This is a genomic window from uncultured Algibacter sp., assembly GCF_905480415.1.
Classification (GTDB): Bacteria; Bacteroidota; Bacteroidia; order Flavobacteriales; family Flavobacteriaceae; genus Algibacter_B.
The window spans coordinates 1-55,529 of record NZ_CAJQQI010000055.1; the positions used below are offsets into that span (position 1 = coordinate 1).

55 protein-coding genes are annotated in these 55,529 nt (G+C 33.0%); 24 read left to right on the forward strand and 31 right to left on the reverse strand.

Annotation, left to right across the window (positions count from 1 at the left end; translation table 11 throughout):
* Nucleotides 1-1,354 (reverse strand): ABC-F family ATP-binding cassette domain-containing protein (locus tag QZ260_RS04395; protein WP_295983165.1); only part of this gene is annotated, 1,354 nt, incomplete at its 3' end.
* An 84-nt stretch (nucleotides 1,355-1,438) separates the two neighbouring features.
* Here QZ260_RS04395 and QZ260_RS04400 point away from each other — a divergent pair.
* Nucleotides 1,439-1,822: a DUF983 domain-containing protein gene (locus QZ260_RS04400; RefSeq protein WP_295983167.1), complete on the forward strand. Its 384-nt coding sequence runs from the start codon at nucleotides 1,439-1,441 to the stop codon at nucleotides 1,820-1,822.
* 177 nt (nucleotides 1,823-1,999) lie between these two features.
* Here QZ260_RS04400 and QZ260_RS04405 read toward each other — a convergent pair whose 3' ends face one another.
* The 11 genes from QZ260_RS04405 to QZ260_RS04455 all read right to left on the reverse strand — a co-directional run bounded on the left by QZ260_RS04405 (nucleotide 2,000) and on the right by QZ260_RS04455 (nucleotide 15,163).
* Nucleotides 2,000-3,043: an FAD-dependent oxidoreductase gene (locus tag QZ260_RS04405; protein ID WP_295983169.1), complete on the reverse strand. Its 1,044-nt coding sequence runs from the start codon at nucleotides 3,041-3,043 to the stop codon at nucleotides 2,000-2,002.
* A 105-nt stretch (nucleotides 3,044-3,148) separates the two neighbouring features.
* Nucleotides 3,149-4,039 (reverse strand): gliding motility protein GldN, encoded by an 891-nt coding sequence (gene gldN / locus QZ260_RS04410; RefSeq protein WP_295983172.1) that lies wholly within the window; start codon nucleotides 4,037-4,039, stop codon nucleotides 3,149-3,151.
* A 68-nt stretch (nucleotides 4,040-4,107) separates the two neighbouring features.
* Nucleotides 4,108-5,670: a gliding motility protein GldM gene (gene gldM / locus QZ260_RS04415; protein WP_295983175.1), complete on the reverse strand. Its 1,563-nt coding sequence runs from the start codon at nucleotides 5,668-5,670 to the stop codon at nucleotides 4,108-4,110.
* Between the two features lie 59 nt (nucleotides 5,671-5,729).
* Nucleotides 5,730-6,365, reverse strand: coding sequence for a gliding motility protein GldL (gene gldL, locus QZ260_RS04420; protein WP_295983177.1), 636 nt, complete (start codon nucleotides 6,363-6,365; stop codon nucleotides 5,730-5,732).
* Nucleotides 6,366-6,437: 72 nt separating this feature from the next.
* Complete coding sequence (gene gldK / locus QZ260_RS04425) at nucleotides 6,438-7,808, reverse strand: gliding motility lipoprotein GldK (protein ID WP_295983296.1); 1,371 nt, start codon at nucleotides 7,806-7,808, stop codon at nucleotides 6,438-6,440.
* 158 nt (nucleotides 7,809-7,966) lie between these two features.
* Nucleotides 7,967-9,133, reverse strand: a complete 1,167-nt coding sequence (locus QZ260_RS04430; RefSeq protein ID WP_295983179.1) for a formimidoylglutamase — start codon at nucleotides 9,131-9,133, stop codon at nucleotides 7,967-7,969.
* 9 nt (nucleotides 9,134-9,142) lie between these two features.
* Entirely contained in the window at nucleotides 9,143-11,650 is a 2,508-nt protein-coding gene (gene topA / locus QZ260_RS04435) for a type I DNA topoisomerase (RefSeq protein WP_295983181.1), read from the reverse strand.
* A 139-nt stretch (nucleotides 11,651-11,789) separates the two neighbouring features.
* Nucleotides 11,790-12,557 carry a hypothetical protein gene (locus tag QZ260_RS04440; protein ID WP_295983182.1) on the reverse strand — a complete coding sequence of 256 codons (768 nt, stop codon included), beginning with the start codon at nucleotides 12,555-12,557 and terminating at the stop codon, nucleotides 11,790-11,792.
* Nucleotides 12,558-12,594: 37 nt separating this feature from the next.
* On the reverse strand, nucleotides 12,595-13,347 hold the full coding sequence (locus QZ260_RS04445) for a hypothetical protein (protein ID WP_295983185.1): 753 nt from the start codon (nucleotides 13,345-13,347) through the stop codon (nucleotides 12,595-12,597).
* Between the two features lie 108 nt (nucleotides 13,348-13,455).
* The gene (locus QZ260_RS04450; protein WP_295983187.1) at nucleotides 13,456-14,697 is read right to left on the reverse strand and encodes a hypothetical protein; all 1,242 of its coding nucleotides are present in this window, start codon (nucleotides 14,695-14,697) and stop codon (nucleotides 13,456-13,458) included.
* A gap of 19 nt (nucleotides 14,698-14,716) precedes the next feature.
* Complete coding sequence (locus QZ260_RS04455; protein ID WP_295983189.1) at nucleotides 14,717-15,163, reverse strand: hypothetical protein; 447 nt, start codon at nucleotides 15,161-15,163, stop codon at nucleotides 14,717-14,719.
* 149 nt (nucleotides 15,164-15,312) lie between these two features.
* On the opposite strand from QZ260_RS04455, the gene miaB reads away from it, so the two are divergent.
* The 7 genes from miaB (at nucleotide 15,313) to groL (ending at nucleotide 22,091) form a co-directional block, all read left to right on the forward strand.
* A complete protein-coding gene (miaB, locus tag QZ260_RS04460) occupies nucleotides 15,313-16,761 on the forward strand; it encodes a tRNA (N6-isopentenyl adenosine(37)-C2)-methylthiotransferase MiaB (protein ID WP_295983191.1) in 1,449 nt (482 codons plus the stop codon).
* A 4-nt stretch (nucleotides 16,762-16,765) separates the two neighbouring features.
* Nucleotides 16,766-18,019: a sigma-54 dependent transcriptional regulator gene (locus QZ260_RS04465; RefSeq protein WP_295983193.1), complete on the forward strand. Its 1,254-nt coding sequence runs from the start codon at nucleotides 16,766-16,768 to the stop codon at nucleotides 18,017-18,019.
* Between the two features lie 97 nt (nucleotides 18,020-18,116).
* A complete protein-coding gene (locus QZ260_RS04470; protein ID WP_295983195.1) occupies nucleotides 18,117-18,626 on the forward strand; it encodes an LptE family protein in 510 nt (169 codons plus the stop codon).
* A gap of 34 nt (nucleotides 18,627-18,660) precedes the next feature.
* Nucleotides 18,661-19,605, forward strand: a complete 945-nt coding sequence (locus QZ260_RS04475; RefSeq protein ID WP_295983197.1) for a hypothetical protein — start codon at nucleotides 18,661-18,663, stop codon at nucleotides 19,603-19,605.
* On the forward strand, nucleotides 19,605-19,964 hold the full coding sequence (secG, locus tag QZ260_RS04480; protein WP_295983199.1) for a preprotein translocase subunit SecG: 360 nt from the start codon (nucleotides 19,605-19,607) through the stop codon (nucleotides 19,962-19,964). The genes QZ260_RS04475 and secG overlap by 1 nt, the downstream gene beginning before the upstream one ends.
* Before the next feature lie 138 nt (nucleotides 19,965-20,102).
* On the forward strand, nucleotides 20,103-20,378 hold the full coding sequence (locus tag QZ260_RS04485; protein WP_271560433.1) for a co-chaperone GroES: 276 nt from the start codon (nucleotides 20,103-20,105) through the stop codon (nucleotides 20,376-20,378).
* An 81-nt stretch (nucleotides 20,379-20,459) separates the two neighbouring features.
* Nucleotides 20,460-22,091: a chaperonin GroEL gene (groL, locus tag QZ260_RS04490; protein ID WP_295983204.1), complete on the forward strand. Its 1,632-nt coding sequence runs from the start codon at nucleotides 20,460-20,462 to the stop codon at nucleotides 22,089-22,091.
* Nucleotides 22,092-22,249: 158 nt separating this feature from the next.
* On the opposite strand, the gene QZ260_RS04495 is transcribed toward groL, so the two are convergent.
* From QZ260_RS04495 to xrtF, 7 genes are all read right to left on the reverse strand, one after another.
* Entirely contained in the window at nucleotides 22,250-23,134 is an 885-nt protein-coding gene (locus tag QZ260_RS04495) for a hypothetical protein (protein WP_295983206.1), read from the reverse strand.
* Nucleotides 23,135-23,313: 179 nt separating this feature from the next.
* Nucleotides 23,314-23,673, reverse strand: a complete 360-nt coding sequence (locus tag QZ260_RS04500) for a heavy-metal-associated domain-containing protein (protein WP_295983229.1) — start codon at nucleotides 23,671-23,673, stop codon at nucleotides 23,314-23,316.
* 6 nt (nucleotides 23,674-23,679) lie between these two features.
* On the reverse strand, nucleotides 23,680-25,920 hold the full coding sequence (locus tag QZ260_RS04505; RefSeq protein ID WP_295983232.1) for a TonB-dependent receptor: 2,241 nt from the start codon (nucleotides 25,918-25,920) through the stop codon (nucleotides 23,680-23,682).
* The gene (locus QZ260_RS04510; protein ID WP_295983234.1) at nucleotides 25,921-26,643 is read right to left on the reverse strand and encodes a MauE/DoxX family redox-associated membrane protein; all 723 of its coding nucleotides are present in this window, start codon (nucleotides 26,641-26,643) and stop codon (nucleotides 25,921-25,923) included. It abuts the gene before it with no gap.
* A gap of 99 nt (nucleotides 26,644-26,742) precedes the next feature.
* A complete protein-coding gene (locus QZ260_RS04515; RefSeq protein WP_365969183.1) occupies nucleotides 26,743-27,144 on the reverse strand; it encodes a hypothetical protein in 402 nt (133 codons plus the stop codon).
* A gap of 66 nt (nucleotides 27,145-27,210) precedes the next feature.
* A complete protein-coding gene (locus QZ260_RS04520; protein ID WP_295983235.1) occupies nucleotides 27,211-27,639 on the reverse strand; it encodes an exosortase F system-associated protein in 429 nt (142 codons plus the stop codon).
* Nucleotides 27,632-28,183, reverse strand: coding sequence for an exosortase family protein XrtF (gene xrtF, locus QZ260_RS04525; protein WP_295983237.1), 552 nt, complete (start codon nucleotides 28,181-28,183; stop codon nucleotides 27,632-27,634). Before xrtF ends, QZ260_RS04520 begins: the two co-directional genes overlap by 8 nt.
* A 77-nt stretch (nucleotides 28,184-28,260) precedes the next feature.
* On the opposite strand from xrtF, the gene QZ260_RS04530 reads away from it, so the two are divergent.
* From QZ260_RS04530 to QZ260_RS04570, 9 genes are all read left to right on the forward strand, one after another.
* On the forward strand, nucleotides 28,261-28,716 hold the full coding sequence (locus tag QZ260_RS04530; RefSeq protein ID WP_295983299.1) for a GAF domain-containing protein: 456 nt from the start codon (nucleotides 28,261-28,263) through the stop codon (nucleotides 28,714-28,716).
* 153 nt (nucleotides 28,717-28,869) lie between these two features.
* Nucleotides 28,870-30,402: a bifunctional phosphoribosylaminoimidazolecarboxamide formyltransferase/IMP cyclohydrolase gene (gene purH / locus QZ260_RS04535; protein ID WP_295983239.1), complete on the forward strand. Its 1,533-nt coding sequence runs from the start codon at nucleotides 28,870-28,872 to the stop codon at nucleotides 30,400-30,402.
* 201 nt (nucleotides 30,403-30,603) lie between these two features.
* Nucleotides 30,604-31,632: a rod shape-determining protein gene (locus QZ260_RS04540; protein WP_271560443.1), complete on the forward strand. Its 1,029-nt coding sequence runs from the start codon at nucleotides 30,604-30,606 to the stop codon at nucleotides 31,630-31,632.
* 15 nt (nucleotides 31,633-31,647) lie between these two features.
* Entirely contained in the window at nucleotides 31,648-32,463 is an 816-nt protein-coding gene (gene mreC / locus QZ260_RS04545) for a rod shape-determining protein MreC (protein ID WP_295983241.1), read from the forward strand.
* Nucleotides 32,464-32,970, forward strand: coding sequence for a rod shape-determining protein MreD (locus QZ260_RS04550; RefSeq protein WP_295983243.1), 507 nt, complete (start codon nucleotides 32,464-32,466; stop codon nucleotides 32,968-32,970).
* Entirely contained in the window at nucleotides 32,967-34,904 is a 1,938-nt protein-coding gene (gene mrdA, locus QZ260_RS04555; protein WP_295983245.1) for a penicillin-binding protein 2, read from the forward strand. The genes QZ260_RS04550 and mrdA overlap by 4 nt, the downstream gene beginning before the upstream one ends.
* Nucleotides 34,904-36,181 carry a rod shape-determining protein RodA gene (rodA, locus tag QZ260_RS04560; protein WP_295983248.1) on the forward strand — a complete coding sequence of 426 codons (1,278 nt, stop codon included), beginning with the start codon at nucleotides 34,904-34,906 and terminating at the stop codon, nucleotides 36,179-36,181. Before mrdA ends, rodA begins: the two co-directional genes overlap by 1 nt.
* Before the next feature lie 69 nt (nucleotides 36,182-36,250).
* Nucleotides 36,251-36,844, forward strand: coding sequence for a peptide deformylase (gene def, locus QZ260_RS04565; protein ID WP_295983251.1), 594 nt, complete (start codon nucleotides 36,251-36,253; stop codon nucleotides 36,842-36,844).
* Nucleotides 36,845-36,975: 131 nt separating this feature from the next.
* Nucleotides 36,976-37,323, forward strand: coding sequence for a VOC family protein (locus QZ260_RS04570; protein WP_295983254.1), 348 nt, complete (start codon nucleotides 36,976-36,978; stop codon nucleotides 37,321-37,323).
* A 186-nt stretch (nucleotides 37,324-37,509) separates the two neighbouring features.
* On the opposite strand, the gene gldC is transcribed toward QZ260_RS04570, so the two are convergent.
* Both gldC and gldB read right to left on the reverse strand, forming a co-directional pair.
* A complete protein-coding gene (gldC, locus tag QZ260_RS04575) occupies nucleotides 37,510-37,845 on the reverse strand; it encodes a gliding motility protein GldC (RefSeq protein ID WP_295983257.1) in 336 nt (111 codons plus the stop codon).
* The gene (gene gldB / locus QZ260_RS04580; protein ID WP_295983260.1) at nucleotides 37,845-38,807 is read right to left on the reverse strand and encodes a gliding motility lipoprotein GldB; all 963 of its coding nucleotides are present in this window, start codon (nucleotides 38,805-38,807) and stop codon (nucleotides 37,845-37,847) included. Before gldB ends, gldC begins: the two co-directional genes overlap by 1 nt.
* A 92-nt stretch (nucleotides 38,808-38,899) precedes the next feature.
* Between gldB and nadE the strand changes: the two genes are divergently transcribed.
* On the forward strand, nucleotides 38,900-39,688 hold the full coding sequence (nadE, locus tag QZ260_RS04585; protein WP_295983262.1) for an NAD(+) synthase: 789 nt from the start codon (nucleotides 38,900-38,902) through the stop codon (nucleotides 39,686-39,688).
* A gap of 101 nt (nucleotides 39,689-39,789) precedes the next feature.
* Nucleotides 39,790-40,419 (forward strand): response regulator transcription factor, encoded by a 630-nt coding sequence (locus tag QZ260_RS04590; protein ID WP_295983265.1) that lies wholly within the window; start codon nucleotides 39,790-39,792, stop codon nucleotides 40,417-40,419.
* On the opposite strand, the gene dnaG is transcribed toward QZ260_RS04590, so the two are convergent.
* Nucleotides 40,414-42,372, reverse strand: a complete 1,959-nt coding sequence (gene dnaG / locus QZ260_RS04595; protein ID WP_295983267.1) for a DNA primase — start codon at nucleotides 42,370-42,372, stop codon at nucleotides 40,414-40,416. The two genes, QZ260_RS04590 and dnaG, sit on opposite strands and share 6 nt — an antisense overlap.
* A 516-nt stretch (nucleotides 42,373-42,888) precedes the next feature.
* Between dnaG and QZ260_RS04600 the strand changes: the two genes are divergently transcribed.
* The 4 genes from QZ260_RS04600 (at nucleotide 42,889) to QZ260_RS04615 (ending at nucleotide 47,001) form a co-directional block, all read left to right on the forward strand.
* Nucleotides 42,889-43,506 (forward strand): class I SAM-dependent methyltransferase, encoded by a 618-nt coding sequence (locus tag QZ260_RS04600; RefSeq protein WP_295983271.1) that lies wholly within the window; start codon nucleotides 42,889-42,891, stop codon nucleotides 43,504-43,506.
* Nucleotides 43,507-43,570: 64 nt separating this feature from the next.
* The gene (locus QZ260_RS04605) at nucleotides 43,571-45,019 is read left to right on the forward strand and encodes an aminotransferase class V-fold PLP-dependent enzyme (RefSeq protein ID WP_295983272.1); all 1,449 of its coding nucleotides are present in this window, start codon (nucleotides 43,571-43,573) and stop codon (nucleotides 45,017-45,019) included.
* 124 nt (nucleotides 45,020-45,143) lie between these two features.
* Nucleotides 45,144-45,533, forward strand: coding sequence for a hypothetical protein (locus QZ260_RS04610; protein ID WP_295983273.1), 390 nt, complete (start codon nucleotides 45,144-45,146; stop codon nucleotides 45,531-45,533).
* Nucleotides 45,534-45,546: 13 nt separating this feature from the next.
* Nucleotides 45,547-47,001: a YiiX/YebB-like N1pC/P60 family cysteine hydrolase gene (locus QZ260_RS04615; protein ID WP_295983275.1), complete on the forward strand. Its 1,455-nt coding sequence runs from the start codon at nucleotides 45,547-45,549 to the stop codon at nucleotides 46,999-47,001.
* Between the two features lie 54 nt (nucleotides 47,002-47,055).
* Here QZ260_RS04615 and QZ260_RS04620 read toward each other — a convergent pair whose 3' ends face one another.
* The 8 genes from QZ260_RS04620 to rsgA all read right to left on the reverse strand — a co-directional run bounded on the left by QZ260_RS04620 (nucleotide 47,056) and on the right by rsgA (nucleotide 54,011).
* Entirely contained in the window at nucleotides 47,056-48,033 is a 978-nt protein-coding gene (locus QZ260_RS04620; protein ID WP_295983277.1) for a polyprenyl synthetase family protein, read from the reverse strand.
* Between the two features lie 47 nt (nucleotides 48,034-48,080).
* Nucleotides 48,081-49,121 carry a 23S rRNA (adenine(2503)-C(2))-methyltransferase RlmN gene (gene rlmN / locus QZ260_RS04625; protein WP_295983279.1) on the reverse strand — a complete coding sequence of 347 codons (1,041 nt, stop codon included), beginning with the start codon at nucleotides 49,119-49,121 and terminating at the stop codon, nucleotides 48,081-48,083.
* 262 nt (nucleotides 49,122-49,383) lie between these two features.
* On the reverse strand, nucleotides 49,384-50,433 hold the full coding sequence (gene queA / locus QZ260_RS04630; protein WP_295983281.1) for a tRNA preQ1(34) S-adenosylmethionine ribosyltransferase-isomerase QueA: 1,050 nt from the start codon (nucleotides 50,431-50,433) through the stop codon (nucleotides 49,384-49,386).
* A gap of 81 nt (nucleotides 50,434-50,514) precedes the next feature.
* On the reverse strand, nucleotides 50,515-51,738 hold the full coding sequence (locus tag QZ260_RS04635) for a 3-phosphoshikimate 1-carboxyvinyltransferase (RefSeq protein WP_295983283.1): 1,224 nt from the start codon (nucleotides 51,736-51,738) through the stop codon (nucleotides 50,515-50,517).
* Between the two features lie 35 nt (nucleotides 51,739-51,773).
* Nucleotides 51,774-52,100 (reverse strand): nucleotide pyrophosphohydrolase, encoded by a 327-nt coding sequence (locus QZ260_RS04640; RefSeq protein WP_295983286.1) that lies wholly within the window; start codon nucleotides 52,098-52,100, stop codon nucleotides 51,774-51,776.
* Nucleotides 52,097-52,612 carry a metal-dependent hydrolase gene (locus QZ260_RS04645; RefSeq protein ID WP_295983289.1) on the reverse strand — a complete coding sequence of 172 codons (516 nt, stop codon included), beginning with the start codon at nucleotides 52,610-52,612 and terminating at the stop codon, nucleotides 52,097-52,099. The genes QZ260_RS04640 and QZ260_RS04645 overlap by 4 nt, the downstream gene beginning before the upstream one ends.
* Nucleotides 52,612-53,064 (reverse strand): D-aminoacyl-tRNA deacylase, encoded by a 453-nt coding sequence (gene dtd / locus QZ260_RS04650; RefSeq protein ID WP_295983291.1) that lies wholly within the window; start codon nucleotides 53,062-53,064, stop codon nucleotides 52,612-52,614. The genes QZ260_RS04645 and dtd overlap by 1 nt, the downstream gene beginning before the upstream one ends.
* Nucleotides 53,061-54,011, reverse strand: a complete 951-nt coding sequence (rsgA, locus tag QZ260_RS04655) for a ribosome small subunit-dependent GTPase A (RefSeq protein WP_295983301.1) — start codon at nucleotides 54,009-54,011, stop codon at nucleotides 53,061-53,063. The genes dtd and rsgA overlap by 4 nt, the downstream gene beginning before the upstream one ends.
* A gap of 90 nt (nucleotides 54,012-54,101) precedes the next feature.
* Here rsgA and QZ260_RS04660 point away from each other — a divergent pair, with 90 nt between their 5' ends.
* Nucleotides 54,102-54,554, forward strand: coding sequence for a hypothetical protein (locus QZ260_RS04660; protein ID WP_295983292.1), 453 nt, complete (start codon nucleotides 54,102-54,104; stop codon nucleotides 54,552-54,554).
* Between the two features lie 69 nt (nucleotides 54,555-54,623).
* On the opposite strand, the gene QZ260_RS04665 is transcribed toward QZ260_RS04660, so the two are convergent.
* A partial coding sequence (locus QZ260_RS04665) for a chorismate mutase (RefSeq protein ID WP_295983293.1) occupies nucleotides 54,624-55,529 on the reverse strand: 906 nt, incomplete at its 5' end.

The following is a 55,529-nucleotide window of genomic DNA, read 5'->3' on the forward strand; positions in this document are numbered from 1 at the left end:
GGTTGCGTTCTCCTCCAGAGAGTACACGTACATATTTTTCAGCCTCGTCTCCTCTAAACAAAAACGAACCTAAAATATCTCGAACTTTACTTCTATTAGTTTCGTTTGCCGCATCAATCATGGTATCTAAAACTGTTTTATTACCATCAAGATATTCTGCTTGATTTTGAGCAAAATACCCAATCTGCACATTATGCCCTAGTTTTAAATTCCCATCGTACTTAATATCACCAACTATTATTTTGGCCAATGTAGATTTACCTTGACCGTTTTGTCCAACAAAAGCTGTTTTACTATTACGCTCAATAAATAAATCAATATTTTTTAAAACTTGATTATCACCGTAATTTTTAGATATATTTTCAGCCTCAACAACAACTTTTCCTGGTGTTATCGAAACTGGAAAATTAAGCGTCATAACACTATTATCATCTGCATCAACCTCAATCCTATCAATTTTATCTAACTTTTTAATAAGCGATTGCGCCATAGTTGCCTTTGAAGCTTTAGCACGAAACTTCTCAATTAACTTCTCAGTCTGTTCAATTTGTTTTTGCTGATTTTTTTGAGAGGCCAGCTGTTGTGTTCTTAACTCCTCACGCAAAACTAAATACTTCGTGTAAGGCTTTGGATAATCATAAATACGCCCTAGAGAAATTTCAATAGTCCTATTCGTAACATTATCTAAAAACATTTTATCGTGCGATACAATAACCACGGCTCCCGCATAGTTTCTTAAAAACCCTTCTAACCAAATGATAGATTCTATATCTAAGTGATTTGTAGGTTCATCTAAAAGTAAAATATCATTATTTTGTAGTAGTAGTTTAGCTAACTCAATACGCATACGCCATCCACCAGAAAAGGTATCAGTAAGCTTCTCAAAATCTTGTCGCTGAAAACCTAATCCTTGAAGAATTTTTTCAGTATCTCCTTGATAGTTGTAACCACCAAGAATTTCATATTGATGCTGAAGCTCGTTAACGTCAATCATCAATTGATGATAACCATCACTTTCATAATCAGTACGCTCAGCAAGTTGGGTGTTTACAGCCTCCATTTTAGCTTCTAACGTTTTAATTTCAGTAAACGCTTCATAGGCTTCTTCTAAAACAGTTCTACCTAAAATAAAATCTATATCCTGCTTTAAAAAACCAATTTTAAGTTCTTTATCAGCTGCAATTTGACCTGTATCAGGCTCCATCTCTTTTGATAAAATTTTCAGCATTGTAGATTTACCTGCTCCATTTTTCCCAATAAGCCCTATCCTATCACCATTACCTAATTTGAAAGTTATGTCTTCAAAAAGGTATTCCCCTTGAAATGAAATTGATAAATTATGGATGTTCATCATAGAAAGTAAACTTTTATTACAAAGCAGAATTATTAAAATGGTATTTTTGCTCTATAATTTAGCACGCAAAAGTACATAAATTATATGTTTAAAAAAGGAACAAAATTATATTGTATTTTATCTGGTACTTGCCCAAAATGCCATGAAGAATCTATGTATAAAAACAAAAATCCTTATATTCTTTCTGAGGCTTTAAGCATGCATGAAACATGCAACAATTGCAATACAAAATATAAAATAGAACCCTCATTTTTTTATGGTGCTATGTATGTAAGTTATGGCGTAGGTATTGCCTTTGCTGTAGCTGCTTTTGTAATAAGTTACTTTGTTTTTAATGCAAGCATTAATTATATTTTTATCTCTATTGTGGCAACTTTAATCGTTTTTATGCCCGTAATAATGAGGCTTTCCAGGAATATTTGGATTAACCTTTTTATGAATTACGATAAATCTTTGGCGAAGAAATAATTTTTTAAGGCCCTACCGGCAGTCAGGATAACACAAAGGTCAGGCTATATTCTTTGATTTTTATATTAGATTAGTGAACTCAGGAATATAAACAGTTAACTACTCGCTTACTCCTGTTTAGGTCAACTCAAAACAAAGTACTCGATCCCTAATGCGAGTCCAACTGAAACTTTTAGTTTAAGATTTAAAACGATTAATATCAATTTCCTTTTCTAATGGTGCTTTGTGTTCAATAAAATCATAAAGTTGTTTAGCAACATAAGGGCCAATCATTACACCTCGCGTTCCAAGTCCGTTCAATACAAATAGACTCTCATGTTCTTGGTGCTTACCAACCAAAGGCCTTCTATCTTTAACCGTAGGCCTAATACCAGCTACTTGATCAACCACTTCAAAAGAACAATTTATAAGTTTTTTAAGTTTATCTAAAAGCTGTTCTTTTGCCTTTTTAGTAGTTTCATGACTTAAATCTTTCCACTCATAAGTCGCACCAACCATATATAAATCATCACCTAACGGAATCAAAAAAACACCCGCTTTTAAAACATAATCAAATTTTAAATTTGGCGCGTGAATCGTCAATAACTCCCCTTTTGTTGGAACTAAAGGCAAATTATTAAAATACGGATTCTGTCTTACACCCGAACCTTCAGCAAATACGATATGTGTTGACTTTATATTTTTGTAATTAACCCCTTTACCTTGTATTTTTAGGTCATCATAATTAAATGAAGTTTCAAACAATAACTCATTTTTTAATAAATCGGTTTTATAAACTTCAATCATGGTTTTCACATCAACTCTACCTGTTTCTAAAACCTCACCAAAACCAAAAGACGCATCAATAGCGGTATTATCATTCTTAATAATTTTAGGGGAAAGATATCTTGAAAGCGACGGCTTATCTGAAGCTGCAAACCAATCATTTTGTTCTTCTAGAGAAGCAAATTTTCTATAAACAGGCATTTTATAATCTAGTTTTACATTGAGCCTATCTTCAATAGTTGCATAAAATGGCAGCGCAAGATCTAACTGCTCACTACTTTTCCAAACTGATGTAAAGCGTTTTAGTACAACCGGGTTATATAAGCCTCCGGCAACTGTTGAAGATTTTTGAGAAGCATTATCAAACACTACAAAGGTTTTGCCATTTGCTCTTAATTGCTCGCAAAAAGAAATTCCAGCAATCCCTACACCAACTATAATATAATCTAACGTCATAATGAAAGCTAAGATAATTAGAATGTAGATTCCTGACTACACATGAGTAACAAAAAAAACGCCCACTTAAAAAGTGAGCGCTTAAATTTTATGGATTATTATGGCTTAATAAGTCCACATGTCTAGTTCAAAATCTCTAATTTTATCTTTGATCCTTTCAGACTCAAGTAATTGCATTAGCGCATTTTGAGACACATATTCTGTTATGGCTCTATCACCTTGTACATTTTCTTCTCTGAAAATATATCCTTGAAAACGTCTTGCATTCAACACGTGATCAAAAGAAAATGGCATAGAACTATTTTCATTGTTAAAAGATTTAGCCTCGTGTAATACCTCTCTCGCATCTGGGAAGAATACCCAAAACAGAGGTACTAAATCTGGCTCAAAGTCATCAATAAAGTTAACATCTGGCGCAACAGGAGCAATACCTAACAATCTATATTTCATTTCAGCTTGACGCTTATCAAAATACCAAAGTCCTTTAATATGGTACTCCTTAATATCAGCAGCAGTAATATCTCTTTGATTAATATACTCTGCAGATAATTCTTCACCAGCATTTAATTGCTCAATACCCAACTCTGTGGTATCAATCATTTTTAATGCAGATTCAATATCTTTTAAGGTTCTTTTTGTTGTAAAATAAGAATCATCATAGATGTTTTTAATTTTTCCGTTTTGGATGTTCTTCATAAGTACATCATACAAAGACCTTCTATCACTCCCTATATTATTAGTATCTATTGGGTAGTATAGAGGAAAATTTGCACGTTCATCTAGCACAACCTTTTCCCAAGTCATTTTAGAAAATAAGATATCTCTATCATCAACATAACCATATTCTAGAGGCTTGTCATTGTCAACTGCTTTTTGAGCCACAGTTCTCACACCTATTTCATCAGGGCTTTTAGCATTAAGTATATTAGCTTGAGCAAACATGCTTGATGCTGTAAAAACAGTAGCCACGGTTAATAAAAAACGTTTTAATTTCATCTTAATTATTATTTTACATTTTAATTATTAGAGATAATCTTATGGAAGATTATCTCTAATAGTTTAATCTAATTTGTAAGCTCAACAAAAACAGGCGATACTTTTTTAAGTATTACACTTACTCCACCAGCTTTTGCTTCTATGTCAAATATTTGAACACCAGATCCACGTTTAGCCTTAGCTAAAGCTTTTTGCGCTCTACTATCCAACTTATTTCCTTTAATATTTATTGTAGGCTGCCCAGGAACTTTAAATTTGAATCCTGTTACACGTAGTGGTAATTCAAAATCAAAATCATCAAATTTAGCACCAACCGTAGAAATTTTAAGACTATTACGTTGCATTTTTATTGCACCATCTTCTCCTCTTATTGTACCTGTTGGTTTTGGCAAATCTTTAATTCTAAATTTAGCATTGTCTGATACCTTTTTACCATCAGGTAATGTAGCAGTAACGTTTATGTTTACTTCTCTACCTTTAACTCGTGTAGCATCCATTACATAACTGCTGCCAGAGCCTCTTGAAAGCCCTTGAGCACTAGCTGTTACTTTATTATCTGGAACACCAGCAAATGAAATGGTCATTGGGTTTTTAACACCTCTGTATACCACATTCATTTTATCTGCAGAAATGGTAGCAGAATTTGGTCTAGCAACAGTAGCAAATGAAGATTTTACAGGTACTTCAATTTCTTCACCATCCTGAGCAAAGATTAATTTACCTTCAATCTTATGTTCACCAACTCCACCAGCTCCAATTTTCAACTTTACTTTACCATCTTCAATAGAATATTGCTTTTCAGACAGTTTTCTACCATCTAAAGTTAATTCAACTCTACTAGGTTTGGTAGATGCATCTTTACGACCTAATACGATTTGTCCATCAAATTGCTCACCATTAAAATAAGCAGATTTAGATGTTTCCATTAAGGTTGTATAGTTTGTCATTGATACCTCACTTGAAAGTGTACCTTGTAACATATTTGATAACACTTCAGATTCAGTAGTTTTAATATCTGCCTGAAGTTGAGTCATTTTGGTTAAAGATGCCACTAAAGGAAACCCTTTATAATGATAATCTAACCATCCTTGAGATCTGTTATCTCTATTCTTAACATCATCAGTATTAAATTTATTTTTAACTTGTTTGATGATTGGCTCCATACCTTTCTCTCCGGATAAGATTTTCACAACACCTTCTCTAAAGCCTTTCATCTGAGCTAAAAACTCTTCGCCGTCTTCTTTTATTTTATCGCCTTTAAAGAAATTTTTGTCTAGGTAATCACCTTTATCCATAATTTCATAATCCGTAGGATCATCAAGTTGAGCTGTCATTTTCCCTTTTAAATCTTCTAAATAAGCATCAAAATCGTGCGCTAATTTGTCAATTTCGTTCGCTTTAGCTTTTAAGGGCTTATATTTTTCTGGTTGACCTTCAGCTTTTAGATCTAAACTAGCAACAAAACTGTGATTTCTTGTTTCGGCTGCTTCATTAGATTCAGTAAGCTTTTCGTTCATTAATCCGAAGGCTGAAAGCACTTCTTTCGACATATTTAATGCTAGCATTGCTATAAATATTAAATACATCAGATTGATCATCTTCTGTCTTGGTGATAAGTTATTTCCTGCCATGTGTAATTAGGTTTTTTTGTTAATTAATGTAATTTGGGATTATTTATTAACTCTCCTAATTATTTATTCATTGCTGATAACATTCCTCCATATACACCATTTAATGATGATAAGTTAGACGCTAAAGATTGCATTTGCTCTTTCAATTTAGCAGCATCTTCAATAGACTCTTCGTTGATAGCCGATTGCTTATTAGCGCTTTCTAATTGTATTTTATATAAGCTATTTAGTGATTCCATTTGAGCCGCAGCCAATGATAATTCTTCACCATATTTCTTTGAAGCTTCAATAGAATCAACAGTAGATGACATGTTTTTAGCAGCACCTTCAAAACCTTTGATGCTCTCTCCCAAACTAGCGATTAATTCGCCATCAATTTTAGCTTCTTTCAATAAATCATCTAATTTTTTAGATAAAAGACCTTGAGCATCTTCTTTTCCGTCTTTGCTCATTGATTGTCCCCCAGCTAATTCAGGGTAAACTAAAGCCCAATCTAAATCATCATCAACGGGTTCAAATGCTGATAATGCGAATATAATTGCTTCCGTTACAAGACCAATTGTTAACATTACGTTACCCGTTAAAGGTCCAATTTCGAAATGAATAATTTTAAATAGTGCACCAACGATTACAATTGCTGCTCCTAACCCGTAGGCCATATTCATGAATTTCTTACTTGCTTTTGACTTTGCCATAATTTTAGGTTTTTAATTTTAAGTAGGTTATTATACTTAAGTTGGTTAATTATTCTTGATTTGGATTAAAATTTATTTCCCCTTACTTGTTACTTGAGTCCCCATGTAATCTTGAACGGTTCTGAATCCTATATAACTTCTTGCAGAATCTGCATATTCGTAATCTCTAGAACTAACTTGTAAAAAGTAAGCCACATCTTTCCATGAACCACCTCTTACAATTTTACGTTTGTTATTCTTATCGTTTACACTTGGGTTTATACTTGATGTGTATTCATAAGATGAAGGATCGTAAGATGCATTCACCCATTCTGAAACATTTCCAGCCATGTTATATAAGTTATAATCATTTGGATCGTACGATTTAGCCTCGACAGTGTATAAAGCCTTATCTGCAGCATAGTCTCCTCTTACAGGTTTAAAGTTTGCCATAAAACATCCTCTATCACTCTTAGTATAAGGGCCACCCCAAGGATATGTTGCGGCTTGAAGTCCACCTCTTGCAGCATACTCCCATTCAGCCTCAGATGGTAATCTAAATGTATTTACCATTTGTGATCCTTTTTTTGATTTTTGGTATGTGTTTTTCCATAGTGTTCTCCACTCGCAAAACGCTTTGGCTTGTTTCCAAGTAACACCTACAACAGGATAATCACTATAGGCATCATGCCATAAATAATCATTATGCATAGGCTCGTTGTATGAATATGCAAAATCTCTAATCCAAACTGTAGTGTCTGGGTAAATTTCTATTTCTTCTTTTATAATGACATCTTTACGCTTCACACCTCTTTTCTTAGCGGCTTCTTGAATGTCCATATGATTATACTGGAATTTAAACTTTGTAACATCCCAAGTACGTTGTCCATTATAAGATTCTTCTAATGGCAAATACATCGTATCCATAACCTCTGCATAATACTCATCTAGATATTCAGACGTGTCACGAATTAAATCGATATCTTTATTTATCTTTCTACCTTCATATCCTGTTGGCCCTAAACCTGTATAATTATCATACATATACTTTTCATAAACCGACATGTTTTCAGGATCAGCATCACTAAATGCGAACTCCCCAATAGTCCCTTCATCAGCTGGGGTTAAACCAACCTCATCAGCTAAAATTGCCAACTTCATTCTTACAATAGAATCTCTTACCCAATGCACAAATTGACGATATTCGCTATTGGTAATTTCTGTTGCATCCATATAAAAGGCTCTAACAGTAACTGTTTTTGAAGGCGCATCATTGACACCAGCTAAATCATCATCTGCCTTACCCATTATAAATGATCCACCAGGTATAAGCTCCATACCATAAGGCTTTTCTGGATGCCATTTTTTCCCTTGTACACCTATCAGTTCGCCTCTATCTTTAGAGCCGCAACTCGATAACATTGCGAATACAGTGATTAATAATATAAACTTCTTAATATCCATAGAAAACTTGAGGTTAATTATTTTAAGCTTCATTTTTGAAAGCGTAAACATATTTATATATTTTTAAAAAAACAACTTTTTATCTAAAAAAATGACATTTCATCGTAAAAAAATAGCATTTCAGCGATGAAATCAGCAGTTAAACTAGTAGTAACCCCCTACACACTATTCTTTTGCAATGCTTTATACCAGCGATCTGGCACCTTATTATTACATGCATCTACATAATCTTGGTGCATGCAAGGTAATAACGTATGTCTTTTCAATTTATTATTGATTTCTGATAAAAAAGGAATTTCAATCCACCATCTTCCCGTTTTATTACTCTTATAAAATATCAACTCTTCAGATTCTACTAGTGTAATGTACTTTTGATAGTTTCTATCATCTGAAAAATCATCATCTTTCACTCTATAATTCACACCTTCCACAAAATACCATAGTATCTGGGCAACCAACATAGACGTAAGCTCGTCATCCTTTGACGGTTTGTATTCATACACACCAAACGAAGACACCTTATTACTTATCCCTGCATAACGCGCAATGGCACAAATTTCCTTTCCGTCTAAACCATTGGGTGAATATTTTTGTTTCAAACTGACTTCAGATCCCTTCACCGAAGTTAAATCTATACTTACAATATTAGCATCTCTTAAAACAGGTTCGACAATAGTAACATCGTTTGAAATAGCTCCTAATCGGTAAGATTCAAAATATAAATTATCCATCAAATCTATTTCTTCTTGAGAATTAAAATAGGTTTGATAACCAATTGTCGCATAATTAAAGAGGTTATATGGCTGATCTAAAATAATTTTACCAACAAAACTGTTATTTTTTATGGGCTTTGAGGAATCTCCTAAGTTAAACTGAGCATCTACATTTACAATATTCACCATAGGAATTAATGCATCATAAGCTCGATAATTAGCATAGGTAAGATCTTGTGAACCTCCGAGGATAAGTGGTATGATGTTTTTCTTTACTAGAATAGTTATAGCCTCTTTTAAAGCAAAGTAAGTGTCTTCAACACTTTCACCTCTATTAATATCCCCTAAATCGGCTATTGTGGTATTCCAACTTCCAGGAAAAAGGCTATAAAACGACTTTCTAATTTCATTCAATTGAAATTCTTCTCCTATATAATTGACATCATTTCTGTTTTCTAAAACACCAAGAATGGCCACATTAACACCTTCCAAATCTGGAATACCATATTGTGCCGAATGAATTTTAAGTTTTCTACCCAGTGCTTGAGCAGATAAAAGCTCATTATGTGCTAAAACTGAATCTGAAACTGGAGATAAAAAATTAAAGTTCATGTTGTTCTACTATTTCTTTTTTGCTGGCGCTTTCTTTTTTGCAGTGGGTTTCTTTTTTGCAGCTTTCTTCTTAGGCGTATTGGCTTCAATAATCGCTTTTGCTTCGTCTAAACTCATTTCAGAAACATCTACTGTTTTAGCAAGCTCAACTTTCACCTTACCTTTTAAAACATTATGCCTTCCCCATCGTGCTTTTTCAACACGAATACCTTCATCTTCCCAATTATGGATAACCTTATCTATTTCCTTTTGAATTTTAGTTTCAATCAACTCAACAATATCTGCATCGGATAAGTTATCCCAGTCGTACTTTTTGTTGACATTAATAAACATGTTATTCCATTTTATAAATGGTCCAAAACGCCCTTTACCTTTTTGCACCGGTAAATCCTGAAACATATATATAGGTGCATCTGCTTTTTGCTTTTCTTTAATTAAAATAATAGCATCATCAAGTTCCACACTTAATGGGTCTGTTCCTCTCGGTAACGAGACAAAAGCATCTCCAAATTTTACATAAGGCCCGAAACGTCCATTATTTACTAATATGTCTTCTCCTTCATAATCACCTAGAGATTTAGGAAGCTGAAATAAATCCATAGCTTCTTCATAAGTAATGCTACCTAATTGTTGGTCTGGACTTAAACTGGCAAACTGTGGCTTTTCTTCATCATCAACCGTTCCTATTTGTACCATAGGGCCAAATTTTCCTAAACGCACACTTACTCGTTTACCAGTTTTAGGGTCTTCACCTAAAATACGCTCACCAGATTCTCTCTCTGCATTTTCTTTTACATCTTCAACTACAGGATGAAAACCTTTGTAAAATGATTTCATCATTTCAGTCCAATCTACATTACCTTCAGCAATCTCATCAAAATCAGCCTCTACTTTAGCAGTAAAATTATAATCTAAAATCTGTTCAAAATGATTCACTAAAAAGTCGGTTACAATGATTCCTATATCTGTTGGAACTAATTTTCCTTTATCTGAACCAACTTTTTCGCTTAACATTTTATCCTTAACAGCACCCAGTTGTAAAGTGAGTTGAGCATAGTTTCGCTCTTCACCTTCAACTGTCCCTTTTTCAACATAATTTCTATTTTGAATTGTTGAAATTGTTGGCGCATAGGTAGACGGACGACCAATACCTAATTCTTCTAACTTCTTAACTAAAGAAGCCTCGGTATATCTTGCCGGTGGACGTGTATAACGCTCTGTTGCTGTAATGTAATTATTAAGCAATGTTTCGTTAGTTTTCATTGCCGGCAACATTCCATCTTGTTCTACATCTTCATCATCAGTACCTTCTAAATACACTTTTAAGAATCCATCAAACGTGATAACTTCTCCGTTTGCACTAAATGTTTCGTTATGTGTTGAAGCACTAATCTTAACATTGGTACGCTCCAATTCTGCTTCACTCATTTGTGATGCAATGGCGCGCTTCCAAATTAAATCGTATAATCGCGCTTGATCTCTATCAATATCTACTGAATGCGTAGAAAAATTTGTAGGCCTAATAGCCTCATGCGCTTCTTGGGCACCTTTAGCTTTTCCTTTAAAATTTCTTGGTTTACTATATTTTGAACCGAAGGCATCTTTGATTTCAGCCTCTGCTCCTTTTCTAGCTTGATCAGATAAATTAACACTATCTGTTCTCATATATGTAATTAAACCAGCTTCATAAAGGCGTTGTGCCATCGTCATGGTTTTACTTACTGAAAAATAAAGTTTACGAGATGCTTCTTGCTGTAATGTTGAAGTTGTAAATGGTGCAGCAGGAGATTTTTTTGCAGGTTTTTTTTGTAAATCTGCTACTTTAAAATCTGCTGAAGCATTTTTCTCTAAAAATTTTTGTGCTTCTGCTTTTGTTGAAAAATTCTTTGGAAGTTTTGCTTTAAAGGTTTGTCCATCTTCATTTGAAAACTCAGCATCTATTCTATAAGATCCTACAGGTGTAAACCCTCGAATATCTCTTTCCTTTTCAACAATTAGTCTTACGGAAACCGATTGTACTCGACCTGCAGATAAGCCTCCTTTTACTTTTCTCCAAAGTACTGGTGACAATTCATAACCTACAATTCTATCTAAAACACGACGTGCCTGTTGCGCATCTACTAAGTCGTAATCAATACCTCTAGGGTTTTCAATAGCCTTTAAAATAGCCCCTTTAGTAATTTCATGAAAAACAATACGTTTTGTTTTGTCTTTATCCAATTTTAAAGTTTCGGCTAAATGCCAAGCGATAGCTTCACCCTCTCTATCTTCATCACTTGCTAACCAAACCATTTCTGCTTTTTTAGCTAAGTCTTTCAGTTTTTTTACAACTGCCTTTTTATCTTTTGAAACCTCATATTTTGGTTTAAAATCACCGTCAACGTCAACCCCTAATTCTTTGGAAGGTAAATCGGCAATATGCCCAAAACTAGATTCTACTTTAAAATCTTTTCCTAGAAATTTTTCAATGGTTTTTGCCTTTGCAGGTGACTCTACTATCACTAAATTCTTCGCCATACTTCATTTTTTGAAGCTACAAATGTATATGAAAAAAAGTTTATCTGTAGCATTTTATGGATTATCTGATTGTTATTTAAATAAAAAAACCTGCTTTTAACATTTTAAAAACAGGTTTTTAATATAGAAAATTGAATTTTTATTCTGTTGTTGTTCCTATGTCATCAATAGCATTTTGCTCATTTACATCTAAAGTTTTTTTATAAATAAAGTAAAGCGGTATGTATGCAAATGATGCAGTAACAAATACGCCTATAAAACACATAATCATTCCAACCACTTGAGCTAAAAGGCCTGCTACAAACATTAATCCAAACGTAATTAACCATTTTTTGTTACCCAATTTAAACCCCACTTTAACAATATCTGAAGCAGACATATCTGGGTTAAGAGCATAAATAACATTTATTAAGGCAATGGGGACCATTACATAAATAATAGGAATAACACAAAGTAATACAGCCACCAAACTAATGCCAAATGTTATGGCTGCAAGTTTTATTGTTTTTCTTAAATAAGGTTTTTTGAAAAAATAAAAATAATCATCTGACGAGATTTCATTTAAATCTTTGGCCTTACATATTCTATAAAATGCCGATTTTAATCCAAAACCAATAATCATTGCAAAAAACATAAACACAATCATAACTAAGTAAAACGGAATTAAAAGCGCCATATTTACCTCTCCGCCTTCTTGCATAGATTCAGGATCTAAAACTCCCAAGGCTATTAATGGCGCGTACATGACAATATAAAAAGGAATCATCATGGCAAAAGTCAATAATAGAGTCACTAAACCTTGTAACCAAACTTTCTTAAAAAGATCAATGGACTTGCTGAAAATATCGCCAAAATCTAAGTCTTTAGCAATTTCAATCTTGCTAAGTAAAGTTTCTAAAGTATTCATTATAAAATTTATTTAAGTATTAATAATCTTTATCGTCTCAAGTGCCTATTTGTTCTATTTCGCTTGTCTCCCCAAAACCTATAACTTCTTTATAAATAAAAAACACAGGTAAATACATTACAGATATGGTAAACAAAACCCCTATACCGCATCCTATAATCCCCAACATTCCTAAAATACCCGCAACAAACATGGTTCCAAAAGTAATAAGCCATTTCTTATTCCCTAGCTTAAAACTTGCTTTCACAATTTCCGCTTCACTTAGATCTGGATTATTAGCAAAAATAATAGTAAAATAAGCCAATGGCACAAACGCATAAATATATGGTATCATAAATAAGAATTGAGTTACCGCAGCAATACCTGTATGAATAATACCAAGCATTAATAATTTAGAAAAATATTCCTTTTTTAAAAAATAAAAATAATCCTCCACTACATTTTCTCCTAAGACATATTGCTTACAAATTCTGTAAAACGCAGCCACAAAAGCCATTGTTATCGTGCTGACTAAGATGGTTTGCGGAACACTATGAATTATAGCTTCAGAATAAAAACTAAGAAACCCATCAAAATCAAAACCATCTAAAGGAAGATTGTTTTTGGGCGCTAAACCTATTAGAGAAAACAAAATATTTACTACAAAAGCAAAAGCAACTATAAGTAAAACAACAACAAAACCGTTAAGCCACACCTTTTTAAACAGTTCTATTATACTATCAAACAAATTACTAAAGTCTAAGTCCTTAGCATTATTTATTTTTTCTTCTAGGCTATTATATGTATTCATTTTTGGTTTTCTATGTTATAAAGTAAGTGATTATTTTTCTAAATTAGTTACAATTATACATAAAAAAAATCTGCCCCAAGGCAGATTTAGATACAACATTTGTTTAGTTTAATTTAATATATATGAGCTTATGAGCCCAATGTTGTTTTCAATATATTCGTATTGATACAAAGTCTTTTCTCCTATCATAATCAAACTTTTTTCTAAAGGAATAACATCTTTAGCTTGAATATCTTTTAATGAATTCACTAATATTAAATCCTCAGAAGTCTCACGTTCAAATAGTTTTAAACCTGCCGTACCATCACAAACGTAAAGCATGTTGTTTTTAATTCCTAAACCATAAGGGTTTTCTAAATTATACCTAGCAGCTAAAGTTGGATTTGTTTTATCGCTAATATCAATAACCTCTAATACGCTTTCAAGTTGGCCGCAAAGATTACCTCCTCTTAAAGTCAAATAAGCATAATCTCCATCAACAACTACAGGGTCACAACCTTCCCAATGCGTGAAATCTGAAACAAACTCAGGAGATGATGGGTTAACCAAATTATAAATATACATTCCATTTGTACTACCAAGATATAAATACCCTTCCGCTTGAAACATAGTTTCTATATTCCATCCTGCATATTGCGTATTAGACAATACAGGCTCTGCTAAATTTTGAATATTAAAAATAGCCATCTCATAATTTCCAACAGTATATAAATAATTGTCTACAATCTGAAATCGTGCTAAAGAACCTCCCGTTCCGGTCGTAGATTCTGCACCGGCACTTAAAACAACTCCATCATCTAAAGCTATATCAATTGTATTATCAACTTTTTTTCTTCGTTCTGTGGTTAATGTCCATCCAACAATAATATCATCATCAAAATCAAACTTCCCATAATCTACAGCTTCAGCTTCAACTGGAATATCATAATTATAGACATTAAAAACATCTTCTAATTGCTCTATAATAGATACATTATTAATGTCCGAAATATCAAAAACCACTAAATCAGTAGCACTATCAGCATACAAGAAATTGTCTTTAACCGAAATATCCTCATTACCAGGAATCTGGATAAACTTAATTGCTTTTGGTGATTTTGGGTCAGAATTATCAATAATATGAATCCCAGAATGCACATCGCTAACAAAAATATAATCTTGGTAAACATAAATTTTACCCGGTTCTTCAATAGTCTTAGGCGCAATAACTTCAACCGAACTTCTAAAAGCAGTTTTACTCATTAACTGCGGGGTTGCGACTTGCACAAATTCATAATCGGCATCATCATTCTTATCACAAGATAAAGCGCCGATAAAAACTAAGGACACGAAAAAGTATTTCAATTTCATATTTATGTGGTTTCTAATTTTAATACTTATAATTTAATGAAGACTCCAAGCCTTCTATATGCAGAATTATTTCATTACTTCCATTAATTTGCAAGAGTGTTAAGTCAAAAGAAACTGACCTTCTAAAATATGCTTCACACGATTCATCATTTATTAATTGAAATTTCAAAAAGCGTTGTTCTGGTGATGATTCAGCAATTGCTCCAGAATCCACTAATTTAAACCCCCAAGATTTACTATCGCAACCAGAAGCACCAACCTCTAAATTTAAACAATCATTTGTTATTTCAGCACTCACAAAAGTAAAATTGACTGAACTTAAATTTTCATATAAACTTGGACTAACAACTGTTGTTTCCTCACATATCTCGTTAGGAAGACTAATAACATCGTCTTCATCACATTGCATATTCATAAAGCACAATGCTAAAAGTATAAATAAAGAAATCTTTTTAATTGACTGCATTTTTTTTAGGAGTTTTGTTATTAATATAGATACATAAAACGCATTAAGGTTGCGTAAATAATAAAATAAATTTAACTGCCACTTTGTCATAAAATATAAATAAATCGTATCTTTGCATACTTATTGACCGATAGAGGTTTCAGTAAATTATGGAAAAGATAATAGACGAAAATAAACAAGGAGAGTCTTTAGCTTTAGAGCAAAAAGAAGATAACAAACGTAAACTTTTTATTGAAAGTTATGGTTGTGCCATGAATTTTAGCGATAGTGAAATTGTAGCTTCCATTATGGTAAACCAAGGATATAATACCACCCAAAACCTTGAAGAAGCAGATTTGGTTTTAGTAAACACTTGTTCTATTCGTGATAAAGCGGAACAAACGGTTCGCAAACGCCTTGAAAAGTATAATGCTGTAAAACGGGACCATAATCCAAAAATGAAAGTTGGTGTTTTAGGTTGTATGGCAGAACGCTTAAAAACCAAATTTCTTGAAGAAGAAAAAATTGTCGATTTAGTTGTTGGACCAGATGCATACAAAGATTTACCAAATCTTTTAGCCGAGGTTGATGAAGGTAGAGACGCTATAAACGTTATTCTTTCAAAAGATGAAACTTATGGTGATATTTCACCAGTGCGTTTAAACACAAACGGCGTTACTGCTTTTGTTTCAATAACGCGTGGTTGCGATAATATGTGTACATTCTGTGTGGTGCCTTTTACTCGTGGACGTGAACGCAGTAGAGACCCACAAAGCATTATAGAAGAAGTGAATAACTTATGGAGTAAAGGCTATAAGGATATTACGTTGCTTGGTCAAAATGTAGATAGTTACTTATGGTATGGTGGAGGCCTTAAAAAAGGTTTTGAACAAGCCAGCGATATGCAAAAAGCGACTTCAGTTAATTTCTCTAAATTACTAGAAATTTGCGCCAAAACACAACCAAAAATGCGTGTTCGTTTTTCAACATCAAACCCTCAAGATTTAACTATGGATGTTGTGGAAACCATGGCTAAATATCAAAATATTTGTAGTCACATTCATTTACCTGTGCAAAGTGGCAGCAATCGTATTCTAAAAGCCATGAATCGTTTACACACTCGTGAAGAATACAAAGCACTAATTGATAAAATTAGAAAATCAATTCCAAATTGTGCTATTAGTCAAGATATGATAGTCGGCTTTCCAACGGAAACAGAAGTTGATTTCCAAGATACCGTATCCCTAATGGAATATGTAAAATATAACTTTGGCTATATGTATAAATATTCTGAGCGCCCAGGAACTATGGCTGGCCGAAATATGATAGATGATGTCTCTGAAGCAACTAAAAAACGAAGATTACAAGACATAGTAGACTTACAAAGGGTTCACAGTGAAATTAAAACCAAAGAATGGCTTAACAAAACTGTAGAAGTATTAATTGAAAAACAATCAAAAAAATCAGAAAAACAATGGTCTGGTCGGACATCCCAAAGCATTGTTTGTGTATTTCCTAAAGCACATTACAAAGTAGGTGATTTTGTGAACGTAAAAATTAGAGATTGCACGAGTGCTACGTTAATTGGAGAAGCAATAGAATTATCAATGAACAATTAAGAACATGGAATCAGTTCAAGCTATAAAACAACGTTTTGGAATTATTGGCAATAGCCAATCGCTAAATCGTGCTATCGAAAAGGCTATTCAAGTCTCACCAACCGATATTTCAGTTTTAGTAACTGGAGAAAGCGGTGTTGGTAAAGAAAGTATTCCTAAAATAATACATCAATTATCTCACAGAAAACACAACAAATATATTGCGGTTAATTGTGGCGCCATACCTGAAGGCACGATTGATAGTGAGCTTTTTGGGCACGAAAAAGGTGCGTTTACTGGTGCAACACAAACCCGTGCCGGTTACTTTGAAGTAGCGGATGGCGGAACCATTTTTCTAGATGAAGTTGGCGAGTTACCATTAACCACTCAAGTGCGTTTATTGCGTGTTTTAGAAAATGGTGAGTTTTTAAAAGTGGGTTCCAGTAAAGTACAAAAAACCGATGTGCGTATTGTAGCAGCAACAAACGTAAATATGTTTGAAGCTATCGAAAAAGAAAAATTTCGTGAAGATTTATATTATAGATTAAGTACAGTAGACATCAATTTACCTCCACTTAGAGAGCGTCAAGAAGACATTCATTTACTGTTTAGGAAATTTGCTAGCGATTTTGCTTTAAAGTATAAAATGCCAACAATAAAACTAACAGATAATGCTATTCAAATTTTACTAAAACATCGCTGGGGCGGAAATATTCGTCAGTTACGCAATATAGCTGAACAGCTTTCTGTTTTAGAACAAAACAGAATCATTTCAGCAGAAGTTTTAAGAAGTTATTTACCAGCAACTGCAAGAACCAATTTACCTGCGGTGATTAGGACTTCAAAATCTGAAAGTGATTTTAGTAGCGAACGTGAAATTCTGTATAAAGTTCTTTTTGACATGAAGGCCGACTTAAACGATTTGAAAAAATTGACCATGGAGTTAATGAAAAATGGCAATGTTAAAGATGTTGAAAAAAACAATGAAAGCCTAATTGAAAAAATCTACGGAAGCGATGATGAAGAAGCGATAGAAGACAATGACATTTTAGCAATTCCTGAGCACACGCCTACTGAAGAGGGAGCATCACCCACTCAAGACAAATATTACTTCGCAGAAGAAATTGAAGAAGAAGAAACTTTATCTCTACATGACAAAGAATTAGAATTAATTAAAAAATCCCTTGAACGTCACAGCGGAAAACGTAAATTAGCAGCTGCAGAATTAGGAATTAGCGAACGCACATTATACAGAAAGATTAAACAATACGATCTTTAAAAAGCAGGTATTAAACAACAAGACATAGGAACTATTCGTTATACAATCATAAACTAAATGCCACACTGCGCGTCGTCGAAGTGTTTTTAAATATTATATGAAAAACTATTTTTTTTACTTTTCACTTTTAGGGGTAAGCTTGACACTTTTAGGTTGTGGCGCATACTCTTTCACTGGGGCCTCAATACCCGCAGGAACAGAAACCTATCAAGTTAATCGTTTTGAAAACACGTCTTTATTAATAGAGCCAGGTTTAGAAAGAGATTTCAAACTAGCGCTTGAAGACCTCATTCAAAATCAAACCAATTTAAATTTAGTTCCGTCTAAAGGTGATTTAGTTTACGAAGGCGAAATAACCAATTATAGAATTTCTCCAACTACAGCAACTTCAGATAATAGAGCTGCACAAAACAGATTAACTATAAGCATTAAACTTCGCTTTTTTAACAGAAAAAAAGAAGAGGACGATTTAGAACAGAGTTTTTCTTTTTTTTATGATTACCCAGGAAGCGCTCAACTTGTAGGATCACAAAAAACTACAGCACACGAAGAAATTTTTGAACGTATTACTCAAGATATTTTTAACGCAACGTTAGCAAAATGGTAGATAACAATTAAAAGAATTAAATTTGACTTATCCAATGAATCAAACAGATTTTACATCCATATTACAAAATCCGCTAGCTATATCACACGAGCAAACCGAGGGCGTAAAATCTATTATTGATGAATTTCCATATTTTCAAACAGCACGTGCCATATATTTAAAAGGACTAAAAGACCAGAGTAGTATTACCTACAACCAGGAACTTAAAACTACTGCCGCTTATACAACTGATAGAAGTATCTTATTTGATTTTATAACTTCAGAAGCTTTTATTCAAAATGAAATTTCAAAATTCATAAAAAAAAATACTGAAAACTTAAAAGGTATCAATTTAGATATTGAAGATGTATCAGTTAAAAAAAGTGTTACCATTGATGATGCTCTAAAGCAACAAATAAAAGATACAGATGGTGTATTAGACCCTACTTTGTTTCAACCTAAAGAAGCGCGTCCTAAAAAGATTTCGAGTTTTGTATTAGATGAATCTGAAGCTATTGAGAAAGTAACTCAAAAAACCAAAACTCAAGAAGCTACAGCTGAGGATATATTGAGATTAGGCAAACCTCTTCAATTTGACAAAAAAGAAACACATTCTTTTAACGAGTGGTTGAAATTAACTCGTTTTAAACCTATTGAAAGAACTACCAAGAACGAAGAAACTCAAGATAAAGATAAATCACCAGACACTTTAAATAAAGAGAAAAAGTTTGAACTTATTGATAAATTTATTTCAGAGAATCCCAAAATAAAACCTAGTAAAACCAATACGCAAAAAGTAAATTTAGCAAAAGCACAAATGATACAACCTGAAGCTCTAATGACAGAGACTTTAGCACGTATTTATGTCGAACAAAAAAACTACAAAAGCGCCATTCAATCTTATAAAATTTTAAGTTTGAAATATCCAGAAAAAAGTAGTTTCTTTGCAAACCAAATTAAAGCAGTAAAGCAATTACAAGAACAAAATAATAAAGAATAATGAGTACGTTTACAATATTTTTAGTCCTTATAGTCGTTGTAGCATTTTTACTAATAGTCGTAATCATGGTGCAAAACCCTAAAGGTGGCGGATTATCATCATCTTTCGGTGGTGGTGGAACACAACAATTAGGTGGTGTAAAAAAGACAACCGATTTTTTAGATAAAAGCACATGGACATTAGCAACCTTGTTGTTAGTATTAATACTATTATCTAACGTTGCTATTGACAGAGGAACAGCTAGTTTAGATTCAAAGGCATTAGATCCTGATGCTCAAACAACACAACCTTTGCCTGCACTTCCAGCAGACACAGGAAATGACACTGCCACACCTGTTGATGCTTCAACAGAAGAGTAATAATTACGAAAAAACAAAAAATGCCAACTTATAAGTTGGCATTTTTTGTTTCTGCAAGTTTGTCAGTTCCTAAGTATTGGCACATTTTTAGTACAAAACCTAAGGGTTAATAAAATTTAAAATATAAACATATAGACAATGGCACTAAACATTAAACCATTAGCAGATAGAGTTCTTATTGAGCCTGCTGCCGCTGAAACAAAAACAGCATCAGGAATTATAATTCCAGACAATGCTAAAGAAAAACCGCAAAAAGGAACTGTTGTAGCCGCCGGACCTGGCACAAAAGACGAGCCTATTACTGTTAAGGTTGGCGACACTGTTTTATATGGTAAATACGCAGGAACAGAATTAAAGCTTGAAGGCAACGATTATTTAATCATGCGTGAAAGTGACATATTAGCTATTATATAAATGGCCTTTAGCTTAAACTAAAACTATTATTAATACTTGGCTAATAGCAAAGCGCTAAAGGCTAATAGAAAAACTAAAAAAATGGCAAAAGATATAAAATTTGATATTGATGCACGCGACGGTTTAAAACGTGGTGTAGATGCATTAGCAAACGCAGTGAAAGTAACATTAGGTCCTAAAGGGCGTAACGTAATTATCAGTAAAAGCTTTGGTGCACCGCAAGTAACTAAAGATGGTGTAACTGTGGCTAAAGAAATTGAATTAGCTGATGAGCACGAGAACATGGGAGCTCAAATGGTAAAAGAAGTTGCTTCTAAAACTAACGACTTAGCTGGTGATGGTACAACTACTGCGACCGTTTTAGCTCAAGCAATTGTTAAAGAAGGTTTAAAAAATGTAGCTTCTGGTGCAAATCCAATGGATTTAAAACGTGGTATTGATAAAGCTGTTGAAACGATTGTAAAAGACCTTGAAAAGCAAGCTCAAAAAGTTGGTAATTCTTCTGAAATGATAAAACAAGTTGCTGCAATTTCTGCAAATAACGATGATACTATTGGTGACTTAATTGCTACCGCTTTTGGTAAAGTTGGTAAAGAAGGCGTTATTACTGTAGAAGAAGCTAAAGGCATGGAAACTTATGTTGACGTGGTTGAAGGTATGCAATTTGACAGAGGGTATTTATCGCCTTATTTTGTAACTGATGCAGATAAAATGATTGCTGATTTAGAAAATCCATACATTTTATTGTTCGATAAAAAGATTTCTAACTTACAAGAAATTCTTCCAATATTAGAACCTGTAGCACAATCTAGTCGTCCATTATTAATAATTGCTGAAGATGTTGATGGTCAAGCATTAGCTACTTTAGTAGTTAATAAATTACGTGGCGGATTAAAAATTGCTGCTGTAAAAGCCCCAGGATTTGGTGATAGACGTAAAGCAATGCTTGAAGATATCGCTATCTTAACAGGTGGAACTGTTATTTCTGAAGAAAGAGGTTTTACTTTAGAAAATGCAGATTTAAGTATGTTAGGTTCTGCTGAAACCGTAACAGTTGATAAAGACAATACAACGATTGTTAACGGTTCTGGAAATGCAAAAGATATTAAAGCTAGAGTAAACCAAATTAAAGCACAAATTGAAACGACAACTTCAGATTACGATAAAGAAAAACTACAAGAGCGCTTAGCTAAATTAGCTGGTGGTGTTGCTGTACTTTATGTAGGTGCTGCAAGTGAAGTTGAAATGAAAGAGAAGAAAGACCGTGTTGATGATGCTTTACATGCTACAAGAGCTGCAGTTGAAGAAGGTATTGTTGCTGGTGGTGGTGTTGCTCTAGTTAGAGCTAAAGCAGTTTTAGCAAAAATTACGACTGAGAATTTAGATGAAACTACAGGTGTACAAATTGTAAACAAAGCTATTGAATCTCCGTTGCGTACTATCGTTGAAAACGCCGGTGGTGAAGGTTCTGTTGTTATCAATAAAGTTTTAGAAGGTAAAAAGGATTTTGGATATGATGCCAAATCTGAACAATATGTTAATATGCTTAAAGCTGGTATTATTGATCCTAAAAAAGTAACTCGTATTGCTTTAGAGAATGCAGCATCTGTTGCTGGAATGATTCTAACTACTGAGTGTGCTTTAATCGATATTAAAGAAGATACTCCCGCTATGCCTCCAATGGGCGGTGGTGGTATGCCAGGAATGATGTAATGGCGAATCGCCATAAATAAATAATTAAAAACGCTTCCAAATTATTGGAAGCGTTTTTTTTTTGTGAAATTCGCTAAAGATTTATCTTTTTTAATTTGATTTTCAATAAAGAAGAACAAGTCTATTGCTTTTAATCTTATAGAATTCTGGTAGACATTTTAATCTACAGTAAACAAATTATAATTTCTAGACCATTCAATTGATTCGCCCGGTTTTATAAATATATTAAAAAACAACTCCGGACTAATCACGTGTTTCCAACCCCAAAGATTCACTTTATCTGTTTTGAAACTTCCAACTTCACTAATTCCAATTTTACTTTTAAGGTTTATTAACTCCCACTCTGCATCAACTTTTTCACTACCATTAAGGAAACTAAAAAAGAATGGTTCTTTAGGCGAGCCATTAAATTTAATGTCATTTATGCCAATATCAACTTTTTGTTCAAGGTTAACAGTCTCCCCGAATAACTTAGGTTTTAATTGAAACGGGAATTTCAATATGTAATCACTACCTATCAAATCTTTATTTATTGCTGTAAAATTATGACAGTATTCATTTGTAACAATATCTTTTTTGCCTGTGTTTTCTAAATAATATTTAATAGTAAAGCTACTGTCATGTAATTCAATCTCTTTTTTTAACAAATACGAATAACCACAAACAGTATCTGATTTGCAGCTAATTATAATTTTATTTGATTTAGCAACAACTTTAAATTCGGCTGGTTTAATCTCATAATTCTTATTGAACAAGTATTGATTATCATCTTTTTTTAAAAGCCCCACACCTATTTTATGAAACCAACCACCTACCTCAGCTTCATCAAAACCTAACGCTGTATCAATTCCAAATTCATTATAAAATCCTTTCCCGAAATAATTTTTATTTTGACAATCAGTGATTTCGACACTTGATAATTGAATATCTTTAAATTTTACTTTAATAATTTTTCCAGTCCAATCAAATCTTGAAAAATTATAATTTTCAAAAGGTGTGTCAATATGAAGCTCTAGGTTTTCATTTTTAAGTATATGTGCCATATTAATATAAAAAAGAATTAATTAAGTATTAAGGGTCATGTTTTAATTAGAATTTTAACAAAGTTATATTTTTTCATAAAATCAAGCTTAAGAAAAACTAAAAAAGCCCAGACAAATTGTTTGGGCTTTTAAAATCCAGAATTAGACATCTAATGATTATGCCCAACATTCTTTTTATGTTATTCTGCTGCTTCGTGCTCATCTTTTACTTCTTCATCCCGATATTTACAACACGCATGCACCGTTGCGTAAGCTTCATCTGTAGCTTTTACATTTTTAGTGTCATGTCCTGCAGCTAACACCTGTTTTTCAATGGTTTCCATATCTGTTTTACGGGCATCATATATCAAATTTAATTCGTGTGTATCAATACTCCATTGTGCAAATTTCACACCTTTAGTATTCAAACACGCCTTTTCAATTCGTGCTTTACACATGCCGCAAATACCATCAACTTCCATAGAAGCTTTGGCGTTTTTATTTTGTGCAAAAGTTAATGTTCCCGTTAGCATTAAAGCTATAATTAATAATTTCTTCATTTTTATCTATTTTATTTTAAATCGTAATCCCGCGAAATACATACTTCCAAAAATTGGGCCATATACAAACGTACTATCAAAATTCCCTCCAAATGGGGCATCTGCTCCTAAAATCGGGTTGGGTTGCCTCAAATTAGTGATGTTTTCACCTCCTAAATATACTTCAAATTTTGGAGAAAACACTTTGGTTATTTGAGCGCTTAACGTTGCAACATTTGGTGTTCTTTCTGGTAATTGATATTGAACAGGGTTACTAGTTGTAGACGCGTAACGTTGGTTACTTAACCAGTTAAATGTAGCATCAAATTTCCAACGCCCAAGTTGTCCTTCTTCTTGATGTGTTTTATAACCAACATTGGCAAATAAACGATGCTTAGCTGTTAAAGGCCTTTCCAACCTGCCAGAATTATAATCGGTTTTTACATCGTAATATTTATATGCCATTCGCAAATCGAAATACTGAAAAGGATTATAGTTAAATTCTACCTGAAAACTATTGGCAAAACTTTTCCCTTCTAGGTTATAAAAACTAACCTCAGTAGGATTTTCCCAATCCACTACAATTTGGTTTTTAAAATCGGTTTTATAATAATCTAAAGTAATATCCGCTTTTCTTCCAAATAAATTAAACCCTTGTAGATATGAAAATCCGTAATTCCATGCTATTTCTGGATCTAATCCATAAATATTCCCACCCGAATTGAAAATATTAATCTGTCTTGATGTTGAGAACATTTGCTGATTTTCGGTAAAAATATTGGCACTTCGTTTTCCTCTTCCAAAAGATGCTCTAAATGCAGATTTACCCCAAGGTGAATACCTCGCATGAACTCTTGGTGTTATAAATGTCCCTAATAAATTATGATGATCAATACGAACACCTGCGGTAAGATTCAACAATTCTAAATCATCGAAACTATACTCAAAAAATGCTCCGACTGAGTTTTCTGTTCTTTTGTAATCTGTTGTATTGACTAATTCATCATATTGGTCATAGGTATAACTTACCCCTGTTTTTATTTTATGCCTAGAATCGCTAATAATAGAGTTATAAAGAGCATTAGCATATAAACTATTATGTTTAATATCATATACATTCAAACCAAAATAGGATTCTTGCTTATGACTACTATAAGCCGCTTGAACACCGAGACTTTGCCATGGCACATTTGGATTAACATAACCGAATTTAGCAGCCACTTCATAACGCCTTGTATCGATTTCGCTACCCCAATTATTAGTGGACAGTTTATCAGTATTTGGATTGAAATCTAATTCACCCGTTTGTTTTTCATCATTTAAAAATTTCAAATTAATAAAGCTTACAAAACCTTTTTTAGTATCTATATATTGCCAACGGTTCATTAAATTAATCTGATCAAATTTTGGCATATCCAAAAATCCATCATTATTCACATCGTGTTCTTTATTGTGAGTATTTCCATGGATATATAATCCTGTATGCCACTTATCATTTACTTTGGTGTTAATGTGTGTATTTAGTTCTAAACGCTCACTTGTCGCACCATACAAGTTGACAAACAACTTATCATCAGTTGATGGCTTTACCAATTCCGCGTTTATCTGTCCCGCGATACTCTCAAAACCATTTACCACACTCCCCGCCCCTTTGGTAATTTGAATACTTTCAACCCAAGTACCTGGAATAAAACTTAACCCGTAGGCTTGTGAAGCACCTCGAATGGAAGGAATATTTTCCGTAGCAATTAAAATATACGGACTTGTTAATCCTAACATTTTTATTTGACGGGTTCCTGAAATAGCATCGGCAAAATTAACATCAATAGACGGATTAGTTTCAAAGCTTTCAGATAGGTTACAGCAGGCTGCTTTTAATAATTCGTCACTACTCACATTTATTACATTTGTAGCCTTAAAATAAGATTTTGCAGTAGTCTGTTTCCTTGACTTCAATGTAACAGTGTCTAAATCATCAGTAGATTGTAACCAATGTTTTATTATTTTCGGAGCATTAATAGTTAGCGTATCCGTTTTAAAGCCCACGTAACTTATAACCAATTTATTGTATTCTGATTTGTATGATAGCGCGAAGTTACCATCAATATCGGTTACTGTTCCAACTTCAGTACCCAACCAATACACGTTAGCTCCAGCTAAGCCTATCTCTTGGTTTTTATCGTTTGATTCCAATATGACTCCTGAAATACTTCCTTGGGAAAAAACTATAGTCGGAACTAGTAATAGTATATATAAAATTTGTTTCATTTAATTACAGGTTTTAATTAGCATCACAATAGCCATTACTATCATAATACTATTTTCAATAAAAGTTGCTTTAGTCATAGGAAGCTTTAGGGCGGTTCCTAAGCAGGCACATTGAATTGACTTCTTATCAAGCAATGTTTTTGTAACTCCAATAGTGGTGATTCCTAAAACAATTAAGGTTATAATCAATGCTATTGGAGTTTCAATTCGCATTAAAAACATAACACCAAGAGCAACTTCTATAAAAGGATAAACCCAACCATATAAGGGTATTACTTTAGCTATTGGATCATACATTTTGAATGATTCTGGAAACCCTTTTAAGTCTAGTAGCTTAAAAAAGCTAAAAACTACATAAAAAAGCCCCATAAAATCAAGCATAAATCCATTAATATCCCAAGGGTTTTTATTTAGTAAAGCAGATGCTATAATAATATAAGCAAATATTAAAAACAGTGGAAATAGTTGATGTAAATCACTTTTTTCTTTGTCTATAGAGCTTGAAGTTGTTTTAAAAATATTTTTTTCTGAAATTGAATATTTATCAGATAATGCCATTTGTAGTTGTTCAGTTGAAATGTGATTTGACATTTCAATAATAGCTTCGGATGTTTCTAAATTAACTGAAGCCTTTTCAACTTCTGGAAGTGCGTTTAATTTGTCTTCCACAGAAGTTCTGCAACCATCACAGGTCATACCTGTAATTATATATGTATGTTTCATTTTGAAATTTAATTTGAATTAATAAATCTTTTTATATTTCCGCGAAAGCGAAAAGACAATAAAATTCTCTTCATAAAGGGAATAACAAAAATCTATATATCAAATGATAAAAACCTGATCTAAAACCTGAATATCGGAGACCAAATTAGGGGGAGAATAATCTTTATGAAGAATCGTTTGTTTTGGTGAACTCTCAAAAAGATGTACGTATGAATAAGTGAATACGGTTATAACTTGTTGTTGCTCAAAATCTAGATCTTCAAATGCTGACACTTTTAATTCATCTTGACCTTCGACAATAGCTATCTCATCTTTACAACACGTCTTCTTTTTAAGGATTTCTAAAGGTTCCATAGCACATTTCTCAGCTTCAACAAACATTGAAACATCTACTAATACGTCACCGCAAAAATGCTTTTCAATAGTAAAAGAAACCGTTGAAAATAATACTAGCAATGCCATTACAGCAGAAAAACCTTTATTTAACAATCGTTTATTCACAAAGCAAAAGTATAAAAAACAAAAGCTTTAATAAGATTTTTATCTAATGTTTAACATATAAAGCTTTCAGTTTTTAATCTTATGATAGTAAAACGCGGGTAATAGCAGAATTAAAAATATAGGCTGAATTAAAAAACGTCGAACATTAAAAAACAAATAATAATCTTCTTGATTAGGGTTAACTACAAAATATAAGTAGAGAACCATAAGAACAACAAAAGCAATAGCATAAATGAGTACCGAAAATTTAATAATGCTTTTATCTTTAAAAACCACAAATAAAATAGCCAATGAAATAAGCGTGTTTAAAACAAAACGTAACGTTGTAAAACCAAATACTTTTGCCACTTCACGCCTAGGGCTATCCATGTATAAATAATCATTTTGAAAGAACTCAAGATAAGGATCGTAAAACAAAACGTCTTCAAAAAAACGAATCAAAATCAGCATCATCACTAATATTAAAAGCAGAATGTATTTAGTTACTTTATGCATTATTCTTATTCAATTTTGAAAATCTATTTACCCAAAATATCCAAAGTAAAAATACCATTCCATATATAATACCAGGGAAAATAACGGTATGCAAAACATCACTATATTCTGGGTAATGATACAACCCTAAGGTTAAAATAACTATTCGCAATAGGTTTACTGCGTAAATCAAAACACTTCCAGAAAGTATATAGAAAAAAGTAGTTTTTAATTTTCCTGAAAAGGCAACTATAAACGAAAGAAATAAAATAACAACACTAATAGCGTTGCAGCCTTCTATGATTCGTGCTAAATACTTACCATTTAAAATCAATTTCATTGATGGTTCAGCCGGGTGAGGCACGACTTGCGTTTGATAACCAAAAGAATTCAGTAACGTTTCAATTTGTAAAGAAACCAAATTAGTCATATAGTCTGGGTAAAACTTTGAGCCATGAGAATATTGTAGATATAATTTATTAACCACAGACAACAATGCATATACCAACAAAAACGTAAGGATGAATTTTATTACCGACTTGTATTTTATAAAAAGTGAATTCAAATATTGAGATTAATTTTATGACATCTGGATATCGAATTTACACCTTTTTAGATACTTTTACCAAAACTTTTGAATTTATGATTTTTGAAAAACTAAAACCACAAGTAGAAACGATTATTTTTAATACAAATAATACTATTGACGAACGTCTTCTAAGTCTTTGTGAATTACTTGAAACCCATATTGAATACTACAATTGGGTTGGTTTTTATTTTAGAAATGGTAATAAAGAAGAATTGCTTTTAGGCCCGTATGTTGGCGAACCCACAGACCATACGATCATTCCATTTGGAAAAGGTATTTGCGGACAAGTAGCACTAAGTAATGAAAACTTTGTAGTACCGGATGTATCTGCTCAAGAAAATTATATTGCCTGTAGCATTACTGTAAAAGCTGAAATTGTAGTTCCCATTTTTATTAATGGCGAAAATATTGGTCAGATTGATATAGACTCTAATACTCCTGATCCTTTTACCAAAGCAGACGAACAGTTTTTAGAGTTTGTTTGTGAAAAAATTGCTAAAATTTTATAGTTGTTAACAACTTCTCGTTTTCGTTAAAAAATTGGAACCTTTTTCAATAATTCTGCGCTTATTTTATTAGATGAAATAGGTACTTTTGCGAATATTTAGAATAAAACCTGAGAAACATCAACAATTTCATTCCAAAACTATAAAAAAGTACCAATGAGCAACGAAAAAAACATTAAATCAGCATTAATCTCTGTATTTAGTAAAAACGGCTTAGAGCCTATTGTAAAAGAGTTAGACAAACAAGGTGTAACTATATATTCTACTGGTGGTACAGAAAAATTTATTAATGATTTAGGCATTAAAGTTGTTCCTGTTGAAGATGTAACCTCCTATCCTTCTATTCTTGGTGGGCGTGTAAAAACATTACACCCAAAAGTTTTTGGCGGTATTTTAAACAGACAAAATCACGATGGAGATGTAGCAGAATTAGTTGAGTACGACATCCCACAGATTGATGTCGTTATTGTTGATTTATACCCTTTTGAAAAAACGGTTGCATCGGGAGCTATTAACCAAGATATTATTGAAAAAATTGATATTGGTGGTATTTCATTAATTCGTGCTGCTGCTAAAAATTATGCTGATGTGATTTGTGTGTCCTCTGTTGATGATTATGCTGAATTTTTAGAATTAATTTCAGCAAACAATGGTACAATTTCAGAAGAAGACAGAAAGCGTTTTGCTGGTAAAGCCTTTAATGTATCTTCGCACTATGACACTGCTATTTTCAACTATTTCAACAAAAATCATGATGAAGTAGTTTTAAAAATAAGCGAAACTAATGGCAAAGTTTTACGCTACGGAGAAAACCCACACCAAAAAGGGTTTTTCTTTGGAGATTTTGATGAATTATTCACAAAACTTCACGGTAAAGAGTTAAGTTACAATAACCTTTTAGATGTTGATGCTGCAGTTAACTTAATGCTAGAATTCACAAACGACGCACCAACATTTGCCATATTAAAACACAATAACGCTTGTGGTTTAGCACAACGCGACACGCTACACCAAGCCTATGTTGACGCTTTAGCTGGTGACCCTGTTTCGGCTTTTGGTGGGGTTTTAATAAGTAATAAAGAAATTGATAATGCTACTGCACAAGAGATTCATAAATTATTCTGTGAAGTGGTTATCGCGCCTTCTTTTTCCGCGGAAGCCTCAGAATTACTTAAAGGCAAAAAGAATAGAATTTTATTAGAAATCCATGAAGTAGATATGCCAAAAACAAACGTAAGAAGTTGTTTAAATGGTGTTTTAGTTCAAGATAGAAATAATATTACAGACAAAGTAGAGGATTTAAAGAATGTGACTAACACAGCTCCTACTCAATCTCAAATTGATGATTTAATTTTTGCTTCAAAAATTTGTAAGCACACCAAATCGAATACGATTGTTTTAGCTAAAAATAAGCAATTATGCGCTAGCGGAACCGGACAAACTAGTCGTGTTGATGCTTTAGAACAAGCTATACATAAAGCCAGTTCTTTTAAGTTTGACTTAAACGGAGCCGTTATGGCAAGCGATGCTTTTTTCCCGTTTCCAGATTGTGTAGAAATAGCGAACAATGCAGGTATTAATGCCGTAATTCAACCAGGTGGTTCTATAAAAGATCAATTAAGTATTGATTACTGTAATGAAAATGCAGTTGCTATGGTCATGACTGGCACGCGTCATTTTAAACACTAATGGTCCGTATACTTTAAATTTTTCAATGCTTTTAAACTAAAAATTCAACGATTTCTTATAGTCTAAAATTCGATGAATAACGTATAAGAATCACATCCTTTATTTTAACAAGAATTTGAACCTCTTAAAAGGCATATATTTATTAACTTTTATTACATTTACGTGATTCGTTTTTAAACCACTTAAAAATTTTAATAGCACATGGGATTTTTTGATTTCTTAACAGAAGAAATTGCAATAGATTTAGGCACTGCAAATACGCTTATAATTCATAACGATAAAGTTGTTGTTGATGCGCCTTCTATAGTTGCTCGCGATAGGATTTCTGGCAAAATAATTGCCGTTGGTCAAGAAGCTAGTTTAATGCAAGGAAAAACTCATGAAAATATTAAAACCATTCGTCCTCTAAAAGATGGTGTTATTGCAGATTTTGACGCTTCAGAGCAAATGATAAGTATGTTTATTAAAAATATACCTGCTTTAAAAAAGAGATTCTTTACACCCGCATTACGTATGGTTATTTGTATTCCTTCTGGAATTACAGAAGTTGAAATGCGCGCCGTAAAAGAAAGTGCAGAACGTGTAAATGGTAAAGAAGTGTATTTAATACATGAACCTATGGCTGCGGCTATTGGTATTGGTGTTGATATTATGCAACCAAAAGGAAACATGGTAGTAGATATCGGTGGTGGTACTACCGAAATTGCTGTTATTGCTTTGGGCGGAATTGTTTGCGACAAATCTGTTAAAATTGCTGGTGATGTATTTACTAACGATATTGTATATTATATGCGGACCCAACACAATCTTTATGTGGGAGAACGTACTGCTGAAAAAATAAAAATACAAATAGGTGCTGCTACTGAAGATTTAGAATTACCTCCTGAAGACATGAGTGTCCAAGGTCGTGATTTACTAACAGGAAAGCCTAAACAAGTTCAAATTTCATATAGAGAAATTGCAAAAGCTTTAGATAAATCCATCCTTCGTATTGAAGATGCGGTTATGGAAACCTTATCTCAAACTCCTCCAGAATTAGCTGCGGATATATACAACACAGGTATTTATTTAGCTGGTGGTGGTTCTATGTTACGTGGTTTAGACAAACGTTTATCTCAAAAAACAGATTTACCCGTTTATATTGCTGAAGACCCATTACGGGCGGTAGTTCGAGGTACCGGTATTACACTTAAAAATTTACCTAAGTACAAAAGTGTATTGATAAAATAGAGACCCCTATAAATCATGCAACAGATTATTAATTTTATAATAAGAAACAAAAACTTTTTGTTGTTCTTGTTGCTATTTGGTTTTTCTCTTTTATTTACTATTCAATCACATTCTTACCATAAAAGTAAGTTTATAAATTCCGCTAATTTTTTAACTGGTGGTGTTTATAATTCTTTAAATAACGTTAGTAATTATTTCAACTTAAAGTCTCAAAATCGGCTGCTTTCAGACGAAAACAAGCGATTACGCTCACTTTTACTAAATAATCAAATTAAAACAGACTCCGCTTATGTTGATAGTCTCATGTTTGACAAGTCATATCAATTTTACACTGCTAGTATTATAAAAAACAGCTATTCATTAAGTAACAATATTTTAACGCTTAATAAAGGTAAGAACGACAGCATTAAACAAGATTTTGGTGTTATTTCATCAAAAGGTATTATTGGCATCGTTGATAAAACAAGTAGTAATTATTCCACAGTCATATCCATCTTAAATGCAACAATTAGTATAAGTGCAAAATTAAAAAAAACAAATCATTTAGGATCATTAATTTGGGATGGAGATTCTTCAGAATTCATACAACTTACAGACATCCCTAAAATTGCTCCTGTTAAAATTGGAGATACTATAATTACATCAGGACAGTCCTCTATTTTTCCAAAAGGTATACCAATTGGTGTTATTGATGAATTTCAGCTCGACCAAGCTGAAAATTATTATGAAATTAATGTAAAGCTGTTTAATGATATGACAAGTGTTGAACATGTTTACATTATTGAAAATGTAAATAAAGAAGAAATTAAAAATTTACTGAGCAATAAATAAATGAATAGTATATTTTCAATACATACCATCCGATTTATTGCTTTGATCTTGATACAGGTTTTAATCTTGAATCATATTAACTTTTTAGGCTATATAAACCCATATATATACATTCTTTTCATTGCTTTATTTCCTGTAAAAAATAATCGCGTAGTGCTTATTATGCTAAGTTTTATTTTAGGCATAACTATAGATATGTTTTTAGACACAGGAGGTATTCATGCGGGCGCTTCAGTATTTATAGCTTACATAAGACCTGTGATTTTAAAATCTTCTTTCGGAACGATTTATGAGCATCAATCGGTAAAATTTAACACCGTAGATTTTGGCTCAAAACTCACTTATTTCGCACTTCTTACAATATTACACCACTTCGTTTTATTTTCTTTAGAAATATTTAGCATTTCTAAAATAATTTTAATCTTCCAAAAAACGTTATTCTCAAGTATATTCACTATTATAATAAGTGTTGTGGTAACAATAATTTTTACTCGAAAATCGAAATGAGACAATTTTTACTTTTCATTTTTATAATTGCTGTAGGCATTTTGTTTCTTTCGAGACTCTTCTACTTGCAGATTTACGATTCGAATAACTATAGTTTGTTTGAAGATAATGCTATTAGAAAAGTATATGACTATCCCAAACGTGGTTTTGTTTACGACAGAAATGGTAATTTGCTTGTAGCTAATCAACCATCTTATGATGTGATGGTAATTCCGCGTGAAGTTGAACCTTTAGACACTCTAGAGTTTTGTTCTTTATTAAAAATTGACAAAGAACAATTCATAAAAAAATACCACAAGGCCAAACGATATTCTCCAAGACTACCCTCAGTATTTGTGTCGCACCTATCGAAAGAAGATTATGCTGTGTTACAAGAGAAAATGCGGAAATTTGATGGGTTCTATATTCAAAAACGTTCTTTAAGAGATTACGAAACCACCATTGGGGCTAACGTATTAGGCGATATTGGCGAAGTTAATAATAGTGATATAAATAGAGACCCATACTATAAAATGGGCGATTTAAAAGGCAAACAAGGGGTTGAAGCCTCTTATGAAAACACACTTAGAGGCGTTAAAGGTATTAAGTTTATTCAAAAAGACAGATTTAACAGAAATATTGGTCCCTATAAAGATGGTAAGTATGATACAATTCCTGAACAAGGAAAAGATATTACAATAACTATTGATGCAGAACTTCAAGCTTATGGCGAATTACTCATGCAGAATAAACGCGGTGGTGTTATCGCTATTGAACCTGCTACAGGAGAAATTTTAGCCATGGTTGCAGCCCCAACATACGATCCTAATATTTTGGTAGGACGAGATCGTTCAAAAAATTTCACAAAACTTTACAACGATTCTATAGCAAAACCACTATTTAACAGAAGTTTGCAAGGTGTGTATGAACCTGGGTCACCTTTCAAGTTAATGAATGCCTTAATTGCACTTCAAGAAGGGGTTTTAACACCTGATGAAACCGTGACTTGCTATGCAGGTTACAAATATGGAAATCGGTTTATGAAATGCCATTGTAACAGAGGTACTCGAAACAACATGATTACAGGTATTCAACGTTCTTGCAATGCTTATTTTGCTACTACTTACAGGAAAATTCTAGACAAGAATGGTAGTTCCTCCGACGGTATTGACATCTGGAGTAAACATGCACAAAGTTTCGGTTTAGGTAATTTTCTAAATAACGACCTATTTGTTGGTCAAAAAGGTAGAATTCCTGATAGAGCTTATTACAAACGTATCTATCCAAAAACATTTTATTCAACTTACACCATATCAAATGCGATAGGTCAAGGTGAGGTTGCAACCACCCCAATACAATTGGCAAATATGATTGCAGCTATTGCAAATCGCGGCCATTACTTCACACCTCATATAATAAAAAACATTGAAGGTCAATCCTTGCCAAAACAGTTTACTAAAGCTAAATATACTACCATTGACAAACCGCATTTTGAACCTGTTATAGAAGGTATGTTACAAGTATACAGAAAAGGAACCGCAGCTTCTTTACAAGTTAAAGATATCGATATTTGTGGAAAAACAGGGACCGTTGAGAATTTTGCTATTATAGACAGTCTTAGAACTCAATTAACAGACCACTCCATTTTTGTGGCATTTGCGCCTAAAGATGACCCGAAAATTGCTATTGCTGTATTTGTTGAAAACGGGTATTGGGGAAGTAGATTTGCAGGTAAAGTAGCTAGTTTATTAATTGAAAGACACATAAAAGGGTACATAACGAGAAAAGATCTAGAAGAGTGGCTTTTAAAACATAGTCTTGAAAATGAATACGCAAAACCTCAATCTGGAAAGCCGTTTAAAATTAATGGATATACGTCTTTTCAAATTGTTGAAGAGCAGGAATATTATCGATTAAAAAAAGAATTAAACAGAATTAATAAAGCTAAAAATTGATGGTTAGGAATACTAACAGACATTTTAAATTCGATTGGATTACCGTTATCCTTTTCTTCTTGTTAGTTGGTTTTGGTTGGTTGAATATTTTGTCGGCATCGCATACAGGAAACACCATAAATTATTTTGATTTATCGCAACCTTTCGGAAAACAACTCATATTTATTTTCTTAACCTTCGGCTTAATTATCCTTTTACTAGCTATCGATGCTAAATTTTATGAACGGTTTTCCAGTGTCATTTATATAATATCTATGTTGTCTTTGGTTGGTCTTTTCCTTTTCGGAAAAACCGTAAACGGTGCGACTTCGTGGTATGCAATTGGCGGGATGACTTTACAGCCTAGCGAATTTGCAAAAACCGCTACAGCACTGGCAGTAGCTAAATACATAAGTGATTTAAACACAAATATTAATTCGTTTAAAGATCAAATACGAACCTTTGTTATTATTATCATTCCAGCCATTTTGGTTCTACTTCAAAATGATACGGGTAGCACTATTGTTTATGCCGCTTTCTTTTTCGTCTTATATCGCGAAGGCTTGCCAAAATATTATTTAACTATTGGTGTTTATATTATTTTATTATCCATTATCTCATTAAAATTCGGACCAACAAAAACGTCTATTCTTGCCTTATTGTTTCTAATTGGTTTTCATTTTTTAAGCAAAAAAAAGTTAAAGATATTTCAATCCATCTTAATTCTTTTAGTTGCTATTGCTGTTTCGTTTGGAGTAAAATTCTTTTATCAAAGTATTTTGCAACCCCATCAGCAAGATAGAATAAGTCTATGGTTACGTTTAGAAAAAGACCCTCAAAAACTTGAGCAAATGAAACGTACTTTTGCTTATAATTTAAATGAATCCGAAAAAGCCATTAGCTCTGGCGGCTTTGCTGGTAAAGGATTCATGGAAGGTACTAGAACAACAGGGAAATTTGTACCAGAACAACACACTGATTACATTTTTAGTACCGTTGGCGAAGAATGGGGCTTTCTGGGTAGCGCCTCTGTTGTGGTTCTTTTCGTGTTACTTTTAATACGTATCCTGCATTTGGCTGAACTACAAAAATCGCAATTTAGTAGGGTTTACGGTTATGGTGTCGCTTCAATTATTTTCATTCACTTTTTTATTAATATTGGTATGGTTATGGGGTTAATTCCCACTATTGGTATACCCCTGCCAATGTTTAGCTATGGAGGTTCTGGTCTTTGGGCTTTTACAATTCTAATTTTTATTTTTGTCAAATTAGATTCTAACCGCATCAACGAATGGTAGATCGGCTCATAATGGGCATTTAATTATTTTACTGTGATGAAATATTATTTCTTATTAATTTTTATTCTGATGTTAATTGTTGGGTGTTCGAGCACTAAAAACGCTGTAAGAAAGTCTTTTTCTGAGAAAGAAGCTAAACTCATAATGAATGCAGATAGCTCAAACCCTATGCGGGTCTATAAGATTAACAGCAAAAAAGATTCTTTACTGCTTAGAACAAAAAGCAGCTACATAAAACCAAATCCAAAAGACCCTATTTTACGAAATTTTGTAAAACGTCTTTATGCCACAGTAAGAGATAGTATGTCCATGGGTGTTGGCATTGCTGCACCACAAGTTGGCATTTTAAAAAATATAATTTGGGTGCAACGCTTTGATAAAGTAAACTTTCCTTTTGAAGTGTACTTAAACCCAAAAATCGTTTCTTATTCTGAAGAAAAACAAACGCTAAACGAAGGCTGCTTATCTATTCCAGACAGAACAGAAACACTTAATAGTCGATCCTATGCTATCACTATTGAATATGACACTATGAATGCCGAACATAAATCTGAGATCGTAAATAGTTTTACATCTGTTGTTTTTCAGCACGAAATAGACCACCTAAATGGCATTTTATATCTGGATCATTTGCAGAAAGACATGCTAGATATTGAACAATAACTCCAAAAGATAAACCAATTCAAAATATTTTGTCACCCCTTAATTTAACCTTGTTATTTAATATATTTGTTAGTATAATTCTATTAGTTACAACCCATTTTAGTAAAGCATGTTAACTTAAATAAATAGAAATGGATATCAATGACAATCACATCAATTACGTTGAATTCAAAGCTAAAGACCTGCAAAAAATAAAAGAATTTTATACTATATCTTTTGATTGGACTTTTACTGATTACGGGCCAACATATTTAGCTTTTTCAGAAAGTGGGATTCAAGGAGGATTTGAAAAAACTGAAAGTGAAATTATAAATGGTGCATTGATTATTTTATATCATAAAAACCTTGAATTGATAAAAAGTAAAATTATTAAATCAGGTGGGGAAATCTCAGAAGATATTTTTTCTTTTCCTGGTGGTCGAAGGTTTTATTTTATTTATCCATCAGGAAACGAACTTGCAGTATGGTCTGACAACTAGATGGTTTGCTTGAGATGCTCATTTAAACTCAGTGAATGCTGAAATATGTTACGCTAAAGAAAAACGAATAACGGTATACTGCAAGTTGCAGAACTTTATAGTGCGTCTTTAAATTAATTTCAAACAATAAGTTAAAACCAGAATTTAGGATTATTGCAAATGGAATCAGTGTTCGATCTTCAATAATTACTTTTTCAACTCAAGTTTTTCAGCAAAATAATCGCAAAAATCTTTCATGGTAGCACTCATTTTATCGTCTTGAGTGGCTTTATAGAAGGTATCACTCATAGCCACTAAAGTTTGATGAAAAAACACTTTCATTTCATCAACTGGCATCTCTTTTGTCCATAAGTCAATACGCAAAGTCTCTTGGGTTTTAGCATCCCACACGGCAAGCATCATGGCTTTGGCCTCCTCATTAGTTATACCACCATCTTGAGCCGTCCAATGTATTTTTTCTGGTACTCGGTTTTCATCCAATTCAACATTAAGCTCTATTTTAGAAGTAATCGTATTTGCCATTATTTACGTGGTTTAAACTTTGAATTATTAAAAATATCTTCGGTACTTTTTATAAGCATATCTTTTAAAGATGCTTCATTCTGCTCCATATAGGCCCTAACAATATGCCAACCTATATATTGCCCTAAACGCCCAGGAGAATCGGCATCGACACCCTCTAAATAAAACTTAGAAAATGGTGCAGGGTTTATAAATCTGCGAGGTAATTTAGAATCTGTACTAAACAACAATTCGCGGCTTACTAGAAAACGCCATATATAGCTTTCGTTTGTAATGGCCCAATTCAGTTCAGCTTCACTATAACCAATGCGTTCAGCTTCCGTTTTAAAAGGCACCATAACATCTTTAAAGTATAATAGCTTCCCGAAGTAAATCATTTCATCTAGCAAGGTTTTACGTTCTGGATGATAGGTATGTTTTTTTGCATATTCGTTAGCGAGGTCGACTACAATTTGCTCTTTGTTTAAATTCACTTTTAAAAAGTTAGCAATACTGCCGTAAAACTCGTGGTTGCTTCCTAAATAAGAATCTAATGCAATTACCACAATAGTATCTGTAACGATTATTCTATTTCTATGATCTACATCATTTGTGGTCGTAATTATTCTTGGCGAGTTAAACTCTGAAAAATAATATTTTAAATGGTTGAATAAGGATTCTATTTCAGTCTCAGTGTCTTCAATATCTAAAAACACTTTATCAACTTCATTAAATAGTTGAATTTGCAAGGTGTCTTTTGCCTTAGCTAACCAAAATGAATCTGGATATTTTTCAGAAAACATAAAAGGATAAGCCCTTTTTATATCCACCAGTTTGTTTGAAGTGACTTTAGAAAATAACTTATCAAAACGTTCTATTTGAACATCTGTATTAATTTTAGCTATTTCATGCTCCAAAGTCTTATCTTTTTTACAAGAAGTAGCAATCATTACAACTAATAAAAACAAAAATATGGATTTCATAGAAAACTTAAATGGCATAAATTTTTATAAATTGAGCGTAAGGGTTATTTTTGTTTACAAAGGTACTATTCTTAGATTTAAATTCATTTAAAATGCAAACAGAAAAAGTTGTAAATCATATTGTAAATTGGCTTAAAGATTATGCCACAAATGCTAGCGTAAATGGTTTTGTTGTTGGGGTTTCTGGAGGCATCGACTCTGCGGTAACTTCTACACTATGCGCCAAAACAGGACTCAACGTTTTATGTGTAGAAATGCCTATTCATCAAGCTGAAAGTCATGTTACGAGAGCCCAAGAGCACATTTCTCAACTTAAAAATCATTTTGAAAATGTTGATGATACACGTACCGACTTAACACCTGTTTTTGAGGAGTTTAAAACTGAAATTTTTATGGATGGTGACCAAGCTACAGTTGATATGGCTTTAGCTAATACTCGTGCTAGATTAAGAATGACCACACTTTACTACTATGCTGGCCTTTATGGCTTATTGGTTGCTGGGACAGGAAATAAAGTAGAAGATTTTGGCGTTGGTTTTTATACCAAATATGGTGATGGTGGCGTGGATTTGAGCCCTATTGCAGACTTACTGAAATCGGAAGTTTATGAAGTAGGTGAATTTTTAAAAGTACCTAAATCCATAATGAAAGCTGCACCAAGTGATGGTTTATTTGGAGATACAAGAAGTGATGAAGATCAAATAGGAGCCTCTTATCCAGAACTTGAATGGGCCATGAAAATGGATGATGAAGGAAAAACTGCAGATGCCTTTTCAGGAAGAAAACAAGAGGTATTCAAAATATATAAACGATATAACAATTCTAACAAACATAAAATGATTTCTATTCCAATTTGTGAAATCCCTACTAATTTGTCATAATTATTGCAGAATCTGTAAAAAAGTCATACTTTTGTAACAAGCTTATTCTCTCAACATAACTATCTCTCAATTAATTAGTTATTAAAAAAAGCTACTCAATTATGATAAAATTATTAATAGCAGACAACCACCCAATTACCAGAAAAGGACTCGAAGTTCTTTTCTCAGCATCGTCCGACATAAAAGTTGTTGGAAGTGTAAATGATGGCGAAGCCATCTTGGATTTTGTAAAGAAAAATCCTGTAGACATTATTTTAACTGAAGCAGATTTCCCAAAATTAAATGGGTTAACTGTTTTGCGTTATTTGAAAAATGATTTTCCAGACATTAAAACCATTATTCTTAGTGCACAACCAGAAGAAGTTTATGCCATTAACGCCATCAAAGCTGGCGCTGCTGGTTACATAAACAAATCTGTTAATGTAATTACTATTAATGAAGCCATTTTAAAAGTACATGAAGGCGGTATTCATTTAAGCAATGACTTAACGCAACAGCTTGCCTTTGGTACTAGAGTAAACAAAGGTGGTACTTTTTACAAGAGACTATCTACTAGAGAAGCAGAAGTATTAAAACTTCTTACTATTGGCAGGAAAAATAAAGAAATTTCTAAGGAATTAGATATTAACGAAAAAACAGTTAGTACGTACAAAGCTAGACTAATGCGAAAGCTTAAGGTTACTAATTTAGTTGATTTAGTTAATCAAGCAAAACTAAGCCAACAGTTATAACACACGGTTTAGTTTTCTAGATAATAACATTTTTAGACCCGAATAGTCTTTTACTTCTTCGAGTATATTTCTATTCGAGTCTATTTTGTTTTGCAGCGTTTCTTGCTGAAACTCCTTCACTTTTTGGTCTATTAAAAAGCATCGTAAACTTAAAATGGTTTCGCTAACCAATTGAGCTACGGTGTGCATTTTTTCTTTAGGATATATATTCATCCTTTTCCAATCGTCTAAAGCGTAGCGTTCATCTTCCATTAAAATGGTAGTAATTTCATTAGCCATATCTTGATCTACTGAATTCACAAAAATTTTCAACTCAAAATCTTGATCTTGGTTTAACCTATCAATAATGGTATAATAAAGACTTTTAAATTGCTCATTCGTAAATTGCATTTCATCATCCTGAAGATCTAAAAAAATTTTCTCAAACACTTTAACCTGATGAATTACAGGCTCTAAAACCAATTCGCCTTTATCATTTTCTTTTAAAACTAAATCTTCAAAATTTTCAGTTTCATTTCCGTATAGCAATAAAACCTCAATTATTTTTCGTTCTAAAACATACTGAACATCAACTTTTGCAATAGGCTGCTGGTGTTTGACTACTTCAAAGGCTTTTTGTTCTTTTTGATATTGTTTATTTTCTTCTTGAGACTCTTTTTTATTTATTTGAGCCAAAGTGCTAAACAGTACTTCCTCACTTATATCCATAATTCTAGCACATTCCTGAATATAAATTTCTTTTTTAATGCGGTCAGGAATTTTTGAAATACTGTTAACAATATCTCTAACTGTTTCTGCTTTCTTTATAGGGTCGTTTTTAGAATCCTCGAACAATATGGAAGCCTTAAACTGGATAAAGTCTTTGGCATTGTCTTTTAAATATAAACCTAACTCTTCTAACGTATTTTGTTTTGCAAAACTATCGGGATCTTCACCTTCTGGAAAAGTACATACCCTAACATTCATACCTTGCTCCAAAATTAAATCTATACCACGAAGTGATGCGCGCATACCAGCAGCATCTCCATCAAAAAGTACGGTTATGTTTTTTGTAAGTCGGTTTATAAGTCTAATCTGTTCAGAAGTTAAGGCAGTGCCCGAAGAAGACACTACATTATGTATCCCTGTTTGATGGAACTGAATCACATCCGTGTATCCTTCAACCAAATAACAATTATCTTCTTTAGCTATACTTTGTTTTGCATGATAAATACCATAAAGCACCTTACTTTTATGGTAAATATCGCTCTCTGGTGAGTTTACATATTTAGCTGCTTTCTTATCGGTTATCAAAATACGTCCGCCATAACCCAAAACCCGACCACTCATACTTTTTATAGGAAACATAACGCGACCTTTAAATCTATCAAAGCGTTTATCTTCTTTAACTATGGTAAGTCCTGTTTTTTGTAAAAAATCAATATTATAGCCTTGTTTTAGAGCCTCATCGGTAAACGCTTGCCACTCATTTAATGAATATCCTAAATCGAACTTTTTAATGGTTTCTTCAGTAAATCCGCGCTCTTTAAAGTAACTTAATCCTATTGATTTTCCTTGGTCTGTTTTATGCAGCACTTTTTGAAAGTATGTATTGGCAAATTCACTAACCAAATACAAGCTTTCACGCTCGTTTGCTTTTTCTTTTTGTTCAGAAGATTGCTCGGTTTCTTCTATTTCAACATTGTACTTTTTAGCCAAATATCTTATAGCCTCTGGATACGTAAAATGTTCATGTTCCATTAAAAAAGACACGGCAGTTCCGCCTTTTCCTGTAGAGAAATCTTTCCAGATTTGCTTAACGGGCGACACCATGAAACTCGGCGATCGCTCATCACTAAAGGGGCTTAAACCTTTAAAGTTACTCCCTGCTTTTTTTAGCTGAACAAAATCACCAATAACCTCCTCTACGCGGGCGGTTTCAAATACTTGATCGATGGATGAAGGTGATATCAAAAAATGAGATTTTTAGTGTACGTAAAAGTAAGATAAAATTATACATTCATCAAGATATAAACCTCATCTTGACAATAAAACTAAATTTATTGATTGTGATAAATTTATTTAATTGATTATTTTTTAGACAAATCACTCATTACATGAACAACAGATTCTGTAGTATCTGTCAAAATTTAGAATAATTTGATTCTGTGTTAATCCGAAAAATTAGCATCTTTTATGCGCTAAGTTACATGCACAAGACCAATGGTATACAATCAGTAAAAAGCTAACCAAAAAAGGCTCCAAAATTCCGTGACTACCAATATTTTGGCACATGTATTCCATCGATCCGATAAAGTGCCTCACTTAATAAATTTTCTAAATAAAAATTCGCTAATCGAGGCTTATAATAGCTTTCACACTTACGTGCGACTTCACACTTCATTACCTTCCACATTTTGTATCTTCGTTCTCATAGCCAAACTGCAATTTAGAAATCGATAGTCACAAGCTAAAGAAAGAGACAAAACAATGAAATTAGATAGAAAAAAACATTGGGAAACAGTTTATGAAACTAAAAATCCAGACCAAGTTAGTTGGACGCAAGAAACGCCAAAAACTTCACTTGAATTTATCCATTCTTTCGGACTCAAGAAAACTGCAAAAATAATTGATATAGGCGGTGGCGATAGTAAACTGGTGGACTACTTGCTTGATGAAGGATTTGAAAATATTACTATACTTGACATTTCGGCCAAATCAATGGAAAAAGCAAAAGACCGCCTTGGAGAAAAAGCAAATAAAGTAAATTGGATTGTAAGCGACGTTACAGAATTTGAACCCAATATGACTTTTGATTTTTGGCACGACAGAGCAACCTTTCATTTTCTTACAACGACTGAAGAAATAAAAAAATATTTAAAAACTGCAAGAAAATCTGTAAACGGATTCTTGACAATTGGAACCTTTTCCAAAAATGGACCTAAAAAATGTAGCGGTCTTGAAATAAAACAATACAATGAAGATGAATTAACATTGGAATTGAAAAATGGATTCGACAAAATCAACTGTGTAACAGAAGACCACATAACACCATTTAACACAACGCAAAATTTCTTATTTTGTAGTTTTGAAAGACAATTGAACTGAAAATCCGGCGACTAGCAATAAACAAACACTATGAAATACAGTCAGGAAAAAGACAACGACAACGATGATTGACAAAATTAGAAAATTAGAAAAATTATCGATGCTTTTAGATCCGGGATTGAGCCAAAGAACTAAATGGAATTCAAAGGTTCTAGATTACTCGAACACATTTATCAACAAGCTGCAGACTACCAAAGCTTTTTTCTACTCAGACGAAAATGGGAAAGACATATTCAACCTAGATATTGAAGAGAAGTCAACGGGGTTAACCTCATTATTAGATAGTATAACAAAAAATATCGATGAAGTAGGTATAAACCCGGCCTCTGGCGGGCATATGGGATATATTCCAGGTGGAGGACTTTACCCGTCAGCTCTTGGAGATTTTATTGCCGCTGTTAATAATCGTTATGCCGGAGTGTTTTTTGCTGCTCCTGGAGCAGTTCGTTTAGAGAACATGCTTATTCGCTGGATGTGTCGTCTTATGGGTTACCCTGATGAGGCTACAGGCAATTTAACCTCAGGAGGTTCTATTGCGAATCTAGTGGCACTTGTAACAGCAAGGGAAGCTCATAACATCAAAGCTCGAGATTTTGATAAATCTGTAATTTACCTATCAGAGCAGGCTCATCATTCTGTATTAAAAGCTATCCGAATTGCAGGGTTATCTGAAGCTCCAATTAGGTATATTCCTTTAGATGAAAAATTAAGACTTTCAGCAAATGAATTAGAAAAAGCAATTATTAAAGATAAAGAGAATGGTTTGATGCCATTTTTTATAAATGCTTCTTTCGGAACGACTAATACAGGGGCAGTTGATCCTATAGAATCAATTGCTCATATCGCAATAAAACATAAACTATGGTTTCATGTTGATGCCGCTTATGGTGGTTTTTTTAAATTAGTAACTAAATTAAATTCTAAATTTGAAGGCATACAGCAAGCCGACTCTATTACCCTCGACCCTCATAAAACACTTTTTTTACCGTTTGGAACTGGTACTATTCTTATTAAAAATAAAGAAAAATCATTAAAAGCATTTCAGTATTTAGCTGACTACATGCAGGATACTATTGATGCTGATGAAGAAATTTCACCAGCAGATATATCACCAGAACAAACAAAACACTTTAGAGGAATGAGAATGTGGTTACCGCTTAAATTATTTGGTTTAAAGCCTTTTAGAGCGGCATTGGAAGAAAAACTATACTTAACTCGGTATTTCTATGATAAAATAAAAAAAATAGAGGGCTTTGAAGTTGGGCCGGAACCCGAGCTTTCTATTGCAATATTCAGGTATGTACCCACAAATAGAAAGGCAGACTCCTTCAATGAAAAATTGATTAAGGCTATTCAAAAAGACGGGCGCATTTTTCTTTCATCAACTAACATAAATGATGTATTTTGGATACGAATTGCAGTAGTCTCATTTAGAACGCATCTAGTCCACATAGAACTTTTACTAGATATTATTGAAGAAAACGTGAGAAAAATATCAATTGAACTAAATTAAACTAGAGGCTAAAAACGTGTAACTTATTGCTCGTTCTAGCTAGCGTAACTAAATAAATAAGATGGCCATCATTAAAAATTAATCTTGACTGATTACCTAATTACTAAGAACAATAAATTTAATTATGGAGTTTTTCCGAATTATCAAAGTAAAGACACAAGACAAGACTATTCAAGATGAACTAACTATTAAAAATCTAGAATTTATTAGCAGTGATATTTTTGTTATTGGTGATCAAAATAAAACTGAAGCTAATGTTGGAGGTGTTTGGGGAGAATTCACTTTAACTCGAACCAGTATTAGAGGAGGCCTGCGTTTTGCATTGGTAGAATGCCCTAATGCATTAACTTGGACCATTACAACTGGAATTCTTCCTGAACCTGACGTTATAGTTATTCATCTAACAATAAATCGTCAAAAACAGATGGAATCTTTTATTGAAGAAATCGAAGAGTTTTTAGACGACCAAAGTATTTGCTTACAAAAATATTTCAAAGAAAATAAATCTATCTAAACAATAATACCATATGAAGAAATTCTTAAAATTTGTATTACTGATCATCGTATTATACTTTTTGCTTCTAATTCCAATACCTCAGAGTCAGAAAGAAGTACAAATGGCTTCACGAAATCCATTTATTTGGGGGCAGGATAAGCTTTGGGATCAATTAGAAGTTTCCTTTAAAAACGCAAAAGAAATTCCATCTGGAGCTTTGGATTCAATAGTAAATAAGATGACTATTGAAACCGATAGTATATTTAATGAAAATGAAGATAAACTTCTAAAACCCAACGATCCTTTTTATACATCCATTGAAAAAAGGTTTTTTAATATTGCGCCATTAATTGCTGCACAAAAGGTTAAGTCCGATTGGTATATTCGGTTCTATAACCAAGTAAGAAAAAAGATGAAAAATGATTCTCGTTCTTGGGATATGGGTCATGAGCTAACACGAAATCTAACGTATCGCATACTTTATGGTATGAGAGCTACAGTTGAAGAGATTTTACTGCAGTCTAGTGATGATCAATTTATTACAACAACGTTTGTTTCGAATGAACCATCCGTAACTCCTTCAGTAATTGTTTTAGGAATTGAAGTGCATAGTGGTGATTTACTTATAAGTCGAGGTGGAGCAGAAGTTTCTGCCTTTATATCAAGAGGGAATGATTATCCAGGAAATTTTTCACATGTTGCCATTATTCATATTGATAAAGAAACTAACGAACCGTATTTTGTTGAAGCACACATAGAAAAAGGAGTTGCCCTAGCTTCGCTTGATGAGTACTTAAATGATAAAAAACTAAGGTTTATGGTTATGAGACCTAGAGCCGATTTGCTTCAAATGATAGAAAATCCCATGCTCCCGTATGAGGCCTCTTTATATATTTATAATGAATCTCAAACTAGGCATATTCCTTATGACTTTAAAATGGACTATTATGATTCTTCGGCCATGTTTTGTTCAGAAGTTGGATCTTATGCCTATAAGCATTCTGGAATAGAACTATGGGAATTTGAGTCTACCATCTCTTCTAGTGGTATTATAAATTGGCTGAATGATTTTGGTGTGGAAAATTTTGTTACACAAATGCCATCAGATTTGGAATACGACCCGATGTTAAGTGTTGTGGCCGAATGGAGAAATAAAGACATTCTTTTTCAAGACCACTTAGACAATGCTGTTATGGATGCCTTGATAAGTCGTGCCAATGAAGGCGAAAATTTAGATTACAATAATTGGTTGCTCCCGATTGCTCGAACCATTAAAACCTATTCGTTTTTCCTTAATTTAATTGGGAAAGATGGTATTATCCCTGAAGGTATGGATGCCCAAACTGCATTGAAAAACAATGATTTTGTGGACCGTTTTAACATATGTAAAACCTCAACAGAATCCAAAATAAAATCTTTTAAAGAAGAAAATAAATACTTGCCGCCATATTGGCAAATGGTACGAATGGCAGAGGAAAGCTTGTAGAAATAATAATTAGTTTAATATTAAGTTTAACTTGTTGACTAAAGGAAATTTTATTTACTTCTTTCTATCAATCACATAATTCACCATCAGTTCTAGTGAATTTTTATAATCAGAATCAGGATACGTTTTAAGTATTTGTAAGGCTTCTTCTTGAAAGGATTTCATTTTATTTACGGCATAATCTAAACCACCATTATCTTTAACGAAAGCAATAACTTCTTTAACTCGCTTGGTATCTTTGTTATGATTTTTAACAGAATTAATAAGCCATTTCTTATCTTTTTTAGACGCTTGATTTAATACATGAATTAATGGCAAGGTCATTTTTTGCTCTTTAATATCTATCCCCGTTGGCTTTCCTATTTGCTCATCACCATAATCAAACAAATCATCTTTTATTTGAAATGCCATACCAATTAACTCTCCAAACTTACGCATAGACTCAACATGCAATGATTCTGGTTTAACTGAAGCTGCGCCCAAACTACAACAAGCCGCTATTAACGTTGCTGTTTTTTGACGAATAATTTCATAGTAAATATCTTCAGTAATATCTAATTTACGTGCTTTTTCAATTTGAAGTAATTCGCCCTCACTCATTTCACGAACGGCTATTGAAATGATTTTAAGTAAATCAAAATCATTATTATCAATAGACAGCAGCAAACCTTTTGAGAGTAGAAAATCGCCAATTAAAACCGCTATTTTGTTTTTCAATAGAGCATTTACTGAGAAAAATCCTCTTCTGCGATTACTGTCATCAACCACATCGTCATGAACCAATGTTGCAGTATGAATCAATTCTATAACCGATGCCCCTCTATAGGTACGTTCACTCACTTCGCCATTTGCAACCATTTTAGCCACCAGAAAAACAAACATAGGTCGCATTTGTTTACCTTTTCGGTTTACTATGTAATGCGTAATTCTATTTAATAAAGCAACTTTACTAGACATAGAAAGCAGGAACTTTTGCTCGAAAAGATCCATCTCATAGCCTATAGGCTTCTTTATTTGTTCTACTACTTTCAAATAATTGGTTTAAAGAAGTTCAAATATAAGTTTTAGAATAGAATATTTTAGGATTTGTTAGCTAATTGTCCGCAAGCAGCATCAATATCTTTACCTCTACTTCGTCTTACGGTAACCGTTATATTATTTTCTTCAAGTACTTTTACATACATATCTATAGCACTAGAATGGGCTTGTTGAAACTCGCCATCATCAATAGGGTTATACTCAATAATATTTACTTTACTTGGTGCGAATTTACAGAATTCAACCAATGCCTCAACATCTTTTATTTTATCATTAATACCTTCCCAAACGACATACTCATAAGTAATTCTATTTTTGGTTTTAGCAAACCAATACTCCAATGCTTCTCTTAAATCATTTAGAGGAAAAGTAGCGTTGAAAGGCATTATGGATGTGCGTACCTCATCAATAGCAGAATGTAATGACACTGCAAGTTTAAACTTAACATCGTCATCAGCCATTTTTTTAATCATCTTAGGCACTCCTGAAGTTGAAACAACGATGCGTTTTGGTGACATTCCTAAACCTTCTGGTGATGTAATTTTATCGATCGCTTTAATAACGTTATTGTAGTTCATGAGTGGTTCTCCCATGCCCATAAATACGATATTACTTAGTGGTCTATTATGATATAATCTACTTTCATTATCGATAGCGACTACCTGATCATAAATTTCGTCTGGATTTAGATTTCGCATGCGCTTTAATCGCGATGTTGCACAAAACTTACAATCTAAACTGCAGCCTACTTGACTAGAAACACAAGCCGTGGTTCTGGTTTTAGTTGGTATTAAAACAGACTCTACAATTAAATTGTCATGTAAGCGTACCGCATTTTTTATGGTACCATCTGAGCTACGTTGCATTTGGTCGACCTTGATATGATTAATAACAAAGTTATCTTCCAGCATTTGACGGGTTTCTTTTGAGACATTCGTCATATCCTCAAAAGTGTGTGCCGATTTTTGCCACAACCACTCATACACTTGATTACCTCGGAATGCTTTATCGCCTTCTTTTACAAAGAAATCTCTAAGTTGTTCTTTCGTTAGCGCTCGTATGTCTTTTTTCTTGATTTCCATCTGAATGCAAAAATAAGGAAAGGATTTTCTAATTAGGAATTATGAATTAATAATTATGATTGGTACTTGAAACTCGCATTAGGGATTGTAGCGGCATCCTTTTAAAAAGCTGAAATTGAAACTAAAAACAAGTAGATAACTACATCCTTCATACTTGAAACAACACTTTTAAAAGATATAGCGAAAGCCCGACCCCTGGGTAATGCTCAATTAATTTACAAAAAAAGCCTCTTAAAAAAGAGGCTCTTTATTATTTTGAATATTATATGATTAACATAGCATCGCCATAACTATAGAATTTGTAACCTTCTTTGATAGCTTCATCGTAAGCCCGTTTTATAAAATCGTGACCTGCAAATGCTGCAACCATCATCAATAACGTTGATTTTGGTGTGTGAAAATTAGTTATCATAGCATTTGGTATAGTAAATTCGTAAGGAGGAAAAATGAATTTATTGGTCCATCCATCATACTCATTTAGCTGCCCGCCTGTCGATACTGCACTTTCTACGGCACGAACAGCAGTGGTACCAACAGCGCAAATACGTCGCTTTTCTTTAAGAGCTGTGTTGACAATTCCGGCTGCTTTCCCTTGAATTTTCAGCTCTTCGCTATCCATTTTATGCTTAGATAAATCTTCAACCTCAACTGGGTTAAATGTACCTAAACCTACGTGCAATGTTACCTCAGCAAAATTAACACCTTTAATTTCTAAACGTTTTAATAGGTGTTTAGAAAAGTGAAGTCCAGCAGTTGGTGCCGCAACAGCGCCTTCGTTTTTAGCAAAAATAGTTTGGTAGCGCTCTTCATCTGAAGGCTCTACATCTCTTTTTATATATTTAGGCAATGGTGTTTGTCCTAATTCACTCAATTTAATACGAAATTCTCTGTACGATCCATCATATAAAAAGCGCAGTGTACGACCTCTAGATGTTGTGTTATCTATAACTTCTGCAACCAAGGTATCATCATCACCAAAATAAAGTTTGTTTCCAATTCTTATTTTACGAGCTGGATCAACCAACACATCCCAAAGGCGTTGTTCTTCATTCAGTTCTCTTAACAAAAACACTTCTATTCTAGCTCCTGTTTTTTCTTTGTTACCATAGAGTCTTGCCGGAAATACTTTAGTATTATTTAAAACTAAAACATCATCTTCGTCAAAATAATCGATAACATCTTTAAACATTTTATGCTCAATAGTTTGCTCTTTTCTGTTCAAAACCATTAAACGAGATTCATCTCTATGTTCTGCAGGATATTCTGCTAATAATTCTTCTGGTAACTCGAAACCGAAGTGTGATAATTTCATACGTGTCATTTAGTGTTTTTAATTAGAAAGGATGCAAATATACAATCTGCGCATAGGGGTTGTCAAGTAAATACCTGTTTATTATTCAGTTATTTTAAATCCTATGGATTTTAAGTCTTCCCAAAAGGTTGGATAAGACTTTGAAACCACCATGGCATCTTCAATTATAATTGAAGTTTTCAATGCTAAAGGTGCAAATGCCATTGCCATTCTATGATCGTTATAGGTTGCTATAGACACCATTGAATTTATCCTTTTTGATGCTGATAGATGCAATGATTTGTCTGTAATTTCAACCGATCCTCCTAATTTTTCAAGTTCGATTTTTAAAGCTACTAGACGGTCTGTTTCTTTGATTTTTAATGTGTGCAAACCAATTAAGTCACAGGATATACCTAAAGCAAAACAAGTTACTGCTATAGTTTGGGCAATATCTGGAGCATTTTTCAAATCTAGAGATAGGGGTTCTAAATTCGATTTTTCCTTTTTTAAAGTTAATTTATTTTCACTAAAACTGGCAGAAACTCCAAAGTGTTTATAAATACTCACTAAAGCAGAATCGCCCTGAAGTGAATTCTCCTTGTAAGACGACAAATTGATTTCTGTTCCTACTTCACTTAAAGCTGCAATACTAAAATAATATGAAGCAGACGACCAATCGGACTCTACAGTGAAAGTTTTTGGCTTTAAAGTTGTTGTATTTGGTTTTACTCTAATGATATTTCCCATAAATGAAGATTCTACACCAATCTCATCCAATAAACTTAATGTCATATTTATATATGGAATAGATGTGATTTCGCCTTCAAGTGTTAATTCTAAGCCGTTTTCAAGTTTAGAAGCTATTAGTAATAAAGCAGAAATATACTGGCTACTTACATTAGCTTTTAAAGACACTTTATGTTTGGTAAGTTTTTTTCCTGTAATTTTTATTGGAGGGTAGCCTTCATTTTCTTTATAGCTAATTTGAGCTCCTAATTCTTGCAACGCTTCAACCAAAATTTTGATTGGGCGTTCTTTCATCCTTTTGGATCCCGTAAGAATTGTTTCTCTACCTTCTTGAATTGAGAAATATGCTGTTAAAAAACGCATAGCCGTTCCTGCGTGATGAATGTCAATAATCTCTGATTTAGAGCTTAAAGCATTCGTCATTAAATTACTATCATCTGAATTTGAAACATTTTCTAGTTTAAACTCCGGATATAATGCTTGTAATAGTAATAACCGATTAGATTCACTCTTTGAACCTGTTATTTGAATAGAAGACTGCTTGGCAATTGCAGATTTTTGAAGTGTAACGTGCATGTTCTAATAAATTACTATTTAAAGAAGTCGCAAATTTACTTTAATTTTTCGTTATTATGATGCCTATCATGGTCGCGTTTTGCTTTCTTATCCATTCTTTTATCAAAGGCTTTTTGTAAGTCTACATCTGTTTGGTTTGCTAAACATAACACTACAAATAGCACATCTGCTAATTCTTCACCTAGATCTTTATCTTTGTCACTTTCTTTTTCGCTTTGCTCTCCGTAACGTCTGGCTATAATCCGAGCTACTTCACCTACTTCTTCTGTCAGTTGTGCCATATTGGTAAGCTCATTGAAATATCGAACACCATGTTCGTTTATCCAATTATCAACTTCTTTTTGTGCGTTTTCAATGTTCATTTATATTTTTTTAAAGTACCTAAAATTAACAAAATAAGTAAGGATGGAATAACAATAAATTTTATTTCACTTAAAACGACTCGCAATCCCCAACCGGAAAAAAACTTTTTAATCCCTAACGGCGACACTAATATTTCTCTAAATGAAAAGAAGAATCTATCGTTATTGAATGGTATAAAAAACCCTATACCTTCACCTCCTGATGTCATCGCATCAAAAATTCCGTGTGATATCGTTGATAGAAAAATAACCAAAAACCAAATTAATTTATTGTTTCTACCAATCGTAAGCATTAAAACTAATGCCCAAAGTATAGCAAAAAAAATAGAATGTGTAAATCCGCGATGTCCTAAAGGGTGTTGATACGCTATTCCTAATTTAAAAGTAATAACGTCAAAATCTGGTAAAATTGCAGAAAATATGGCTGCTAATAGTAACCATTTTGTCTGTTTATTACCAATAAGCTTTGTTATAGTAAACCCCACAACACCATGACCAAATATCGATGCCACTATATTTTATTTTTAGTATCTATAATTATTGTTACTGGTCCATCATTTAGTAAATCCACTTTCATATCAGCTCCAAACTTACCTGTATGCACTTTTTTGCCTAAGTCTTTTTCAAGTTGAGTTATAAAACTTTCATAAAGCGGAATAGCAACATCCGGCTTTGCCGCTTGAGTATAACTTGGGCGGTTACCTTTTTTAGTTGAAGCATGCAATGTAAATTGACTCACTACAATCGCATCACCATTTGTATTAACCAATGCCTTATTCATGACTTCATTTTCATCTCCAAAAATTCTTAAATTCACTATTTTGTTTGAAAGCCAATTAATATCTTCTTGGGTATCATCACCTACAATACCTAGAAAAATTAAAAGTCCCCCTTTAATTGAAGCTACTTTTATATCTGCAATGGTTACACTTGCTTTTGAAACTCTCTGTATAACCGCTTTCATTCTTTATCCCAAATATCTGTTCGATAATGCTCATCTTCACCTTCTAACATTTGCAAATAACTTCTGTAACGCGAATATGCAATCTCATCATTTTCCAAAGCCTCCTTTACAGCACATTTAGGCTCTTTCAGGTGCAAACAATTATTGAATTTACAATCTTGTTTTAATTTGAAAATTTCAGGGAAATAATCACCTATTTCTTCTTGTTCCATATCAACAATACCAAACCCTTTTATTCCTGGCGTATCAATAATCTTTGCATCGAAACTTAAATCGAACATTTCTGCAAAAGTAGTGGTATGTTGTCCTTGACTATGTTGTATTGAGATCTCTTTAGTTTTGATATTTAGCGAGGGTTCAATAGCATTTACAAGTGTAGATTTACCAACTCCCGAATGGCCAGAAAACATACTCGTTTTATTAAGCATTAAGGATTTAACTTTATCTACATTTTTTCCAGTTTTGGCTGAAACACCAATACATTCATATCCTATTTTTCTATAAATATGTGCTAAAAACCTAACTTCATTAAGTGTTTCTTCATCATATGTATCAATCTTATTAAATAATAAAACGGTTTTTATAGAATAGGCTTCCGCAGTTACTAAAAAGCGATCAATAAAGCTGGTAAGTGTTGGCGGATTATTAATGGTAATCATTAAAAATACCTGATCTAGATTAGCCGCAATAATATGAGTTTGCTTAGATAAGTTTACAGATTTTCTAACAATGTAATTCCTTCGGTCATGAATATTATAAATAACTCCCGTTTCGGCATTGTTATCAGTTTCTAATTCAAAATCTACAACATCACCAACAGATATTGGATTGGTACTTTTTATTCCTTTAAGACGGAACTTCCCTTTGATACGACATTCGTAAGTATGCCCTAAATTGGTTTTTACCGTGTACCAACTTCCAGTAGATTTATAAACGTGTCCCGTCATAGTGTTTTCAAAAGTAAAGCTAAAAAATTTTTTTTTAGCATAGATATTGGTTAATCTTGTCATTATTAATTTAAAACAAAAACCAAGAACATGAAAAAATTATTAATTGTATTAGCTATTTCTTTATTTACTTTCCTTGAAACAAATGCTCAAGTTGAATACAAAGTGGTAACAAGTGTTGAGTCTATTATACCTAGTGGGTTAGGTCGTTCTAGAATTATTAGCGCTAATGACACGAAAGACTACAAAGAATTTACTAGCACTCAAACCGATGAAAAAAATACACGTAACAAATCTAAGCGTGGCGAAATAAGAGTTAAAGGTTTTGATGAAACTAAATTATTAAACTTTTTTAATGTTGCCGGTATTCGTTTTCAAAACATTGCTGCAAATGACGCTATAATTACTTCTAAAATTAATACAATGATTGAAGAAGGCTGGGAACTCGCTTTTGTAACTAGTGGTGTTGAAAGCGACGGTGGAAAAGGAGATGGTCAAGGTATTTTTATAACACGTTATCTTTTTAAAAGAAATAAGCAATAGTTTTTCTTTTACTTAAATATAAAAATGCCTCACTTTAGTGAGGCATTTTTATATAATTTATTTAATAAACTATCCGTTAATAACTTTCTCTTGATGATTAATTGATTCTTGGTGAACCGCCTTAAACATCTTTAAAATAAATTCTTCACTTAATCCGTGTTGCTCGCCTTCCAAAACCATTTTACCTAAAATCTCATTCCAACGTTTAGATTGTAAAACTGCCACGTTTTTTTGTTTTTTAAGTGCACCAATCCCATCAGAGGTTTTCATTCGTTTTCCTAATAAATCGATAATTTGATTATCAATCACATCAATTTGCGCTCTTAAATTATCTAACTCGCTGTTATATTCTGCTTCAGCGTTAGATTCTTTTTTGATTTTTAAATCTCTCATGATTTGAACTAAGGTTGATGGCGTTACTTGCTGGGCAGCATCACTCCAAGCCTTTTCAGGATCGTAATGTGTTTCAATCATTAAACCATCAAAATTTAAATCTAAAGCAATTTGAGATACATCAAAAATCATATCTCTTTTTCCTGTAATATGTGATGGGTCGTTAATTAAAGGAATATCTGGGAATTTATTTTGAAACTCAATAGCTAATTGCCATTCTGGAGTATTTCTATATTTTGTTTTTTCATAAGTTGAAAACCCTCTGTGTATTGCTCCTATATTTTTAACTCCTGCTTTGTAAATTCTTTCGATACCTCCTAGCCATAATGCTAGATCTGGATTTACGGGATTTTTGATTAACACAGGCTTATCAGTTCCTTTCAAAGCATCTGCAATATCCTGCATAATAAAAGGGCTAACGGTAGAACGTGCTCCAATCCAAAGTAAATCTACATCATGCTCTAAAGCCAATTTTACATGGTTTGCATTTGCAACTTCAGTACAAATTTTCATACCTGTTTCTGCCTTTACTTTTTGAAGCCATTTTAAACCTAATGCTCCAACACCCTCAAACATACCAGG

Bases quoted from the DNA above. Each gene is read 5' to 3' on its own strand.
- gldC (WP_295983257.1), bottom strand. From the start codon at position 37,845: ATGGCAAATACGATTACTTCTAAAATAGAGCTTAATGTTGAATTGGAT.
- nadE (WP_295983262.1), top strand. From the start codon at position 38,900: ATGCAAACAGAAAAAGTTGTAAATCATATTGTAAATTGGCTTAAAGAT.
- QZ260_RS04495 (WP_295983206.1), bottom strand. From the start codon at position 23,134: ATGGCACATATACTTAAAAATGAAAACCTAGAGCTTCATATTGACACA.
- QZ260_RS04510 (WP_295983234.1), bottom strand. From the start codon at position 26,643: ATGAAACATACATATATAATTACAGGTATGACCTGTGATGGTTGCAGA.
- miaB (WP_295983191.1), top strand. From the start codon at position 15,313: ATGGAAAAGATAATAGACGAAAATAAACAAGGAGAGTCTTTAGCTTTA.
- QZ260_RS04440 (WP_295983182.1), bottom strand. From the start codon at position 12,557: ATGAATACTTTAGAAACTTTACTTAGCAAGATTGAAATTGCTAAAGAC.
- purH (WP_295983239.1), top strand. From the start codon at position 28,870: ATGAGCAACGAAAAAAACATTAAATCAGCATTAATCTCTGTATTTAGT.
- rsgA (WP_295983301.1), bottom strand. From the start codon at position 54,011: ATGACGGGACACGTTTATAAATCTACTGGAAGTTGGTACACGGTAAAA.
- mreC (WP_295983241.1), top strand. From the start codon at position 31,648: ATGCAACAGATTATTAATTTTATAATAAGAAACAAAAACTTTTTGTTG.
- QZ260_RS04400 (WP_295983167.1), top strand. From the start codon at position 1,439: ATGTTTAAAAAAGGAACAAAATTATATTGTATTTTATCTGGTACTTGC.
- gldM (WP_295983175.1), bottom strand. From the start codon at position 5,670: ATGGCAGGAAATAACTTATCACCAAGACAGAAGATGATCAATCTGATG.
- QZ260_RS04445 (WP_295983185.1), bottom strand. From the start codon at position 13,347: ATGAATACATATAATAGCCTAGAAGAAAAAATAAATAATGCTAAGGAC.
- mrdA (WP_295983245.1), top strand. From the start codon at position 32,967: ATGAGACAATTTTTACTTTTCATTTTTATAATTGCTGTAGGCATTTTG.
- QZ260_RS04600 (WP_295983271.1), top strand. From the start codon at position 42,889: ATGAAATTAGATAGAAAAAAACATTGGGAAACAGTTTATGAAACTAAA.
- QZ260_RS04605 (WP_295983272.1), top strand. From the start codon at position 43,571: ATGATTGACAAAATTAGAAAATTAGAAAAATTATCGATGCTTTTAGAT.
- gldN (WP_295983172.1), bottom strand. From the start codon at position 4,039: ATGAAATTAAAACGTTTTTTATTAACCGTGGCTACTGTTTTTACAGCA.
- groL (WP_295983204.1), top strand. From the start codon at position 20,460: ATGGCAAAAGATATAAAATTTGATATTGATGCACGCGACGGTTTAAAA.
- def (WP_295983251.1), top strand. From the start codon at position 36,251: ATGTTAATTGTTGGGTGTTCGAGCACTAAAAACGCTGTAAGAAAGTCT.
- QZ260_RS04470 (WP_295983195.1), top strand. From the start codon at position 18,117: ATGAAAAACTATTTTTTTTACTTTTCACTTTTAGGGGTAAGCTTGACA.
- QZ260_RS04465 (WP_295983193.1), top strand. From the start codon at position 16,766: ATGGAATCAGTTCAAGCTATAAAACAACGTTTTGGAATTATTGGCAAT.
- gldK (WP_295983296.1), bottom strand. From the start codon at position 7,808: ATGGATATTAAGAAGTTTATATTATTAATCACTGTATTCGCAATGTTA.
- gldB (WP_295983260.1), bottom strand. From the start codon at position 38,807: ATGAAATCCATATTTTTGTTTTTATTAGTTGTAATGATTGCTACTTCT.
- secG (WP_295983199.1), top strand. From the start codon at position 19,605: ATGAGTACGTTTACAATATTTTTAGTCCTTATAGTCGTTGTAGCATTT.
- QZ260_RS04520 (WP_295983235.1), bottom strand. From the start codon at position 27,639: ATGCATAAAGTAACTAAATACATTCTGCTTTTAATATTAGTGATGATG.
- dtd (WP_295983291.1), bottom strand. From the start codon at position 53,064: ATGAAAGCGGTTATACAGAGAGTTTCAAAAGCAAGTGTAACCATTGCA.
- gldL (WP_295983177.1), bottom strand. From the start codon at position 6,365: ATGGCAAAGTCAAAAGCAAGTAAGAAATTCATGAATATGGCCTACGGG.
- QZ260_RS04430 (WP_295983179.1), bottom strand. From the start codon at position 9,133: ATGAACTTTAATTTTTTATCTCCAGTTTCAGATTCAGTTTTAGCACAT.
- QZ260_RS04485 (WP_271560433.1), top strand. From the start codon at position 20,103: ATGGCACTAAACATTAAACCATTAGCAGATAGAGTTCTTATTGAGCCT.
- QZ260_RS04500 (WP_295983229.1), bottom strand. From the start codon at position 23,673: ATGAAGAAATTATTAATTATAGCTTTAATGCTAACGGGAACATTAACT.
- QZ260_RS04550 (WP_295983243.1), top strand. From the start codon at position 32,464: ATGAATAGTATATTTTCAATACATACCATCCGATTTATTGCTTTGATC.
- QZ260_RS04475 (WP_295983197.1), top strand. From the start codon at position 18,661: ATGAATCAAACAGATTTTACATCCATATTACAAAATCCGCTAGCTATA.
- QZ260_RS04455 (WP_295983189.1), bottom strand. From the start codon at position 15,163: ATGCAGTCAATTAAAAAGATTTCTTTATTTATACTTTTAGCATTGTGC.
- QZ260_RS04660 (WP_295983292.1), top strand. From the start codon at position 54,102: ATGAAAAAATTATTAATTGTATTAGCTATTTCTTTATTTACTTTCCTT.
- QZ260_RS04640 (WP_295983286.1), bottom strand. From the start codon at position 52,100: ATGAACATTGAAAACGCACAAAAAGAAGTTGATAATTGGATAAACGAA.
- QZ260_RS04635 (WP_295983283.1), bottom strand. From the start codon at position 51,738: ATGCACGTTACACTTCAAAAATCTGCAATTGCCAAGCAGTCTTCTATT.
- topA (WP_295983181.1), bottom strand. From the start codon at position 11,650: ATGGCGAAGAATTTAGTGATAGTAGAGTCACCTGCAAAGGCAAAAACC.
- QZ260_RS04530 (WP_295983299.1), top strand. From the start codon at position 28,261: ATGATTTTTGAAAAACTAAAACCACAAGTAGAAACGATTATTTTTAAT.
- QZ260_RS04615 (WP_295983275.1), top strand. From the start codon at position 45,547: ATGAAGAAATTCTTAAAATTTGTATTACTGATCATCGTATTATACTTT.
- QZ260_RS04505 (WP_295983232.1), bottom strand. From the start codon at position 25,920: ATGAAACAAATTTTATATATACTATTACTAGTTCCGACTATAGTTTTT.
- QZ260_RS04570 (WP_295983254.1), top strand. From the start codon at position 36,976: ATGGATATCAATGACAATCACATCAATTACGTTGAATTCAAAGCTAAA.
- QZ260_RS04590 (WP_295983265.1), top strand. From the start codon at position 39,790: ATGATAAAATTATTAATAGCAGACAACCACCCAATTACCAGAAAAGGA.
- rodA (WP_295983248.1), top strand. From the start codon at position 34,904: ATGGTTAGGAATACTAACAGACATTTTAAATTCGATTGGATTACCGTT.
- rlmN (WP_295983279.1), bottom strand. From the start codon at position 49,121: ATGGAAATCAAGAAAAAAGACATACGAGCGCTAACGAAAGAACAACTT.
- QZ260_RS04405 (WP_295983169.1), bottom strand. From the start codon at position 3,043: ATGACGTTAGATTATATTATAGTTGGTGTAGGGATTGCTGGAATTTCT.
- QZ260_RS04610 (WP_295983273.1), top strand. From the start codon at position 45,144: ATGGAGTTTTTCCGAATTATCAAAGTAAAGACACAAGACAAGACTATT.
- queA (WP_295983281.1), bottom strand. From the start codon at position 50,433: ATGAAATTATCACACTTCGGTTTCGAGTTACCAGAAGAATTATTAGCA.
- QZ260_RS04540 (WP_271560443.1), top strand. From the start codon at position 30,604: ATGGGATTTTTTGATTTCTTAACAGAAGAAATTGCAATAGATTTAGGC.
- QZ260_RS04450 (WP_295983187.1), bottom strand. From the start codon at position 14,697: ATGAAATTGAAATACTTTTTCGTGTCCTTAGTTTTTATCGGCGCTTTA.